This is a genomic window from Pantoea sp. UBA6567 (assembly GCF_002434165.1).
GTDB classification, from domain to species: Bacteria; Pseudomonadota; Gammaproteobacteria; order Enterobacterales; family Enterobacteriaceae; genus Pantoea; species Pantoea eucrina.
In genome coordinates this window covers 941,099-998,184 of sequence record NZ_DJJN01000006.1, presented here as the reverse complement: position 1 = coordinate 998,184, position 57,086 = coordinate 941,099, and the positions used below count along the sequence as shown (strand labels likewise).

The 57,086-nt window shown below is 56.6% G+C and carries 54 protein-coding genes (1 of these 54 cut by a window edge); 30 read left to right on the top strand and 24 right to left on the bottom strand.

Translation table 11 applies throughout. From position 1 onward, the window contains the following. From tagF to B4M48_RS10745, 4 genes are all read right to left on the bottom strand, one after another. Nucleotides 1-574: the 5' portion of a type VI secretion system-associated protein TagF gene (gene tagF / locus B4M48_RS10760; protein WP_071668900.1), read on the bottom strand. It extends 125 nt beyond the left edge of the window; only the first 574 of its 699 coding nucleotides appear in the window; it begins with the start codon at nt 572-574; its stop codon lies off the left edge, out of view. Between the two features lie 13 nt (nt 575-587). Continuing rightward, nucleotides 588-2,702 (bottom strand): type VI secretion system membrane subunit TssM, encoded by a 2,115-nt coding sequence (gene tssM, locus B4M48_RS10755; protein WP_288656660.1) that lies wholly within the window; start codon nt 2,700-2,702, stop codon nt 588-590. Further along, nucleotides 2,702-3,916 carry a type IVB secretion system protein IcmH/DotU gene (gene icmH, locus B4M48_RS10750; RefSeq protein WP_071668898.1) on the bottom strand — a complete coding sequence of 405 codons (1,215 nt, stop codon included), beginning with the start codon at nt 3,914-3,916 and terminating at the stop codon, nt 2,702-2,704. Before icmH ends, tssM begins: the two co-directional genes overlap by 1 nt. Before the next feature lie 85 nt (nt 3,917-4,001). Further along, nucleotides 4,002-4,490 (bottom strand): hypothetical protein, encoded by a 489-nt coding sequence (locus tag B4M48_RS10745; RefSeq protein ID WP_039385979.1) that lies wholly within the window; start codon nt 4,488-4,490, stop codon nt 4,002-4,004. Nucleotides 4,491-5,084: 594 nt separating this feature from the next. Here B4M48_RS10745 and flhB point away from each other — a divergent pair. The 3 genes from flhB to flhE are packed head-to-tail and all read left to right on the top strand — an operon-like array spanning nt 5,085 to nt 8,720. Beyond that, nucleotides 5,085-6,239, top strand: coding sequence for a flagellar biosynthesis protein FlhB (flhB, locus tag B4M48_RS10740; RefSeq protein ID WP_039384913.1), 1,155 nt, complete (start codon nt 5,085-5,087; stop codon nt 6,237-6,239). Beyond that, entirely contained in the window at nt 6,232-8,319 is a 2,088-nt protein-coding gene (gene flhA, locus B4M48_RS10735; RefSeq protein ID WP_039384912.1) for a flagellar biosynthesis protein FlhA, read from the top strand. Before flhB ends, flhA begins: the two co-directional genes overlap by 8 nt. Next, on the top strand, nt 8,319-8,720 hold the full coding sequence (flhE, locus tag B4M48_RS10730; RefSeq protein WP_071668897.1) for a flagellar protein FlhE: 402 nt from the start codon (nt 8,319-8,321) through the stop codon (nt 8,718-8,720). The genes flhA and flhE overlap by 1 nt, the downstream gene beginning before the upstream one ends. A 45-nt stretch (nt 8,721-8,765) precedes the next feature. Here the strand turns inward: flhE and argS are convergent, their stop codons facing one another. Continuing rightward, nucleotides 8,766-10,496, bottom strand: coding sequence for an arginine--tRNA ligase (gene argS / locus B4M48_RS10725; RefSeq protein ID WP_039384909.1), 1,731 nt, complete (start codon nt 10,494-10,496; stop codon nt 8,766-8,768). A gap of 174 nt (nt 10,497-10,670) precedes the next feature. Then, nucleotides 10,671-10,793: a hypothetical protein gene (locus tag B4M48_RS10720; RefSeq protein WP_256390561.1), complete on the bottom strand. Its 123-nt coding sequence runs from the start codon at nt 10,791-10,793 to the stop codon at nt 10,671-10,673. Between the two features lie 310 nt (nt 10,794-11,103). Between B4M48_RS10720 and B4M48_RS10715 the strand changes: the two genes are divergently transcribed. Next, nucleotides 11,104-11,664, top strand: coding sequence for a VOC family protein (locus tag B4M48_RS10715; protein WP_288656656.1), 561 nt, complete (start codon nt 11,104-11,106; stop codon nt 11,662-11,664). Here the strand turns inward: B4M48_RS10715 and B4M48_RS10710 are convergent. Continuing rightward, nucleotides 11,661-12,800 carry a MalY/PatB family protein gene (locus B4M48_RS10710; protein ID WP_288656653.1) on the bottom strand — a complete coding sequence of 380 codons (1,140 nt, stop codon included), beginning with the start codon at nt 12,798-12,800 and terminating at the stop codon, nt 11,661-11,663. The genes B4M48_RS10715 and B4M48_RS10710 overlap by 4 nt on opposite strands. 85 nt (nt 12,801-12,885) lie before the next feature. Here B4M48_RS10710 and cutC point away from each other — a divergent pair, with 85 nt between their 5' ends. Both cutC and B4M48_RS10700 read left to right on the top strand, forming a co-directional pair. Continuing rightward, nucleotides 12,886-13,638: a copper homeostasis protein CutC gene (cutC, locus tag B4M48_RS10705; RefSeq protein ID WP_039384902.1), complete on the top strand. Its 753-nt coding sequence runs from the start codon at nt 12,886-12,888 to the stop codon at nt 13,636-13,638. A 268-nt stretch (nt 13,639-13,906) separates the two neighbouring features. Continuing rightward, nucleotides 13,907-14,755, top strand: a complete 849-nt coding sequence (locus B4M48_RS10700; protein WP_039384901.1) for a hypothetical protein — start codon at nt 13,907-13,909, stop codon at nt 14,753-14,755. A 45-nt stretch (nt 14,756-14,800) separates the two neighbouring features. Here the strand turns inward: B4M48_RS10700 and cmoB are convergent, their stop codons facing one another. From cmoB to B4M48_RS10685, 3 genes are all read right to left on the bottom strand, one after another. Further along, nucleotides 14,801-15,769 carry a tRNA 5-methoxyuridine(34)/uridine 5-oxyacetic acid(34) synthase CmoB gene (gene cmoB, locus B4M48_RS10695; RefSeq protein WP_039384896.1) on the bottom strand — a complete coding sequence of 323 codons (969 nt, stop codon included), beginning with the start codon at nt 15,767-15,769 and terminating at the stop codon, nt 14,801-14,803. Next, on the bottom strand, nt 15,766-16,494 hold the full coding sequence (gene cmoA, locus B4M48_RS10690) for a carboxy-S-adenosyl-L-methionine synthase CmoA (protein ID WP_039385978.1): 729 nt from the start codon (nt 16,492-16,494) through the stop codon (nt 15,766-15,768). The genes cmoB and cmoA overlap by 4 nt, the downstream gene beginning before the upstream one ends. 77 nt (nt 16,495-16,571) lie before the next feature. Beyond that, nucleotides 16,572-17,393: a DUF72 domain-containing protein gene (locus tag B4M48_RS10685; protein WP_071668892.1), complete on the bottom strand. Its 822-nt coding sequence runs from the start codon at nt 17,391-17,393 to the stop codon at nt 16,572-16,574. A gap of 201 nt (nt 17,394-17,594) precedes the next feature. Here B4M48_RS10685 and aspS point away from each other — a divergent pair, with 201 nt between their 5' ends. The 6 genes from aspS to ruvB all read left to right on the top strand — a co-directional run bounded on the left by aspS (nt 17,595) and on the right by ruvB (nt 23,154). Next, nucleotides 17,595-19,376 (top strand): aspartate--tRNA ligase, encoded by a 1,782-nt coding sequence (gene aspS / locus B4M48_RS10680; RefSeq protein WP_288656650.1) that lies wholly within the window; start codon nt 17,595-17,597, stop codon nt 19,374-19,376. Next, on the top strand, nt 19,376-19,807 hold the full coding sequence (nudB, locus tag B4M48_RS10675) for a dihydroneopterin triphosphate diphosphatase (RefSeq protein WP_039384893.1): 432 nt from the start codon (nt 19,376-19,378) through the stop codon (nt 19,805-19,807). The genes aspS and nudB overlap by 1 nt, the downstream gene beginning before the upstream one ends. 270 nt (nt 19,808-20,077) lie before the next feature. Further along, complete coding sequence (locus tag B4M48_RS10670) at nt 20,078-20,821, top strand: YebC/PmpR family DNA-binding transcriptional regulator (protein WP_039384891.1); 744 nt, start codon at nt 20,078-20,080, stop codon at nt 20,819-20,821. 36 nt (nt 20,822-20,857) lie between these two features. Next, nucleotides 20,858-21,385 (top strand): crossover junction endodeoxyribonuclease RuvC, encoded by a 528-nt coding sequence (gene ruvC, locus B4M48_RS10665; protein WP_039384890.1) that lies wholly within the window; start codon nt 20,858-20,860, stop codon nt 21,383-21,385. Between the two features lie 141 nt (nt 21,386-21,526). Continuing rightward, nucleotides 21,527-22,141, top strand: a complete 615-nt coding sequence (ruvA, locus tag B4M48_RS10660; protein WP_071668889.1) for a Holliday junction branch migration protein RuvA — start codon at nt 21,527-21,529, stop codon at nt 22,139-22,141. 8 nt (nt 22,142-22,149) lie between these two features. After that, nucleotides 22,150-23,154, top strand: coding sequence for a Holliday junction branch migration DNA helicase RuvB (gene ruvB, locus B4M48_RS10655; RefSeq protein WP_071668888.1), 1,005 nt, complete (start codon nt 22,150-22,152; stop codon nt 23,152-23,154). 68 nt (nt 23,155-23,222) lie between these two features. On the opposite strand, the gene znuB is transcribed toward ruvB, so the two are convergent. Both znuB and znuC read right to left on the bottom strand, forming a co-directional pair. After that, complete coding sequence (gene znuB / locus B4M48_RS10650) at nt 23,223-24,008, bottom strand: zinc ABC transporter permease subunit ZnuB (protein ID WP_071668887.1); 786 nt, start codon at nt 24,006-24,008, stop codon at nt 23,223-23,225. Beyond that, a complete protein-coding gene (gene znuC, locus B4M48_RS10645; RefSeq protein ID WP_288656647.1) occupies nt 24,005-24,760 on the bottom strand; it encodes a zinc ABC transporter ATP-binding protein ZnuC in 756 nt (251 codons plus the stop codon). The genes znuB and znuC overlap by 4 nt, the downstream gene beginning before the upstream one ends. Nucleotides 24,761-24,837: 77 nt before the next feature. Between znuC and znuA the strand changes: the two genes are divergently transcribed. The 3 genes from znuA to lpxM all read left to right on the top strand — a co-directional run bounded on the left by znuA (nt 24,838) and on the right by lpxM (nt 28,237). Further along, entirely contained in the window at nt 24,838-25,797 is a 960-nt protein-coding gene (znuA, locus tag B4M48_RS10640; RefSeq protein WP_288656645.1) for a zinc ABC transporter substrate-binding protein ZnuA, read from the top strand. A 14-nt stretch (nt 25,798-25,811) separates the two neighbouring features. Then, the gene (gene mepM / locus B4M48_RS10635) at nt 25,812-27,137 is read left to right on the top strand and encodes a murein DD-endopeptidase MepM (RefSeq protein WP_288656643.1); all 1,326 of its coding nucleotides are present in this window, start codon (nt 25,812-25,814) and stop codon (nt 27,135-27,137) included. Nucleotides 27,138-27,262: 125 nt separating this feature from the next. After that, complete coding sequence (gene lpxM, locus B4M48_RS10630) at nt 27,263-28,237, top strand: lauroyl-Kdo(2)-lipid IV(A) myristoyltransferase (protein ID WP_288656642.1); 975 nt, start codon at nt 27,263-27,265, stop codon at nt 28,235-28,237. 45 nt (nt 28,238-28,282) lie between these two features. On the opposite strand, the gene B4M48_RS10625 is transcribed toward lpxM, so the two are convergent. Both B4M48_RS10625 and pyk read right to left on the bottom strand, forming a co-directional pair. After that, nucleotides 28,283-29,518, bottom strand: coding sequence for an MFS transporter (locus tag B4M48_RS10625; protein ID WP_039384873.1), 1,236 nt, complete (start codon nt 29,516-29,518; stop codon nt 28,283-28,285). A gap of 90 nt (nt 29,519-29,608) precedes the next feature. Next, nucleotides 29,609-31,084, bottom strand: coding sequence for a pyruvate kinase (gene pyk, locus B4M48_RS10620; RefSeq protein WP_052246499.1), 1,476 nt, complete (start codon nt 31,082-31,084; stop codon nt 29,609-29,611). 616 nt (nt 31,085-31,700) lie between these two features. Between pyk and zwf the strand changes: the two genes are divergently transcribed. Both zwf and B4M48_RS10610 read left to right on the top strand, forming a co-directional pair. Beyond that, nucleotides 31,701-33,179 carry a glucose-6-phosphate dehydrogenase gene (gene zwf / locus B4M48_RS10615; RefSeq protein WP_071668883.1) on the top strand — a complete coding sequence of 493 codons (1,479 nt, stop codon included), beginning with the start codon at nt 31,701-31,703 and terminating at the stop codon, nt 33,177-33,179. A 215-nt stretch (nt 33,180-33,394) separates the two neighbouring features. Continuing rightward, on the top strand, nt 33,395-34,033 hold the full coding sequence (locus B4M48_RS10610; protein ID WP_039384868.1) for a bifunctional 4-hydroxy-2-oxoglutarate aldolase/2-dehydro-3-deoxy-phosphogluconate aldolase: 639 nt from the start codon (nt 33,395-33,397) through the stop codon (nt 34,031-34,033). Between the two features lie 51 nt (nt 34,034-34,084). On the opposite strand, the gene purT is transcribed toward B4M48_RS10610, so the two are convergent. After that, on the bottom strand, nt 34,085-35,263 hold the full coding sequence (purT, locus tag B4M48_RS10605) for a formate-dependent phosphoribosylglycinamide formyltransferase (RefSeq protein ID WP_288656640.1): 1,179 nt from the start codon (nt 35,261-35,263) through the stop codon (nt 34,085-34,087). Between the two features lie 163 nt (nt 35,264-35,426). Here purT and B4M48_RS10600 point away from each other — a divergent pair, with 163 nt between their 5' ends. Both B4M48_RS10600 and B4M48_RS10595 read left to right on the top strand, forming a co-directional pair. Further along, on the top strand, nt 35,427-36,062 hold the full coding sequence (locus B4M48_RS10600) for a tellurite resistance TerB family protein (RefSeq protein ID WP_039384864.1): 636 nt from the start codon (nt 35,427-35,429) through the stop codon (nt 36,060-36,062). A gap of 95 nt (nt 36,063-36,157) precedes the next feature. Beyond that, entirely contained in the window at nt 36,158-38,221 is a 2,064-nt protein-coding gene (locus B4M48_RS10595) for a prolyl oligopeptidase family serine peptidase (RefSeq protein ID WP_071668881.1), read from the top strand. On the opposite strand, the gene exoX is transcribed toward B4M48_RS10595, so the two are convergent. Continuing rightward, nucleotides 38,215-38,883 carry an exodeoxyribonuclease X gene (exoX, locus tag B4M48_RS10590; protein ID WP_071668880.1) on the bottom strand — a complete coding sequence of 223 codons (669 nt, stop codon included), beginning with the start codon at nt 38,881-38,883 and terminating at the stop codon, nt 38,215-38,217. The genes B4M48_RS10595 and exoX overlap by 7 nt on opposite strands. Before the next feature lie 3 nt (nt 38,884-38,886). After that, the gene (locus B4M48_RS10585) at nt 38,887-39,117 is read right to left on the bottom strand and encodes a DNA polymerase III subunit theta (protein WP_039385974.1); all 231 of its coding nucleotides are present in this window, start codon (nt 39,115-39,117) and stop codon (nt 38,887-38,889) included. A 191-nt stretch (nt 39,118-39,308) separates the two neighbouring features. On the opposite strand from B4M48_RS10585, the gene B4M48_RS10580 reads away from it, so the two are divergent. Beyond that, entirely contained in the window at nt 39,309-39,656 is a 348-nt protein-coding gene (locus B4M48_RS10580; protein WP_039384858.1) for a YebY family protein, read from the top strand. 374 nt (nt 39,657-40,030) lie between these two features. Here B4M48_RS10580 and B4M48_RS10575 read toward each other — a convergent pair whose 3' ends face one another. Further along, nucleotides 40,031-40,786 carry a glycosyltransferase family 25 protein gene (locus B4M48_RS10575; protein WP_039384857.1) on the bottom strand — a complete coding sequence of 252 codons (756 nt, stop codon included), beginning with the start codon at nt 40,784-40,786 and terminating at the stop codon, nt 40,031-40,033. Between the two features lie 798 nt (nt 40,787-41,584). Here B4M48_RS10575 and B4M48_RS18065 point away from each other — a divergent pair. Continuing rightward, nucleotides 41,585-41,761, top strand: coding sequence for a hypothetical protein (locus B4M48_RS18065; protein WP_419721727.1), 177 nt, complete (start codon nt 41,585-41,587; stop codon nt 41,759-41,761). Nucleotides 41,762-41,867: 106 nt separating this feature from the next. Here the strand turns inward: B4M48_RS18065 and B4M48_RS10570 are convergent, their stop codons facing one another. Next, nucleotides 41,868-42,038 (bottom strand): hypothetical protein, encoded by a 171-nt coding sequence (locus B4M48_RS10570; protein WP_039384855.1) that lies wholly within the window; start codon nt 42,036-42,038, stop codon nt 41,868-41,870. A gap of 202 nt (nt 42,039-42,240) precedes the next feature. Between B4M48_RS10570 and B4M48_RS10565 the strand changes: the two genes are divergently transcribed. The 3 genes from B4M48_RS10565 (at nt 42,241) to B4M48_RS10555 (ending at nt 43,057) form a co-directional block, all read left to right on the top strand. Continuing rightward, nucleotides 42,241-42,447, top strand: coding sequence for a hypothetical protein (locus B4M48_RS10565; protein ID WP_039384852.1), 207 nt, complete (start codon nt 42,241-42,243; stop codon nt 42,445-42,447). 137 nt (nt 42,448-42,584) lie between these two features. Beyond that, complete coding sequence (locus tag B4M48_RS10560; RefSeq protein WP_158086430.1) at nt 42,585-42,722, top strand: hypothetical protein; 138 nt, start codon at nt 42,585-42,587, stop codon at nt 42,720-42,722. Nucleotides 42,723-42,889: 167 nt separating this feature from the next. After that, a complete protein-coding gene (locus B4M48_RS10555) occupies nt 42,890-43,057 on the top strand; it encodes a hypothetical protein (RefSeq protein ID WP_166713891.1) in 168 nt (55 codons plus the stop codon). 196 nt (nt 43,058-43,253) lie between these two features. Here the strand turns inward: B4M48_RS10555 and rsmF are convergent, their stop codons facing one another. From rsmF to yebS, 3 genes are all read right to left on the bottom strand, one after another. Next, nucleotides 43,254-44,678, bottom strand: coding sequence for a 16S rRNA (cytosine(1407)-C(5))-methyltransferase RsmF (rsmF, locus tag B4M48_RS10550; protein WP_039384850.1), 1,425 nt, complete (start codon nt 44,676-44,678; stop codon nt 43,254-43,256). A gap of 75 nt (nt 44,679-44,753) precedes the next feature. After that, nucleotides 44,754-47,387 carry a PqiB family protein gene (locus B4M48_RS10545; RefSeq protein WP_039384848.1) on the bottom strand — a complete coding sequence of 878 codons (2,634 nt, stop codon included), beginning with the start codon at nt 47,385-47,387 and terminating at the stop codon, nt 44,754-44,756. Continuing rightward, nucleotides 47,356-48,600 carry a membrane integrity lipid transport subunit YebS gene (gene yebS, locus B4M48_RS10540; protein WP_071668878.1) on the bottom strand — a complete coding sequence of 415 codons (1,245 nt, stop codon included), beginning with the start codon at nt 48,598-48,600 and terminating at the stop codon, nt 47,356-47,358. The genes B4M48_RS10545 and yebS overlap by 32 nt, the downstream gene beginning before the upstream one ends. 217 nt (nt 48,601-48,817) lie before the next feature. Here yebS and B4M48_RS10535 point away from each other — a divergent pair, with 217 nt between their 5' ends. The 4 genes from B4M48_RS10535 to htpX all read left to right on the top strand — a co-directional run bounded on the left by B4M48_RS10535 (nt 48,818) and on the right by htpX (nt 53,257). Next, the gene (locus B4M48_RS10535; RefSeq protein ID WP_071668877.1) at nt 48,818-49,318 is read left to right on the top strand and encodes a GAF domain-containing protein; all 501 of its coding nucleotides are present in this window, start codon (nt 48,818-48,820) and stop codon (nt 49,316-49,318) included. Nucleotides 49,319-49,414: 96 nt separating this feature from the next. Then, complete coding sequence (gene proQ, locus B4M48_RS10530; protein WP_288656635.1) at nt 49,415-50,095, top strand: RNA chaperone ProQ; 681 nt, start codon at nt 49,415-49,417, stop codon at nt 50,093-50,095. A gap of 20 nt (nt 50,096-50,115) precedes the next feature. After that, nucleotides 50,116-52,155, top strand: coding sequence for a carboxy terminal-processing peptidase (gene prc, locus B4M48_RS10525; protein ID WP_039384838.1), 2,040 nt, complete (start codon nt 50,116-50,118; stop codon nt 52,153-52,155). A gap of 220 nt (nt 52,156-52,375) precedes the next feature. Continuing rightward, entirely contained in the window at nt 52,376-53,257 is an 882-nt protein-coding gene (gene htpX / locus B4M48_RS10520) for a protease HtpX (protein ID WP_039384837.1), read from the top strand. A 68-nt stretch (nt 53,258-53,325) separates the two neighbouring features. Here the strand turns inward: htpX and B4M48_RS10515 are convergent, their stop codons facing one another. Together B4M48_RS10515 and B4M48_RS10510 are read right to left on the bottom strand one after the other, a co-directional pair. After that, complete coding sequence (locus B4M48_RS10515) at nt 53,326-54,702, bottom strand: MFS transporter (protein WP_071668876.1); 1,377 nt, start codon at nt 54,700-54,702, stop codon at nt 53,326-53,328. A gap of 142 nt (nt 54,703-54,844) precedes the next feature. Then, on the bottom strand, nt 54,845-55,084 hold the full coding sequence (locus B4M48_RS10510) for a YobH family protein (protein WP_039384778.1): 240 nt from the start codon (nt 55,082-55,084) through the stop codon (nt 54,845-54,847). Nucleotides 55,085-55,292: 208 nt separating this feature from the next. Here B4M48_RS10510 and B4M48_RS10505 point away from each other — a divergent pair, with 208 nt between their 5' ends. Both B4M48_RS10505 and B4M48_RS10500 read left to right on the top strand, forming a co-directional pair. Continuing rightward, entirely contained in the window at nt 55,293-55,568 is a 276-nt protein-coding gene (locus B4M48_RS10505) for a YebO family protein (RefSeq protein ID WP_039384776.1), read from the top strand. 19 nt (nt 55,569-55,587) lie between these two features. Continuing rightward, nucleotides 55,588-56,589, top strand: a complete 1,002-nt coding sequence (locus tag B4M48_RS10500) for an MBL fold metallo-hydrolase (RefSeq protein ID WP_071668875.1) — start codon at nt 55,588-55,590, stop codon at nt 56,587-56,589. The last annotated feature ends 497 nt before the right edge of the window (nt 56,590-57,086 follow it).

The window sequence follows — 57,086 nt, the reverse complement described above, 5'->3', positions numbered from 1 at the left end:
CGTCACTGCGATTGCTCCACCAGTAGCTGATATGCTGCTGCGGTTCAAACCGTTCTGCCACTTCCTGCCAGCTCAGGGTGCAGGGAAGATCCGCAAAACCGATGACATCCATAATATCGCTGCGCTGATTGCCGGGCACCAGCAGGGGTGAGAGCTGCTGCATCTCTGCTTCCAGGCTCTCCGGCAGGGTGCGCTCGCGCACCGCTGACCAGAGCAGCCCGCCCAGTTCGCGAAACCAGTCGCCGGAGATAGTCAGCTGCGCCGGGTGCCACTCATTCAGCGTAAAGGTGCGCAGGGCCAGCAGCGGCCAGGCGCGTCCTACGCGATCGCACGAGGGCAGCAGGCAGCCCATCTGCACCTGCTGACGCAGCGGCGACAGCGGCAGAACAAAGTTCCACACCGGCGCGCGCAAAAAGAGCTGCGTGCTGGCATGCTGCTGCTGATGCCAGTGGGTGAGTCCCTGCTGAAACCAGTGACTCCAGGGGGAGACCGTGGCCTCGCTCAGGCGCTGCCGCAAAAAATCGCCGGTAGCGGGGAGTTTGCCATACCAGCCCGGCACGCTGTGGTTCGCCATGTTTACCTCACCGTCACTCACTATAGCGGGTCAGCTGTCCGGCAGAGGCCTCTGGCGCGGTCGCCAGCACGCTGCTCTCCTGACCCGCCCGTTTCAGGTTTTCTGCAAGCTTGCGCATCATCAGCGCGTTATCACGTGCATAGGGTGAAGATTGTATCTGCTGATCGAGCAGCTGACTGAGATGCCAGTCGAGCTGCTGCAGATCGCGCACGCTGACATCGGCCGGCAGCGTGCGCTGCAGATTTTCGATCAGCCAGCTGCGCAGAAACGTGCCGTCGTAATTTCGCGGCTGATAAAGCATCTGATAGGCGCGCAGCGCGTTGCGGCTGTAAGCGTTATCGGCGCCAGGATCGTCGCGCAGCAAATGCGTGATCTGCTGCGCCACCCGCGGCAGCAGCAGAGACTTAAGCGCATTTTGATAAAGCACCCAGGCCGCGTCGCTGACCTGTGTGCCGCGATAGAGTCCGGCGCGCATAGTAAGCGGCGGATTATCCAGCGAAAAGCGCTCGGACAGCGGCAGCTTTACCAGGTTATTTAAGAAGGGTAGCAGATCAAAAATATTATCGACGGGCTGATGTGTGACCTGCTGACTCTGCTGCGTCAGGGGCGCAATACGGCTCGCCACCTGATCAAGATAGCGCTGGTTTTGCACATAGCTGGTAAGCCATAAGCCGCACAGCAGGATCAGCGCACCCGCCAGCGCGCCATAGCCGATCCAGTGCAGCAGACGGTTGCGGTATTCCCAATGGTGGTTGCTGCCGGCAAGGCCGCTTTCGCGAAACACCAGTTCGCTGAGCAGATCGCGGATAAAGTAGCTCTGGCCTTTATTGCCCGGAATAGGATTACTGCGGTTAACGCTGTCCCAGGCTGCCAGGGTGTGGTCACCGCTCTGCGGCAGCTGCAGCTTGCGATTAAGGGCGCCCATAATGCGGTCAAACGGCAGGCCTTCCTGGGTCCCGCTGGTAAAAAACAGCCCGCGGGCAGACCAGGCAATATCCTCCTCATGACGGGAGAAGATCACGTCCAGATACTCATTAAGCAGCGGGCGCAGGGAACCAAACTCCTGCGGAAAGAGAAAGCTGTCAGCGCGCTGCATCAGATCGCGGTCGGCCGCCATGCGCTCCGCCAGCTGCTGCTTAAGCTGCTGCTCAAGCCGCTGAAAACGTGCCGTAAAACTGCTCTGCCACTCGTCTTTGTGAGGTTTGCCCGGCTCCCAGGGAAAGGTAAATCCCCAGATGGCATCCCGCTGCGGCTTGCTGAGGCCCGCATGAAAGCTCAGAAATCCCTTCAGCAGATCCGTTTTGGTTACCATGATATAGACCGGAAAATGGATACCGGTTTGCTGATGCAGCTCAGCCATACGGCAGCGCAGCGCCGTGGCCTGCGCATGCCGCGCCTCTGCGGTGTCGGTCAGCAGGTCGGCCACGCTGATGGTGAGGATCACGCCATTAATTGGCTGACGCGTGCGGTAGCGCTTGAGCAGGTTGATAAAGCTCTGCCACTCGGCGCTGTCGCGCGCGCGCTGGCTCTCCTGCAGCGCATAGCGCCCGGCGGTGTCGATCAGCACGGCGCTGTCGGTAAACCACCAGTCGCAGTGACGGGTGCCGCCTACGCCACGCACTGCGCTATTGCCGTGCGTATCCGTAAGGGGAAAAGAGAGGCCGGCGTTCAGCAGCGCGGTGGTTTTGCCCGCGCCCGGTGCGCCGACAATCAGATACCACGGAAGCTCATAAAGATAGTGACTCTGAAAACGCGCCAGCCAGCTTTTTTGATGATGGCGACCAAACTGCGTGCGTTTCAGACGCAGCGCGGCTTCGCTAAAGCGCTGTGCCAGCACCTGTTCGGTGGAGTGACGATCGGAGAGCTCTTCCTGACTCATGCTCTGGAGACGATTCAGCAGCTTGCTATTGAACCAGCCGCGCCATATTGCCGGAATAAGCTGAAACAGCGTCCAGCAAAAAAAGAGCAGGGCCACGGCCAGCTGCCGGGAGAAAACCGGCTCCAGCGGTCGGGTCTCACCCCATACCCAGAGCGGGCCAAGCATCCACACCAGGCAGCTGAGGGCGGTAACACCAATCAGACTCCAGAGCAGGCGATGAGTCAGCAGGTGACGAACAGATGTGCGCATCAGCGTTGGCCCTCCGGGGTAGCCGCTGCTTCCGGCGCAGCGAAGAGTGTGATCTCAACCCGGCGGTTGCGGGCGCGGTTTTCATTGCTGTCGTTAGGCAGCAGCGGATTACTGTCGCCGCGCCCCTCAGCTTTAACGCTCTGCCCCGACGCCAGCTGCGTCGTCAGCAGCTGCGTAATAGCGCGCGCGCGGGCCAGTGAAAATTCATAGCTGGAGGCGAAACGGCCATCGACGGCGCGGTTATCGGTATAGACCGAGACCAGAACGGTTCCTTTAACGCTTTTCATAGCGCTGGCGACGTGCGCCAGCAGCGCGCGGCCGACCGGGTTTACAACGGTGCCGTCCGGAACAAAAAGTTTATCGGCGGGAATAATGACTTTGCTGCCAAACGCGCCATCGCTGACTTCCAGCTGACCGGCGGCAATCACATCATTCAGACGCTGGCGCAGATCGAGCAGCGCCTGCGGTGAAGCGGGGCGTCGTCCGGGCATGATCTGCGGCAGGGGAGTCTGATAGATATCGCGCAGCAGCGGTTCAGCCGCATTGCCGAGCCGCCAGTTCAGCATGCTGTAGACCATGCAGGCGATAAGCGCCGCCACGGTGGCACAGGCCCAGAGCGGGACCATCGGCCGCGTCAGGCTGTTCACTAACGGATGCACCTCGACCAGCGGCGTTGCGGTGCTACTCTCTGCAGCGCGCGCGTCGTGGATCAGCTGCGCCAGACGTTTACGGATCCCTTCACACTGTGTGCGGCCGCTTTCGCTGCCGCGGTAGCGACCTTCATATCCCAGCAGCAGACAGTAGTGGATGACTTCAAGCAGCCAGAGATGCTGCTGCGGACTTTGTGAAACGCGGGAGAGAAGCTGAAAGAATTTTTCACCCCCCCAGCTCTCATTGTGAAAACTCACCAGCATGCCGTTGCCTGACCAGACGCCGCGCGTCCCCCACGGCGTCTGTGCCGCCGCCTCATCCAGCACGCTGCAAAGACAGTAGCGTGCGCCGATGATCATCTCAAACGGCAGGCCAGCCTGCTTGCAGCGCTGTTCAAACAGCCGGATTTCATCAATCAGCAGCTGGCGCAACCCGGCCGGATCGTCATGCGTGGCAGCCTGCCGGATGCGGACAACAGCATTCAGCACCGGGGCGGCGGCGTTCAGCAAAAGGTTATCGTTGCCCGCGCTGATATCCTCGCGGGCAATGGGATCCTGCATCATTAACTCTCGTTTTTCCTGGCGATGACGGCGCTATTTTGCCATAAACTGCGGTATGACTGTCGCCAATATGCGCCAGATTGTTGACTCAATCCAGGATCCAGGTCGCGGTATCAGTGGTGCGGCACGCCTTACTGGCACCGCCTACTGCCACGCACACCTGTTTAGCGCGACGCGGTTTCGGGCGATCGCTGCGCAACGTGGCGTCATAGCGGCTGGTCTCAACGGCCGCTTTAGGGGGGATATAGCCTATCAGCTGGCCTTCAGGCTCTTCAGCAATCGCCAGCCAGTTATGCTCCACCCGGCCAAGCACTTCAAAGCGCTGGGCGTTATCAAGGTAGCGCACGACTTTACCGCCGTAGTCAGGGGTGGTCATAACGGAAGCGGCGTAGAGTGCGCGCCAGGATGCGTTGACGGGGGTGAACTCTGCCGGTGCGGCAACCGCATAACGATGCGTCAGGGTAACGCCGTTAACCGTACTGGTTACCAGCGTATCCTCTGTCACTGCCGGCGGCGGGGTTTTGCACCCGGCCAGCGTCAGGGTCGCCAGCAGCGTAAGCATAAGCGTTTTTTTCACCATCATCCTTATCATTCCATCAGATTAATTGCAGAGTAACAGTGGGCGTACCCGGCGAGTATGAACATAGTGTGTTGCGAAAAAACCACGAAAAACAGCCAGATCTCTTCAGGACAACGTGCGTCTCAGTCTACCTAAGACTTTTGAGAATTCAAACTATTGCATCGCGGTAAATTGCGTGTTAGCACCATAACATCACGCCTGAAGCCGCAGAGGAGGTCTGCAGAAGGCTGCAACAGTTAAGCGACTTTTACGGTTCACCCGGCATCGGGCAGGCCGGGTAGCGAAGAATCTTTTCAGGCAAACGTCTGTCCGGGATAAAACATTATAAAAATTTATGTTTTACAGTGAAATTAATAATGTGATCTCTTTGCAGAAAATTCTCATTTTAAGATTTTCCGCGCCTGTTCAGATCCCCAAAACCCCGATCGCGTCACGTCTTTTGTGCGCTGTTTCTGCTGAGAAAACGGACAGGGCACGACAACGATTTTACTTATGACGCAATAAGCAGGTTATTTCGTCGTTTAATCCGCGCTTCACTCCCGGGTAAGTTTGTCATCCTGTACTCAGAATTTCTGCCAGCTGAGGTGTGCTGTGTCTGAAGAGAGTAGCAGCGAGGACAAAACAGAATCGCCCACCCCCCACCGACTTGAGAAAGCGCGGGAAGAGGGGCAGATCCCGCGATCGCGCGAGCTGACATCGGTGCTGATGCTGCTGACCGGGCTGATGATCCTCTGGCTTGGCGGTTCCCACATGGCCACGCAGCTTGCCCGTATGGTGGCAACCGGTTTTCGCTTCGATCACGGTATGGTGAACGATGACAAAATTATTGTGGCGCATATCGGCAATCTGGTCATGCAGGCAGTGGTGGCGCTGCTGCCGCTGATGGGCGGGCTGGTAATTGTTGCCATGGCGGCCCCGATGGCGCTGGGCGGCATTCATATCAGCGGTAAGTCGATCAAACTCGATTTTAAGAAGCTCAACCCGCTGCCAGGCATAAAACGCCTCTTTTCCGGCCAGAGCGCGGCTGAACTGGTGAAGGCGATCCTCAAGGCGGTGCTGGTAGGGGTGGTAGCGGGCTGGTATCTCTGGAGCCACTGGCAGGAGATGCTGCGGCTGATCGCGGAATCGCCGGTTAACGCGCTGCACCATGGCCTGAGTATGGTCGCCACCAGCTGCGGGCTGGTGATGCTGGGTCTGTTTCCGATGGTCGGTTTTGATGTGTTCTGGCAGCTCTACAGCTATTTCAAAAAGCTGCGCATGACGCGTCAGGAGATCCGCGACGAACATAAACAGAATGAGGGCGATCCGCACGTGAAGGGGCGGATCCGTCAGGCGATGCGCGCGGCAGCCCGCCGCCGCATGATGGCTGATGTACCGAAAGCTGACGTGATTGTGACGAACCCGACGCACTACTCGGTGGCGCTGCAGTATCAGGAAGGCAAGATGAATGCGCCAAAAGTGGTGGCGAAAGGCGCAGGTGACATCGCGCTGCGCATCCGTGAAGTGGCAAAAGAGCACCGTGTGCCGATCCTTGAAGCGCCGCCGCTGGCGCGAGCGCTCTATCGGCATACTGAAATTGGTCAGTTTATCCCCGGTGCGCTGTACGCTGCCGTAGCGGAAGTGCTGGCCTGGGTCTGGCAGCTGCGGCGCTGGAAGCGTGAAGGCGGCCTGATCCCGACCAAACCTAAGCATCTGCCGGTCCCGGCAGAGATGGACTTTGCAGGAGAGAACAGAGACGATGGCTAATCTGGCCGAAAAACTGCGTTTACCGGGCAGTTTTAAAGAGACGCAATGGCAGGTGCTGGCAGGACCGGTGCTGATAATGTTGATCCTGTCGATGATGGTGCTGCCGCTGCCCGCCTTCATTCTCGATCTGCTGTTTACCTTTAATATCGCACTATCGATCATGGTGCTGCTGGTGGCGATGTTCACCCAGCGCACCCTGGAGTTTGCGGCATTCCCCACCATACTGCTGTTCTCAACGCTATTACGACTGGCGCTGAACGTCGCCTCCACCCGTATCATTCTGCTGGAAGGGCATACCGGGGCCGACGCAGCGGGCCGCGTCGTGGAAGCGTTTGGCCACTTTCTGGTCGGTGGTAACTTTGCCATCGGTATTGTGGTGTTTATCATTCTGGTGATCATCAACTTCATGGTCATCACCAAAGGCGCTGGCCGTATTGCGGAAGTCGGCGCCCGCTTTGTACTGGACGGAATGCCCGGCAAGCAGATGGCGATCGATGCCGATCTTAACGCCGGTCTGATTGGCGAAGATGAGGCCAAGCGTCGCCGTTCCGAAGTGACGCAGGAGGCCGATTTCTACGGCTCAATGGATGGTGCCAGTAAGTTTGTGCGCGGGGATGCCGTCGCCGGTATTCTCATCATGGTGATCAACGTCATCGGCGGCCTGCTGGTGGGCGTTGTGCAGCATGGGATGGATGTTGGCCACGCCGGTGAGACCTATACGCTGCTGACTATCGGTGATGGCCTGGTGGCGCAGATCCCGGCGCTGGTGATCTCCACGGCAGCAGGCGTCATCGTCACCCGCGTCGCCACTGACCAGGATGTCGGTGAGCAGATGGTCGGGCAGCTGTTTAATAATCCACGCGTGCTGATGCTCAGCGCCGGGGTAATCGGCCTGCTTGGTCTGGTGCCCGGCATGCCTAACTTTGTCTTTCTGCTGTTTACCGGCGCGCTGCTCGGGCTTGCCTGGTGGCTGCGCGGCCGTGAGATGCAGCCGAAGAAGCAGCCTGAATCAGCCAGCCTGATGAAAACCCAGGAGACGCCCGCCACGGTTGAGGCCTCCTGGACCGACGTTCAGCTGGAGGATTCGCTGGGAATGGAAGTGGGCTATCGCCTCATTCCGATGGTTGACCATACCCAGAATGGCGAGCTGCTGGGCCGTATCCGCAGCATCCGTAAGAAAGTGGCACAGGAGGTTGGTTTTCTGCCGCCGGTGGTACATATCCGCGACAACATGGAGCTGCCGCCCGCACGCTATCGCATTCTGATGAAAGGCGTGGAGATTGGCAGCGGTGACGCCTACCCTGGCCGCTGGATGGCCATTAATCCCGGCACCGCAGCCGGCAGCCTGCCGGGCGAGCCTACCGTTGATCCGGCGTTTGGCCTGGCGGCGATCTGGATCGACAGCGCCCTGAAAGAGCAGGCGCAGATTCAGGGTTATACCGTGGTCGAGGCAAGCACCGTGGTGGCAACGCACCTCAACCACCTGATTGGACAGTACGCCAGCGAGCTGTTTGGCCGGCAGGAGGCGCAGCAGCTGCTGGATCGCGTTACTCAGGAGATGCCGAAGCTGACGGAAGATCTGGTGCCGGGGGTAATCAGCCTGACCACGCTGCATAAAGTGCTGCAGAACCTGCTTACCGAGCGGGTATCAATCAGGGATATGCGCACCATCATCGAAACGCTGGCGGAGCACGCGCCGGTGCAGAGCGACCCACAGGAGCTGACCAGCGTAGTACGCGTGGCGCTGGGGCGGGCGATCACCCAGCAGTGGTTCCCGGGCAGCGGAGAGGTGCAGGTTATTGGCCTGGATGCCATGCTGGAGCGTCTGCTGCTGCAGGCGCTGCAGGGCGGCGGTGGCCTGGAGCCAGGGCTGGCCGATCGTCTGCTGATGCAGGCACAGGCGGCGCTGCAGCAGCAGGAGATGAGCGGTGCGCCGCCGGTCCTGCTGGTGAACCATCCGCTGCGTGCGCTGCTGGCGCGCTTCCTGCGGCGTAACCTGCCGCAGCTGGTGGTACTTTCCAATCTGGAGCTGAGTGACAATCGCCAGATCCGCATGACCGCCACGATTGGAGGCAAATAATGCGGCGCTGCTATCCGTTAATGTTGCTGCTGCTGTTCACACCGCTGGCGGGCATAGCCGCTACCGGTGCGTGGAGCGCCAGCGTCAGCGGTCCCGGACTTGGGGCACGCGGCAGCTGGCTGTTATCGCCAGCGCTCAGGGCGCCTTCTGCGGCACCCGGCAACATCGCCGTGGTTAACTGGCGCTATCAGCTTAGCCGTCCGGCACCATCCGGGCTGGTGGTGCGCCTCTGCGCCAGCCAGCGCTGCGTGGAGCTGGATGGCGCCAGCGGATCCACGCGCGGTCTGGCGCTGATCCCGGCCGAAGAGCCGCTCTATCTGGCGTTTGGCTTTCAGGGGCAGGGAGCGCTGCCGCCGGGTCTGCGGGTGCTCAGCAGTGAAGTGACCGTAAACTATCGGTAATAACAAAAAACCCGCACAAGGCGGGTTTTTTATCAGCTGCTGTCATTACATCCGTTCGACGGTTTTAATCCCCAGCGTATCCAGCCCCTGTTTCAGGGTCTTCGCGGTGAGAGCCGCCAGCTGCAGGCGGCTGTTGCGTACAGACGCCTCTTCAGCCGCCAGAATCGGGCAGTGCTCATAGAAGCCGGAGAAGAGTCCGGCCAGGTCATACAGATAAGCACACATAACATGCGGCGTACCATCACGCGCAACCTGCGTGATCACCTCTTCAAACTGCAGCAGGCGCGTGGCCAGCAGCGCTTCGCGCTCATCCGTCAGCGTAATCTCACCGCTCAGGGTCTCTGCATCCAGACCCGCTTTACGGAACACCGACAGGACGCGGGTATAGGCATACTGCATATAAGGCGCGGTATTGCCCTCAAATGCCAGCATGTTGTCCCAGTCGAAAATGTAATCTGTGGTACGGCTCTTGGAGAGATCGGCATATTTAACCGCGCCGATGCCAACAATTTCCGCCAGATCGGCCAGTTCCTGCGGCGACATCTCCGGATTTTTAGCGCTGACCAGCGTATGGGCACGTTCAACGGCTTCATCCAGCAGATCCGCCAGCTTGATGGTGCCGCCGCTGCGGGTTTTAAACGGACGGCCATCTTTGCCCAGCATCATGCCGAAGGCGTGGTGCTCAAGCGGCACGGAGGCTGGCACGTAGCCCGCTTTACGTACGATGGTCCATGCCTGCTGCAGGTGCTGATGCTGGCGCGAGTCGATATAGTAGAGCACGCGATCGGCGTGCAGCGTTTCATAGCGATATTTCGCGCAGGCGATATCGGTAGTGGTATAGAGATAGCCGCCATCCTTTTTCTGGATGATAACGCCCATCGGCTCGCCTTCCTTGTTTTTATACTCATCAAGGAAAACCACCGTCGCGCCTTCGCTGGTGACCGCCAGACCCTTTTCACGCAGGTCAGCGACAATGCCTGGCAGCATATCGTTGTAGAGGCTCTCTCCCATGACATCATTACGCGTCAGGGTGACATTCAGACGGTCATAGACCAGCTGATTCTGACTCATGGTGATATCAACCAGCTTTTTCCACATGACGCGACAATACTCATCGCCGCCCTGCAGCTTGACGACATAGCTGCGCGCGCGCGCGGCGAACGCTTCATCTTCATCGTAAGTACGCTTTGCTTCGCGATAAAATGCTTCCAGATCGGCGAGAGCAATATCAGCATGATCTTCATTCTGCTGCTTTTCCAGATAGGCGATAAGCATGCCAAACTGCGTACCCCAGTCGCCGACGTGGTTAGCCCGGATCACATTGTGACCCAGAAACTCCAGCGTCCGCACTGCCGCATCGCCGATGATGGTGGAGCGCACGTGGCCCACGTGCATCTCTTTCGCCACGTTAGGTGCCGAGTAGTCGATAACAATGGTTTGCGGTTCAGGTTTGCTGACGCCGAGATCGGGCTGCTGCAGCGCCTGCGCGGCCTGCTGTGCCAGCCACTGGCGCTCGAGGAAAATATTGATAAAGCCAGGCCCTGCAATCTCGGTATGACTGGCAATGCCGGTCAGATCCAGATGCTTCACCACCTGTTCAGCCAGCTGACGCGGTGCCTGGCCCAGCCGTTTTGCCGCGCCCATGATGCCGTTCGCCTGATAATCACCAAACTGGACTTTAGCTGACTGACGAACCAGCGGTTCGCAATCGTCGGGCGCACCCGCTGCACGCATCGCCTGACTGACTTTATCGGAAAGAAGAGCCTGAATATTCACCGCGTTACCTTCATATGCTGAAAAGGCCCGTCAGCAGAGGACGAGCCGATACCATCATCCCGCGCTTGTGTCGGGACGGAAAAAAAGAGAGGGGAAGTATACGTGAAATGTTAGGATGCGTCAGCAACAGCAGTCGGCCCGGACCGGTAAGCTGACGGCAAAACCGCGCGCCGATTAACGGCGGCGCGGGTGACGACGAGGGTTTTTGACGCTTTTGTCTTCACGCACTTTCCAGTGGCGGGAAATGGCGAATCCCGTTAAGGCAATGAGAGCCGCGACAACAATGAGCATAGACATAGAGCCGTTCCTTGTGAGGTAGAAACTCAAATTTATAAGAAAGGGGGGTTATCTGCAATTAATTGGCGGCCAAATAAGAGTTATCTCATTGTGTAAAGATTCGTCAATATAATCATAAGCTTAGCTTGTTTTTATAAAGTTAAGCCTGGCCCTGATTAGGCGAATAATCTGAATGTAAGCCTGTTTTTATCTGGTTTTGGCGGTTTTTATTGACTAAATCGGATGAATCCGAAGGTTTTGTCTGGCTGAAAAAGCTGGCATATTGATTTTAATGATTAATTTCACTGAACAGACGTTGAGGTTTCAGGCAATGAAGCTGGATTTTCCCCCGGAGTTAGACGATTTAACAGAAGATTTTTGCCGTTTTGAGCAGGCGCTGCAGGCTTTTGCTGCGCGACTCGGACTTTCACCGCAGGCACATGAGATTGATCATCTGGCCGTGCGCTGTCACCAGTTTGCTACCGCCGAACGCTGGAAGCGCGGCTTTTTGCAGATTGGTAAGCTCTTTTCAGAAGCGATGATTAACGGTCGACCGATCTGTCTGTTTAAACTCCGGCAGCCGGTTACGCTGGCAGGGCAGCAGGTTGATGTCATCGAGTTGCCCTGGCCGGGCGCGAAGCTTTACCGGCACGAGGGCTGGGAACATATTGAAATCGTCCTGCGCGGTGAGCCGGAAACGCTGGGCATGCGCGCTATGGCGCTGCTCTCTGATACGGCGTTGACGCAGCCCGGCATCTCTTTTAAAACCAGCGCGCCGCAGGGCGAAAATGAACGCCTGCCTAATCCTGTGCTGGCCGTCACCGATGGTGAAACCACGATCAAGTTTCACCCCTGGCGACTTGAGGAAATTGTCGCCAGCGAGCGCGATTAACGCCGGGCTTCCGCCGCCTGCTCCAGACGCGCTGCCGCTTCCTGCAGGGTGGCGCGCGTACAGCCAAAATTGAAGCGGACAAAGCGGTCATCGCCAAAATCGCCTCCGGGCGAGAAGCCGAGCCCGTACTGCTCAAAATAGCGCGCCGGGTTTTCACTCTGCAGGCCGCTGGCGTCAATCCAGCCGAGATAGGTCGCGTCCGGCACGACCATATCGAGGCCGGGCAGTGCATCAATGCGGCTCGCCAGCCAGTCGCGGTTTGCGCGCAGATAGGCAATTTGCGCCTGCAGCCACGCATCACCCTCGCGCCACGCCGCCTCGGCGGCAACCAGCGCCAGAATATCCACGCCCGGCACGATCCCCTCACGCACCTGCTTAAAGCGCCGGCGCAACGTATCATCGGGAATAATGGCCATAGAGGCGCCCAGCCCGGCGATATTGAAACTTTTAGAGGGAGAGATAAGCGTTATGCTGCGCTGTGCGGCATCCTCACTCAGCGCGGCAAACGGCGTGTGCTGCACGCCCGGCGTAAGCACCAGATCGGCATGGATCTCATCTGAACAGACGATAAGATCGTGGCGTTGCGCAAATGCGAGCTGGCGGGAGAGTTCATCGCGCCGGTATACCGTGCCGCCGGGGTTTTGCGGGTTGCACAGCATCAGCAGTCGCTCGTTGCCCGTCATCTCCGCCCGATCTATGTCCATGACCCAGCGATCTTCTGTCCGCTGCAGCGGCAGACTGAGCTGCGCGCGATCGGCCAGCCGGGAAGCGCCGCGAAACGGCGGATAGATGGGCGCAGGCGCCACGGTACGTTCTCCGGCTGCGGTAAAAGCACGCACGGCAATGTTAAGTCCGCTTACCACACCCGGCAATATCACTATCCATTCCGGCCTGATAATCCAGTCATAACGCTCCGCCATGCGCTGCACGATAATCTCTGTCAGTCCGGCAGGCGTGACACCGTAACCAAATACGCCGTGTGCGACTCGTTTTTGAATGGCCTCAATAATACAGGGTGGCGAGCGAAAATCGGTATCTGCAATCCAGAGTGGCAGCACATCACGGTCACGATATTTGTGCCATTTAAGACTATCACTGTGACCGCGGTCTATCCGTTGATCAAAATCGAATACCATAGTGCGCTTTCCACGTAAAATGAGTGAGTAACAGACTAACCGAAGCTACCCCCTCTGAGCCAGCAGTCGTGATAAGGAGAAACCGATGACGAAACTGGAAATTTGTTGCTACGGCATTGATTGCGCAGTGACCGCCCAGCGCGCCGGTGCCGATCGCGTAGAGCTTTGCAGCGCCCCGCGCGAGGGCGGGCTGACGCCATCAGCGGGCATGCTGCAGGCCGCGCTGCGCGAGCTGACTATTCCGGTGCATCCCATCATCCGGCCGCGCGGCGGCGATTTTTGCTACTCCCGTCTGGAGTTTGACATCATGAAATCGGATATCGCGCAGATACGCGAATGGGGCTTTCCCGGCATCGTCGTGGGCGTTCTGGATGAAGATGCGCATATCGATGTGCCGCGTATGCAGCAGATTATGCAACTGTGCGATGGCCTGGCCGTGACCTTTCACCGGGCGTTTGATCTGTGCCACAGCCCCAGGCGGGCGCTGGAGGTGCTGACCGATCTGGGTGTCGCGCGCATTCTGACGTCAGGCCAGCAGCAGAGTGCAGAAACAGGAATTGCACTACTCAGGGAACTTAATCAATTAAGCACGGGTCCAATCATTATGGCCGGTGCTGGTGTACGCCTGAGCAATCTGCAGAAGTTTCTGGATTGCGGCTTGCAGGAGGTCCACAGCTCAGCCAGTCGCGCCATCGCTTCCCCTATGCGCTATCGCAAAGCGGGTGTTTCGATGTGCGCCGAAGCAGAAACCGATGAATTCAGCCGTTCCTGCGTTGATGGTGACGTAATAGAAGCCATGAAAAGTATGATGCAGATGAACGTTAACCGGGTCGCCTGATCCGCTATCGATTTTGCCGCACAGCACGCCACCAACCCTGACGTGATGTTTGCAAGTACCACGCCCCAGTCATTTGCTGGGGTTTTTTTTATGCCGTTAAAAACGCGCAGGTGAGCCGGCTGCCGGCAAACATAGCCTGTTCTGCGGTTGATTCAGCCCCTTGTATATTCGCTATACCCGGCATAATTTTCTTCTCCGCCCGCCATCTGCATAGCGATTTGCCGGAAAAGGTGCTTTGCTTAACAGATGGCTCCATGCGGATAACCCTATGAAATGCCACCTTTGTGCAACGCTGTTGCTGACATATTTAGCTGCCTGCCCGACGCAGGCGGCCACCGCTCCCTGTCCGCCGCTCAGCCATAACATCAGCAGCAGCAATCTCTGGATCCTGCTGGGCGGCGCGGCAAAAGGCGCGGTGCGGCAGGTTATTGCCGGGGAGTTTGGTAAAGACGTTGACTCCCAGAAACGCGTGCTGGGCCAGTTTGACCGCTGCGGCGACCTGATGGTGGCTGATATCAGCTACGATAAGCGCGAAGGGAATATTGTGCTGAGCATGGAGCAGCATATTGCCCGCGTACAGCGCGGCTGGGTAGCGGAGTACGCCTGGCGGGTTACCGCGATTAAGTCGGGGCGTGAAGAAGTGGTGGATCAGCGACAGGGTACGCTGAGCTGGCGCAAAGGGCCGCAGGGAAACATCATCAGCGCCACCGATAAATTCGTGAATATGGGCAGTGAGGGTTCTGCAGCGATCGCCTATCATTACGACCCGCGATTACGGGTGCAGAAGAGCGTCACGCGCGGCAGCGATAAACAGAATAACGGTGAAAACCGCTGGCGCTGGAATGCGCAGGATCGGGTGGTTGAGACGCAAAGCGCGCGCAGCCGGGAGATCTGGCGTTATGATAAGCAGTGGCGCGAGCTGGGATTAAGCGGGCTGGCGACCACGCCGGTCAGCACGCTGCACTCTACGGACACCTGTCAGCTCTGGGATGAAGCCGGCAACTGTACGCTGAGTTTTCTGCACGAAAAAGAGGTGTTTGCCAAAGGCACTATCGAGCGTCATCTTACTTCCGCCTATAAATATCAGTACTGGGATCGGTCAGCAGATGAGCAGTAGCAGGATAATACCTGACGCGCCGCGATGCCGTCGCGGCGCGTATTTTCAGGGCTTGCGGGCAACCAGTACGGCGCGCAGCGGCGCGGGGTAACCCTCAACCGTTTTGCTGCTATCGGCCGGATCGAGAAACTCTGCCAGCGACTCGCTGGTCATCCAGCTGGTGCGACGCTGCTCTTCCACGGACGTGACCGCATAGTCGGCAATGCGTACATCAACAAAACCGCACTTCTCCAGCCAGCCTTTCAGCGCTGCCGCTGACGGAATAAAGTAGACGTTGCGCATCTGCGCATAGCGCTCACCCGGTACCAGGACGGCATGTTCATCGCCCTCAATCACCAGCGTTTCCAGCACCAGCTCACCCTCGCTCACCAGCTGATTTTTCAGCTGCAGCAGATGATCGAGCGGTGAACGGCGGTGGTAGAGCACGCCCATTGAGAATACGGTATCAAACGCCTGCAGCGCGGGCAGCTGTTCAATGCCGAGCGGCAGCAGATGCGCGCGGCGATCGTCACCCAGCAGCTTACGTACCGCTTCGAACTGGCAGAGAAACAGCTGCATCGGGTCGATGCCCACCACCATCTGCGCGCCAGCGCCCAGCATACGCCACATGTGATAGCCGCTGCCGCAGCCAACGTCCAGAATCGTCCGCCCGGCGAGCGGAGAGATATGGGGTAACACCCGATCCCATTTCCAGTCAGAGCGCCATTCCGTGTCGATCTCCGTACCGTAAAGCGCATAGGGGCCTTTACGCCACGGCATCAGATTACGCAGCAGCTTTTCAATACCGGCGCGCTGGCGATCGGTCAGATCGTCACGCTGCGCGCTGACGCTGTGCACCAGATCCAGCGTTTGCGGCGTCAGCAGCGGCAGATACTCCACCGCTTTTTCCCAGTTGCGAAAATGTCCGTGCAGATTGTCACGCTGCCAGGCCGCGATTTGCGCCGGCAGAACTTCCAGCCAGCTCGCCAGCGGGCCGGTGGCGATTTGCTGATAAAAACGGCCAAAGTCGATCATTTCAGCGCCACCAGTGAACCAAAGTTGAAGCACTGGAACCAGAGTTCTGCATGAGCAAAGCCCGCCGCTTTAAGGCGGGCTTTGTGCGTTTCCACGCTGTCGGTCAGCATGACATTCTCCAGCATGCTGCGCTTCTGGCTAATCTCCAGTTCGCTGTAGCCGTTGGCACGCTTGAAATCGTGATGCATGTTAAACAGCAGTTCGCCCACCTCAGCATCTTCAAAGCTGAACTTTTCTGACAGCACCAGGGCGCCGCCGGGATTCAGGCCGCGGGCAATTTTTTCCAGCAGCGCAATGCGGGCGTCAGGCGCCAGAAACTGCAGCGTAAAGTTGAGCACCACCAGCGAAGCGTTCTCAATTTCGATATCGCGGATATCGGCCTCCAGCACTTGTACCGGCGTATCGGCACGAAAGGCGTCGATATGGCGGCGGCAGCGCTCAACCATCGCCGGCGAATTATCCACGGCAATAATCTGGCAGCCGGGTACGCGGATGTTACGGCGCACCGAAAGAGTGGCGGCCCCCAGTGAACACCCGAGGTCATACACCTGGCTGTCGGGCTGTACAAAGCGTTCTGCCAGCATACCAATCATTGAAATGATGTTGGAGTAGCCGGGCACCGAGCGCTGAATCATATCGGGGAAGACTTCAGCCACGCGCTCGTCAAAGGTCCAGTCACCCAGCTTATCGATAGGTGCGGAAAATAGCGTATCGCGGTCAGACATAATGGAAAATCCGAAGAGAAAAACGGAAAGGGCGCTATTCTGGCAGAAAGTCGCCTCTGCTGCACCCGTTTCCCTGCTCAGAACAGCGCGCTCTGCTGCGGCCACGCTGGCAGGTCGCGCAGGCCGGGTTCCAGCGCCTGCAGCTGTGGCCAGAGCGCCTGCACCAGCGGAAACACCTCTCCCATATCCGGCGTATGAATAAACAGCAGCGGATCGCTCTCTGTCTGCCACGCTGCCAGCTTGCTGCGCCACGGCGGAAAGAGGGCTTCGCTCTCTGCCACGCTATCGCTGCCGATAAACCGGACCATCGGCTGAGTGCCGGTGCGCACCGCATGTGGCGGCACGCGCGGTTTTTTCGCCCGCGCGTCGATAGCGGCAGCCGATTGTGAGGCAGAAGCGTGCACCGGCCGGCTGTCGAGTACCACCCGGTTAACGCCGCGCGCGTGCAGGCCACGGTTTAGCTGGCGCTCCGCCTCGCCACGGGCAAAAAATGCCTGATGACGCACTTCAACGCCATAGCTGAAGCTGCGCGGCAGGCTATCCAGAAAGCGCCACAGATCGTCAAGCTGTGCCGGTGAAAAACTGGCGGGCAGCTGCAGCCAGTATTGCCCCAGGCGCGTGCTGAGCGGATCCAGCAGGCGAAAAAAATCGCTGACTAAATCATCACAATTACGCAGAGCAGCCTGATGAGAGATGGTTGCGGGAAATTTAAAGCAGAAGCGGAAATCGTCATGCGTCATGTCGCGCCAGCGCTGCACCACCTCAGGTTTTGGCAGCGCATACAGCGTTGTATTCCCTTCTACGCAGCTAAACAGACGCGCATAATCCTCCAGCGTGTGCAGACCAAACTGTTTCCACTGCGGGTGATGCCATTGTGGTAGACCAATACGAAGCGTCAAAACGGACTCCGGATGCCGGTTGTAAGAGAAAGCGGGCAGAAGATAACGCATAAATGCCGATGAATTAGCTGCTTTGCAGCAGCTCTACTTATCCTGCCTGGCTTTTTCCATTATAATAGCTGCCTTTTTTGCGGCAGCATCTTCAGAGGTTACGCGCCCTGATGCTGCCTGGCAGCAGCGGCGAAGTTAAAAGGATACGTTATGCGTACAGAATATTGCGGACAGCTCAACCTGTCTCATGTGGGTCAGCAAGTTACTCTCTGCGGCTGGGTTAATCGCCGTCGCGATCTCGGCAGCCTGATTTTTATCGATATGCGTGACCGCGAAGGGATCGCTCAGGTGTTTTTTGATGCCGATTATCAGGAGGCTTTCCAGCTGGCGTCTGAGCTGCGCAACGAATTCTGCATCCAGATCACCGGTACGGTGCGCGCGCGTGAAGAGAAAAACCGCAACAGCGATATGGCGACCGGCGATATCGAAGTGTTTGCCCACGCGCTGACCATCATTAATCGCGCGGAGCCGCTGCCGCTGGACTCCAACCAGGTCAATAGCGAAGAAGCGCGTCTGACCTATCGTTACCTCGATCTGCGTCGCCCGGAGATGGCACAGCGCCTGAAAACGCGCGCCAGAATTACCAGCTTTGTTCGCCGCTTTATGGACAGTGAAGGTTTCCTGGATATTGAAACGCCGATGCTGACCAAAGCAACGCCGGAAGGCGCGCGCGACTATCTGGTGCCAAGCCGCGTGCATAAAGGCAAGTTCTATGCGCTGCCGCAGTCGCCACAGCTGTTTAAGCAGCTGCTGATGATGTCCGGCTTCGATCGCTACTATCAGATTGTAAAATGCTTCCGTGATGAAGATCTGCGGGCCGATCGCCAGCCTGAATTTACGCAAATCGACGTTGAAACCTCCTTTATGAGCGCGGAAGAGGTGCGGGAGAAGATGGAGCGCCTGATCCGCGAGCTCTGGCTTGAGATCAAAGGCATTGATCTGGGTGATTTCCCGCTGATGACGTTTGCAGAAGCGATGAACCGCTACGGCTCTGATAAACCCGATCTGCGTAATCCGATGGAACTGGTGGACGTTGCCGATCTGCTGAAAGACGTAGAGTTTAAGGTGTTCTCTGGTCCGGCGAACGACGCCAAAGGACGGGTTGCTGCGCTGCGCGTGCCGGGCGGTGCGACGCTGACGCGTAAGCAGATTGATGAATATACGAAGTTTGTTGAGATTTATGGTGCACGTGGCCTGGCATGGATGAAAATCAACGCCCGCGCCAGTGGCGCTGAAGGCGTGCAGAGTCCGGTGGCTAAATTCCTGACGCCTGAGATCGTGGAAGCGATTCTGGATCGCACCGGCGCGCAGGATGGCGATCTGATCTTCTTTGGCGCCGATCGCGCTAAAGTTGTGGCGGATGCGCTGGGTGCACTGCGCCTGAAAGCTGGCCGCGACCTGAAGATCACCGACGAGAAAGCCTGGGCACCGCTCTGGGTCATCGACTTTCCGATGTTTGAAGAGGATGACGAAGGCGGTCTGGCAGCGATGCACCATCCGTTTACCTCACCTAAGTCGCTTACGGCGGAGCAGCTGGCAGCCGAGCCGACGCAGGCAGTGGCTAATGCCTACGATATGGTGATCAACGGCTACGAAGTGGGCGGCGGCTCTGTGCGTATCCACAACGGGACGATGCAGCAGACCGTGTTCAGCATTCTCGGCATTACGGCTGAAGAACAGCAGGAGAAGTTTGGCTTCCTGCTGAACGCGCTCAAATATGGTACGCCGCCGCACGCCGGTCTGGCGTTTGGCCTTGATCGTCTGACTATGCTGCTCACCGGCACCGATAATATTCGTGACGTGATCGCTTTCCCGAAAACCACGGCGGCAGCCTGTATGATGACGGAAGCACCAAGCCTGGCAAATCCAGCTGCGCTGAGCGATCTGGGCATTCAGATTGTCGCGAAGAAAGAAAAGCCAGAGCAGCAGTAATGGGCTTTAAACATCCGGTATCGGTGCTGGTGGTGATCTTTGCGCGAGATACCGGCCGGGTGTTGATGCTGCAGCGGCGCGATGATCACGGCTTCTGGCAGTCGGTCACCGGCAGTCTGGAGCCGGGTGAAACGCCGGCTCAGGCTGCAGCACGCGAAGTGGCGGAAGAGCTGGCGATCGATATCTGTGGCGAAGGGCTGCAGCTTGAAGATTGCCAGCGGCAGATTGAATTTGAGATCTTCCCTCATTTTCGTCACCGCTATGCGCCAGGCATAACGCACAATCGCGAGCACTGGTTCCGGCTGGCGCTGCCGGCTGAACGGATGCCGCTGCTGAGTGAGCACCTGGCTGCCCGCTGGCTGATCGCTGAAGAGGCTGCGGCGTTAACCAAATCCTGGAGCAATCGCCAGGCGATTGAAGAGTTTATCTGAGCGAGCGCCGCCGCGTGTTTTCCGGTGGCAACCAGGGTAAATTCCACACATTCGACGAAGCGTATTCCCTTCGTCCAACTATCGTGTGCTGTTTTATTAAACCGCACCGCTAACATTGAGCAGTCAGGCGTTATCGGCGCAGCGCAATTGTTCATCGTCAGCGCCACCACCGCCGCGCAGATCTCTGCGTGCGGATGGCGTGGATGCTGCCGGGGATAAGAGCGCAGGCAAGATAGCCTGCACCCTGTAAAAGATCGGAGAAAATGTAAGATGGCTGGTCACAGTAAATGGGCGAACACAAAACATCGTAAGGCGGCGCAGGACGCCAAGCGCGGCAAGATCTTTACTAAAATCATTCGCGAGCTGGTCACTGCCGCGAAGCTGGGCGGCGGCGATGCAGGTTCTAACCCGCGTCTGCGCGCAGCGATGGATAAAGCGCTCTCAAATAACATGACGCGCGACACCATGAACCGCGCCATTGCACGCGGCGTCGGCGGCGAAGATGATTCCAATATGGAAACCATCATTTATGAAGGCTACGGTCCGGGCGGCTCTGCGGTAATGATCGAATGCCTGAGTGACAACCGTAACCGTACCGTCGGAGAAGTGCGCCACGCCTTCACCAAAACCGGCGGTAATCTGGGCACTGACGGCTCTGTCTCCTATCTCTTCAGCAAAAAAGGAGTGATCTCCTTTGCTCCGGGTCAGGATGAAGATGCGGTGATGGAAGCAGCACTGGAAGCGGGTGCGGAAGATGTGGTGAGCTATGATGACGGTGCCATCGATGTCTTCACAGCGTGGGAAGAGCTGGGCAACGTGCGTGATACGCTGGAAGCGGGCGGTCTGAAAGCTGACAGCGCTGAAGTCTCCATGATCCCGTCAACCAAAGCGGAACTGGATGCAGAAACGGCACCAAAACTGCTGCGGCTGATCGATATGCTGGAAGATTGCGACGACGTGCAGGAGGTTTATCACAACGGTGAGATCTCTGACGAGGTGGCGGAAACGCTGTAATGGCGTGGTTATTTTTCCGGCAACCGGAGGCGTGCTGTGGCGATTATTCTCGGGATTGACCCCGGCTCGCGCATTACCGGCTACGGCGTTATCCGTCAGACCGGCCGTCAGCTGAGCTACCTGGGCAGCGGCTGTATCCGCACCAACGTGACCGATTTACCGGGACGCCTGAAGCTGATTTATGCCGGCGTCTGCGAAATCATCACGCAGTTTTCGCCTGACTACTTTGCGATTGAGCAGGTGTTTATGGCGAAAAATGCGGATTCGGCACTGAAACTTGGCCAGGCTCGCGGCGCAGCGATTGTGGCCGCGGTCAATGCCGATTTGCCGGTGTTTGAATATGCGGCGCGGCAGGTTAAACAGACGGTTACCGGAACCGGCGGGGCGGAGAAGAGCCAGGTGCAGCATATGGTCCGCACGCTGCTGAAACTGCCGGCCAACCCGCAGGCGGATGCGGCAGATGCGCTGGCTATCGCCATCACCCACTGCCACGTTAGCCAGAATGCGGCGCGCATGAGCGACAGCAAACTGGTGATGACGCGCGGGCGGCTGCGCTCGGGTTAAGCTGCCATCAGACGCGCTAACAGGCTGGATATGCATCCAGCCTTTTTTATGTTATACATAGCCGCTATCACACCGCCAGCGGCTGCGCTGGTCACAGGGAATACCCTGCACCGCTTACTCACAGATTAAGGAATTGCTCAGGTGATTGGTCGTTTACGAGGCAACATTCTGGAAAAACAGCCGCCGCTGGTGCTGCTTGAAGCGCACGGCGTCGGTTATGAAGTGCATATGCCAATGACCTGCTTCTACGAGCTGCCGGAGATCGCCCAGGAGGCGGTCATTTTCACCCATTTCGTGGTGCGTGAAGATGCCCAGCTGCTGTTTGGTTTCAACAGCAAACAGGAGCGCGCGCTCTTTCGCGAGCTGATCAAAGTCAACGGCGTTGGCCCCAAGCTGGCGCTGGCGATCCTATCGGGCATGTCAGCGCAGCAGTTTGTGACCGCTGTTGAGCGTGAAGAGGTCGCCTCGCTGGTGAAGCTGCCGGGTGTCGGCAAAAAAACTGCTGAGCGCCTGGTGGTTGAGATGAAAGATCGCTTTAAAGGCATGCATGGCGACCTCTTTGGCGGCGACTCAGCCTTTACGCTGACTACCCCAGCGGCCGCGCCGGAGAGCAACGACGCTGAAGCAGAAGCGGCGGCTGCACTGGTGGCACTGGGATATAAACCGCAGGAAGCCAGCCGCATGATCAGCAAAGTGGGCAAACCTGACGCAGACTGCGAAACCCTGATCCGCGAAGCGCTGCGTGCAGCTATCTGAGGTAACACATGATTGAAGCCGATCGCCTGGTCTCGGGCAGTTCATATAATGAAGAAGAGAGCCAGGATCGTGCTATTCGCCCGAAGCTGCTCGCGGAGTATGTCGGTCAGCCGCAGGTGCGCGAACAGATGGAGATTTTTATCCAGGCGGCGAAGCTGCGCGGCGATGCACTTGACCATCTGCTGATTTTCGGCCCGCCGGGGCTGGGAAAAACCACGCTGGCGAATATCGTGGCGAATGAGATGGGCGTTAATCTGCGCACGACGTCAGGGCCGGTGCTGGAGAAAGCGGGCGATCTGGCGGCGATGCTCACCAATCTCGAACCGCACGACGTCCTGTTTATTGATGAGATCCACCGTCTCTCCCCGGTAGTGGAAGAGGTGCTCTATCCGGCAATGGAAGATTATCAGCTGGATATCATGATCGGTGAGGGGCCGGCCGCCCGCTCAATCAAGCTCGATCTGCCGCCGTTTACCCTGATTGGCGCGACGACGCGCGCCGGGTCGCTGACCTCCCCGCTGCGCGATCGTTTCGGCATTGTCCAGCGGCTTGAGTTCTATAACGTGCCGGATCTGCAGCACATTGTCAGCCGCAGCGCGGCCTGTCTCGGCCTGACGCTGAGTGAAGAGGGCGCGCTGGAAGTGGCCCGTCGCGCACGTGGTACCCCGCGTATCGCCAATCGTCTGCTGCGCCGCGTGCGTGATTTTGCCGATGTCCGTGCCGCAGGCAACATGAGCGGTGACGTGGCGGCCAGCGCGCTGGACATGCTGAATGTCGATACGCAGGGTTTTGATTACATGGACCGCAAGCTGCTACTGGCGATTATCGATAAGTTTATGGGTGGCCCGGTAGGGCTGGATAACCTGGCGGCAGCAATAGGCGAAGAGCGCGAAACGATCGAGGATGTCATAGAGCCTTTCCTGATCCAGCAGGGATTTATTCAGCGTACGCCGCGCGGCCGTATGGCAACGCAGCACGCTTACCGGCACTTTGATATCGTGCGCGAAGAGTAGGGTGCAGCACGCAGGCAGACAAAAAACGGGCACCTCAGGTGCCCGTTTTGCATGGCTGAACGGATAACTCAGACAGCCGGTTTTTTTATCATGCTGAGTATAAACAGCACGGCGGCGCAGAGCACCACAGAAGGTCCGGCAGGGGTATCATAGGTGGCGGAGAACGTCAGGCCACCGGTCACGGCGATCAGTCCGGCGAGCGTTGCATAGCCCGCCATCTGTTCCGGAGAGCGCGAAAAGCGGCGCGCCGTTGCGGCAGGGATAATCAGCAGTGAGGTAATAATCAGCGCGCCGACAAACTTCATTGCGACGCCGATCGTCAGGGCGGTCACCAGCATCAGCATCAGCCGGGTACGCTGAATATTCACGCCGTCAACCTGCGCCAGCTCCGGACTGATGGTCATAGAGAGCAGGGCGCGCCACTGCCACGCCATTACCACCAGTACAATGGCAACGCCGCCGCCCATCAGCCAGAGATCGTCTGGCGTAATCGCCAGCAGGTCACCAAACAGGTAGGCCATAAGATCAACGCGGACTCCCTGCATCAGGCTGACCACCACCAGACCAAGTGAAAGCGCGCTGTGCGCCATAATCCCTAACAGCGTATCAATGGCCAGATGCGGGCGACGTTCCAGCCATACCAGGCCGAGCGCCAGACAGATTGTCACCAGGATAACCGCGTAGTAAGGGTTAACGTTCAGCAGCAGGCCAAAAGCCACCCCCAGCAGCGAGGCGTGCGCCAGGGTATCGCCAAAGTAGGACATACGGCGCCAGACCACAAATGAGCCGAGCGGTCCGGCCGCCAGCGCCAGCAGCGCGCCGCCGAGCCAGCCGGGAAGTAATAATTCAATCATGACGGGCTGTCTCCTTTGCGTAAAACGATACGTCCCTGTAGGTCGTGACGATGGTTATGCTGATGCCGGTAAATGGCCAGCTGCTGTGCGCCGCGCGGACCAAACATGGCGATAAACTCAGGATGCTGCGACACCGCTTCCGGCGTACCGGAACAGCAAATATGGTGGTTAAGGCACAGCACTTCGTCGGTTTTCGCCATCACCAGATGCAGATCGTGTGAGACCATCAGCACGCCGCAGTTAAGTTCGCGTCGCAGCTGATCGATTAAATCGTAAAGCGCCACCTGACCGTTTACATCAACGCCCTGGGTCGGTTCATCCAGCACCAGCAGCTGCGGCTGGTTCAGCAGGGCGCGCGCCAGCAATACGCGCTGCGTTTCACCACCGGAGAGTTTCTGCAGCGGCGCCTGCAGCAGATGCCCGGCCTGTACGCGCTTCAGCGCCGGCAGGATATCGGCACGCCTGCTGCCGCCTGTCAGACGCATAAAACGTTCTACGGTAACCGGCAGCGTGGGATCGATATGCAACTTTTGCGGCACGTAGCCAATACGCAGACCCGGCGCGCGCTGTACGCTGCCGCGGTCCGGCGTCAGCAGACCTAAAACCGTTCGCACCAGCGTTGACTTGCCGGCGCCGTTAGGGCCCAGCAGGGTCAGAATTTTACCAGGCTGAAGCGTCAGCGAGATACCTGCCAGCACACGGCGCTGAGCAAAGGTCACTGAAATATCATCAAGTGTAACAAGTGAAGACATATAATTTACGGGTTGCATTGAAATTAGAATGTTATAATATCACATTCCATCACTCAGTCACGATGGAATGACGCATTATGTTACACAATAAGCAGCGCCTGTTTTTTAGCCTTTCTGCCACTGCCATTTTAGCCGCGCTTGCGCTTCCGGCCCACTCAGCGGTCGTCACGTCAATCAAACCGTTAGGATTTATCGCAGCTGCGATCTCAGAAGGCATTACGCCGGTTGAAGTATTGCTGCCGGATGGCGCCTCGGAACACGATTACGCACTCCGTCCTTCTGATGTAAAACGCATTAAAAACGCGGACTTAGTCATCTGGGTCGGGCCTGAAATGGAGGCTTTCCTGACCAAACCTGCCGCCGCTCTGCCCGCCAGCAGGAACCTGGAAATCGCCGCGCTGCCGGCGGTGAAATCTCAGCTGATTCGGGGCGGAGAAGATGAGGATGGGCACGAAGAAGGGCACGCCTCAGATAAGTCCGAAGATCAGGACTCATCTCATACTCACCATCATCATGGTGAATATAACATGCACCTGTGGATGTCACCGAAGATTGCACAAGAATCCGCTGTTGCAATCCACGGAAAATTATTGGAACTTATGCCCGAAAGCAAAGCCAAACTTGACGCCAATCTGCAGCAGTTTGAAGCAGCACTGGCCGAGACGGACAAACACATTGGCGCGCAGCTTGCGCCGGTGCGGAACAAGGGTTATTTCGTTTTTCACGACGCGTATAGCTATTTTGAGAAACACTACGGTTTGTCCCCCGCGGGGCATTTTACCGTCAATCCTGAAATCCAGCCTGGCGCTCAGCGTTTACATCAAATACGAACACAGTTGGTTGAGCAAAAAGCCGTATGCGTTTTTGCTGAGCCACAATTCAGGCCGGCGGTCATCGATGCCGTGTCACGTGGCACCAGCGTACGCAAAGGCACGCTGGATCCATTAGGCATGGGGATCAGCTTAACCAAAGACAGTTATGTGAAATTCCTCTCACAGCTGTCGAGCCAGTATGCGAGCTGCCTGAATGGAGCATAGAGGAAAAGATAAAAGTGCAGCAGATAGCCCGCTCTGTCGCCCTCGCATTTAATAATTTGCCGCGCCCCCACCGCGTTATGCTGGGGTCATTAACCGTTGTCACACTGGCCGTCGCTGTCTGGCGGCCGTATATCTATCATCCCCATGACGTTGCGCCGATTGTCAAAGAGATTGCGCTGGATAAAAACGCATTGCGCACTCTGCTGCCGGAAGCCAGCGAGCCTATCGATCAAACCACGGCCGAACCTGAAGAGGATTTGCCGGCGGACGATATCGACAAAGATGTGCCTGACAATCCCGATCAGCATGACTACACCATTTCATCTGGCGATACATTAAGCAGCGCGCTGAATCAGTATGGCATCGATCTCAGCGACATCAATGCGCTGGTCGCCAGTGATAAAGCGCTGCGCAATCTGCAGGTGGGCCAGCAGCTGAGCTGGACGCTGGATGCAGAAGGGCAGCTGCAGGCGTTTAGCTGGGAAATCAACCGCCGTGAAACCCGTACCTATGCGCGTCAGCCAAATGGCAGCTTCAGCATGCAGCAGGAGATGCAAAAAGGCGAATGGCAAAACAGCGTGCTGAAAGGGGAAGTGCGCGGCAGCTTTGCTGCCAGTGCGCAGCGTGCCGGTCTGAGCAGCGCTGAAACCAGCAACGTCATTAAAGCGATGCAGTGGCAGATGGATTTTCGCAAACTGCGTTCGGGCGATGAGTTCAGCGTGCTGATGTCGCGCGAGATGCTGGATGGCAAAAGTGCCCAGAGCCAGCTGCTGGGCGTGCGCGTGCGCAGCGGCGGCAAAGATTACTACGCCTTCCGCGCGGAAGATGGCAAGTTCTACGATCGCAGCGGTTCGGGTCTGGCGCGGGGCTTTATGCGCTTTCCAACGGTTAAGCAGTATCGCGTCTCTTCAAACTTTAACCCGCGCCGCCTCAACCCGGTAACCGGGCGCATCTCACCGCATAAAGGCGTCGACTTTGCGCTGCCGGTGGGGACGCCGGTGCTGGCCGTCGGTGATGGCGAAGTGGTGGTGGCTAAAAATGGCGGAGCTGCGGGCAACTACGTGGCGATTCGTCACGGGCGTCAGTATATGACGCGCTATATGCACCTGAGCCGTGCGCTGGTAAAGCCGGGGCAGAAAGTTAAACGCGGCGATCGCATCGCGCTCTCGGGTAATACCGGGCGCTCAACCGGTCCTCACCTGCATTACGAGGTGTGGATTAATAATCAGGCTGTTAACCCGCTGACGGCGAAAATGCCGCGTATGGAAGGGCTGACCGGGAAAGATCGCAGTACCTACCTTGCACAGGTTAAAACCTGGCTGCCGCAGCTGGCGCTGTAAAAGTCCGGCGGCGAATAAACGTAAAACCGACGATTAATTCGTCGGTTTTTTGCTTTCAGGCGCGTGAAGATTGCAAAAATAGCTGCCGTCACTATTATTGAGCCGTCATTGTCAGAGGCGAGTGCATGGAAACCCGAAAAAAAAATAACAGCGAGTTTATTCCCGTTTTTCAACGTTCTTTTTTAAAACCTAAATACTGGGGAAGCTGGCTGGCGGTTGGTGCGCTGGCGGGCATGGCAATGCTGCCGCCAAGCCTGCGCGATCCGGTCCTTGGTAGCTTAGGCACCTTTGCCGGTAAGCTGGCAAAAAGTGCGCGGCGTCGTGCGCTGATCAATCTCTATTACTGCTTGCCGGAACTGAGTGAAGCGCAGCGCGAAGAGATTGCTGACCGCATGTTTGCTACCGCGCCGCAGGCGATGGCGATGATGGCAGAACTCGGCATGCGCAACCCGGAGCGGGTGCGCCAGCGGGTAGAGTGGCACGGCCGTGAAATTATTACTGACTTACAGAATAACAATGAGAATGTGATCTTCCTGGTGCCGCACGGCTGGGGCGTGGATATCCCCGCCATGCTGCTGGCGTCGGAAGGGCAGAAGATGGCAGCGATGTTTCACAATCAGAGCGATCCGCTAATGGATTATCTGTGGAACACCGTACGCCGCCGGTTTGGTGGCCGTATGCATGCGCGCAACGACGGGATTAAGCCCTTTATCGCCTCAGTACGTCATGGCTACTACGGCTACTATCTGCCGGATCAGGATCACGGTGCTGAGCACAGCGAGTTTGTCGATTTCTTTGCAACCTACAAGGCTACGCTGCCGGCAGTGGGACGACTGATGAAAGTCTGCCGGGCGCGGGTAGTGCCGCTGTTTCCGGTATACAACAGTAAAACGCACCGCCTGGAGATCTACGTGCGGCCGCCGATGGACGATCTGGTGGATGCGGATGACACCAGGCTGGCACGCCGTATGAATGAAGAAGTGGAGATTTTTGTGCGGCCGCATCCGGAGCAATACACCTGGATCCTGAAGCTGCTGAAAACGCGTAAAGAGGGGGATATCGAGCCTTACCGGCGTAAAGATCTCTATCCGCGTAAGTGATTCTGTATGCTGCCGCTACCCGCAGTGCGTAGCGGCAGCGCACGGTTATACGACCTCTTCGACCCTGCTCAGTCGTCTGCGCTCACGCAGAAACAGCGTAACGAGCACAAACCACAGCAGACCCGCAGCAAAATTCAGCGTACTGAACCACGGCGTCCCCCCGTGAAAATAGCCCGCTTTAGCCAGCTCAATGCCCGCTGCCAGCGTCAGGATGCTGATCATTCCCAGCATAGCGGCAATACTGCCTTTGCCTTCACTGCTGGCGTAAAGCGTCAGGCGATAGAGACCGGCATTCACCATGCCAGCCCCGAACGCGTAGAGACTGAGTCCGGCGGTTAATAGCAGGTAGGTGTGGCTGTTCATCAGGTTGGCAATCAGCGCTATGCCGAGTCCGATTAAGATGGGCCAGGCGGCCAGTTTTACCGGCTGTTCAATCGGTACGCGGCCTGCCAGTTTGCCCAGCGTCAGATTGCCGGCAATCATAGCCAGAAACACCGGCAGCTGGAGCAGGGCATAATGCATGCGCGACAGGCCCTCATCGTGCATAAGGATCACCGGAGACAGCGCCACCCACGTCAGAATGGGAATAAACACCAGGCCGATAGCAAAGGAACCGTACATCACCTGTTTATCGCGCGCCAGCCGGCCATAGCCGCGCGCCAGCACCGGCAGCGCTACGGAGCGACTGCGATCGCCTGCCGTTTCCGGCATGATGCGCCACAGTAAAATAAACGCTATCACGCTGCAGATCGCAAACAGCCAGAACATACTGCGCCAGCTGCCTGCGGTAAGCCATGCCGCCCCGGCCAGCGGACCGGCCAGCGGCGCCAGCAGCGCCACATTCGCCATCAGAGCCATTACCCGCACCGCGAGCGCCTCTTCAAACGCTTCCTGCACCGCCGCATAGCTGACGGCGCCAATAAAGCAGAGGCTGATGCCCTGAACAAAGCGCAGCGTGACAAACTGCTCAATTGTGCTGACCCAGGTGGTAAGGATGCAGGCCAGCACAAAAAACAGGATGCCGGAAAGCAATACCGGACGCCGGCCATACTTATCTGATAGCGGGCCCAGCAGCCACTGCAGCACCACGCCGCCCATCAGATAGGCAGTCAGAGAGGTGGAGACCCACTGCGGGCCGACGGCAAACTCCTGCGTGACCAGCAGCATGCCGGGCTGGATCATGTCATGAGCGATATAAGTCGCGAACTCAAACAGGACCAGCGCCAGTGGAAACAGCAGCGTACGTCCGGTTAAGCGGGCAATAGGTTGGTAGCGGGCCATCAAGCCTCCCTGAAAATGCAAAATAAAACGCGACCGCCAGAGCAGTCGCGTTTGTCCATTTTTACAGCCGCTACGCGTAACGCGTCGGCGTTAGTCGACGCGCAGCACGCGGCTGGTGTTGGTGGTACCGGTTGCGCCCATCACATCACCCTGGGTGACAATCACCAGGTCGCCGGAGACGAGGAAACCTTTATCGCGCAGCAGATTTACCGCGTCGTGGGCGGCAGCCACACCGTCGTTGTTGCTGTCAAAATAGACCGGCGTCACGCCGCGATAGAGAGCGGTCAGGTTCAGCGTACGCTCATGGCGCGACATCGCAAAAATCGGCAAACCTGACGTGATACGTGACGTCATCAGCGCGGTACGGCCTGATTCGGTCATGGTAATAATGGCAGAAACACCCTGCAGATGGTTTGCCGCATACATAGCTGACATCGCGATCGCTTCTTCGACGTTGTCAAACTGCACGTCCAGGCGATGTTTGGAGACGTTTACGCTTGGGATCTTTTCAGCGCCGAGGCAGACTTTCGCCATCGCAGAAACGGTTTCCGCCGGATATTGCCCGGCTGCGGTTTCCGCTGACAGCATCACGGCGTCAGTACCATCCAGCACGGCGTTGGCCACATCCATCACTTCCGCACGGGTTGGCATGGGATTGGTGATCATCGATTCCATCATCTGCGTGGCGGTAATGATGGTGCGGTTCAGCTGACGGGCGCGACGGATCAGCGCTTTCTGAATACCAACCAGTTCCGGATCGCCGATTTCAACGCCCAGATCGCCGCGCGCTACCATGACGACGTCAGACGCGAGGATAATATCATCCATTGCTTCCTGTGTCGCAACCGCTTCTGCGCGCTCCACTTTGGCCACCAGCTTTGCATCACAGCCGGCGTCGCGAGCCAGACGACGGGCGTAATTCATATCTTCGCCATTGCGCGGGAATGACACCGCCAGATAATCAACGCCGATTTTTGCCGCCGTGACGATATCCAGCTTATCTTTTTCAGTCAGCGCTTCGGCAGAGAGGCCGCCGCCCAGCTTGTTGATACCTTTGTTATTAGAGAGCGGACCACCGACGGTAACTTCAGTGAAGACTTTCACATCCTGCACCTCCAGCACCTTCAGCTGTACGCGGCCATCATCGAGCAGCAGAATATCGCCCGGCACGACATCTTCCGGCAATCCTTTGTAATCGATGCCGACTTTTTCTTTGTCGCCTTCACCTTTGCTCAGGTTCGCATCAAGCAGAAAACGATCGCCGACGCTGAGAAATACTTTCCCTTCTTTAAACGTAGAGACGCGGATTTTTGGCCCCTGCAGGTCGCCGAGAATCGCCACGTGACGCCCCAGCTTGGCGGCTATCTGACGTACGCGATCGGCGCGCTGCTGGTGATCTTCGGGCGTGCCGTGGGAGAAATTAAGGCGTACTACGTTAGCGCCTGCCGCGATGATTTTTTCAAGGTTATTGTCGCGGTCGGTTGCCGGGCCGAGGGTAGTAACAATCTTGGTTCTTCTGAGACGACGTGACGGGGATTTTGAGATGAAAGCTGTAGGGCTGGTCATTCGGTGATCCTTTTATTCTATCTGATTGATTGGCATTAAATTTACAATGCGCGTGTCTCTGTTTGGCTATTGATACTGCTTCCAGGGTGTTGACGCAAAAGGGCTTGAAGTATTAACGCCAGGTAAACGCTTACACCTAAGGTACACCAAATGTCTGACCCTGTTAAGATGGGTCTGCTTTGTCAAAGTGCGGAGCGATCTATCACGCTAAAACGCGGCACAGGATAACCCCGGTTTTGCTTGCGCATTTTTAGCATCGGTATAACACGGCTGCATAGCAGAGCTAAAATGCGCCCGAACGGCACCGCACAGACATGAAAGCGCTTACATCACCATGATTTAGTAAAATTTGCTCTGTGAAGCACGCCTTCGCGCAGCGGCAGATAAATGCGAAGCTGAATTCTTTGTCATACTTCTGCAGGCCCCGTCTGTAATGACTGACGTAAACCCTGGTCAGGGACGCCGGCCTGTTGGTTACGCGACGTCGCGATGAACAGCGGGACGCTCGCTTGTCCTGGCGCGGCGAAAAAAGTACATTGTGCCGTAAGAACATGACAATAAAGGTCCGGGATGGTGAGGATGCACATCCGGGAGATCCTGCAACGAGGAGAGGAAAATGGCGGTAACACAAACAGCCCAGGCATGCGATCTGGTGATTTTCGGTGCCAAAGGCGATCTTGCACGCCGTAAACTGTTGCCTTCGCTGTATCAGCTGGAGAAAGCTGGTCAGATCCACGAAACCACCCGTATTATCGGAGTAGGACGTGCGGAGTGGGATAAAGCGGCTTATACCAAAGTGGTACGCGAGGCGCTGGAAACCTTCATGAAAGAGAAGATTGATGAAGCGCTGTGGGATAAGCTTAGCGGCCGTCTCGACTTCTGTAACCTCGATGTGAACGATACAACGCATTTCACCAAACTGGGTAAAATGCTCGATCAAAAAGAGCGCGTAACCATTAACTACTTTGCTATGCCACCGAGCACGTTCGGTGCCATTTGTGAAGGGCTTGGCGCAGCGAAGCTGAACGCAAAACCTGCCCGCGTGGTAATGGAAAAGCCGCTGGGTACCTCGCTGGAAACCTCGCGTGAAATCAACGACAGCGTGGGTAAATTCTTTGACGAGAGCCAGGTGTTCCGTATTGACCACTATCTGGGCAAAGAGACGGTGCTGAATCTGCTGGCGCTGCGCTTTGCTAACTCAATCTTTGTGAATAACTGGGACAACCGCACCATCGACCACGTGCAGATCACCGTGGCAGAGGAGGTGGGGATTGAAGGCCGCTGGGGTTATTTTGATAAAGCGGGCCAGATGCGCGACATGATTCAGAACCACCTGCTGCAGGTACTGACCATGATTGCTATGTCACCGCCCTCCGATCTCAGTGCAGATGCAATCCGCGATGAGAAAGTAAAAGTACTGCGTTCACTGCGCCGGATCGATCAAACCAACGTGCGTGAAAAAACCGTACGCGGTCAGTACACGGCAGGATTTGTACAGGGTAAAAAAGTACCGGGCTATCTGGAAGAGGAGGGCGCTAACAAGCAGAGCGCAACCGAGACTTTCGTGGCTATTCGCGTTGATATTGATAACTGGCGCTGGGCGGGTGTACCTTTCTACCTGCGCACCGGCAAACGTCTGCCTTCCAAATGCTCTGAGGTCGTCGTCTATTTCAAGAACCCGGAGATGAACCTGTTCAAAGACTCCTATTCTGAACTGCCGCAGAACAAACTCACTATTCGTCTGCAGCCGGATGAAGGTGTGGATATCGAGATCCTTAACAAAGTACCAGGGCTGGATCACAAGCATAAGCTGCAGACCACTAAGCTGGATCTGAGCTATTCAGAAACCTTTAATCAGTCACATCTGGCGGATGCCTATGAGCGTCTGCTGCTGGAATCGATGCGCGGCATTCAGGCGCTGTTTGTCCGTCGCGATGAGGTAGAAGCAGCATGGGGCTGGGTGGATTCGATTATCGAGGCCTGGAATGCGGATGGCGATGCCTCTAAACCGTATCAGGCAGGCACCTGGGGCCCGGTGGCTTCCGTTGCGATGATCACCCGCGACGGCCGTTCATGGAACGAATTTAGCGAGTAATCGCCCGTCGTACGGATGCGCTATTCAGACTCAACCAATACCTCTGCCATGCAGGGGTATTTTTTTGCGCAGCGCGTGCCAACGCCCATAGCAGAGAGAGTCCACAGCAGCATCACCACGTGGTGTTGCATAGACGCAAAGCCGTTTTATCTTGTATGGTAAAGTGCTAATGATGAGAACGCAGCCGTCGGGGCTGCGGTGACCAGGGAAACCTCATGAAGAACTGGAAGATAAGTGCAGAGCAGGTGCTGAGCACCGGACCGGTCGTGCCGGTCATTGTGGTGAAGCAGCCTGAGCACGCTGTGCCGATGGCAAAAGCGCTGGTCGCAGGCGGTATCCGGGTGCTGGAGGTGACGCTGCGTACGCCGGTTGCGATGGATGCGCTGCGCGCCATTATTCGTGAGGTGCCGGAAGCGATTGTGGGCGCCGGTACGGTTATCAATACGCAGCAGCTGAAAGAGGTCACGGATGCAGGCGCGCAGTTTGTGATAAGCCCGGGACTGACCGAGTCGCTGCTGCGGGCCGCAACAGAGGGGCCGGTACCGCTGATCCCGGGGATCAGCACCGTGTCAGAGCTGATGATGGGTATGGATCATGGCCTGCGCGAATTCAAGTTCTTCCCGGCTGAAGCCAGCGGCGGCGTAAAGGCGCTTTCAGCACTTGCCGGACCTTTTCCGCAGGTACGGTTTTGCCCGACCGGCGGCATTACACCGGCAAACTATCGTGACTATCTGGCGCTGAAAAGCGTGCTGTGTATCGGCGGCTCGTGGCTGGTGCCGGATGAGGCGCTGCAGCAGGGTGACTGGGAGCGGATCACGCAACTGGCGCGTGAGGCGATAGCGGGCGCGCGGTAGCTCAGGAAGCAGATATCTGGCAGCAGGCGCGTTGACCTGCTGCCAGCGCTGTCAGCCTTCGGCAGTTATCGCGGCCGCGCTGGCGACGGCGCGCGCCACCGCTTCTTCCGTGTTCTCTCCGGTTGCCAGCGCCACGCCCAGGCGCCGCTGTCCGCTGATCTCCGGTTTACCAAACAGACGCAGCTGCAGACCCGCGCCCAGCGCGGCATCAACGTGCGCAAAGCGCACATCCTGACTCTCCAGCTGCGGCAGGATCACGGCTGACGCCGCCGGTCCATACTGGCGAATACTGCCGATCGGCAGCCCGAGAAACGCCCGCACGTGCAGAGCGAACTCAGAGAGATCCTGAGAAATCAGCGTCACCATGCCGGTATCATGCGGGCGGGGCGACACTTCGCTGAACACCACCTCATCACCACAAACGAACAGCTCAACGCCAAACAGGCCATATCCACCCAGCGCGTTTACCACGCTGGCCGCAATCTCCTGCGCCCGTGCGAGGGCAGCGGCGCTCATCTGCTGCGGCTGCCAGGATTCGCGGTAATCTCCCTCCTCCTGGCGATGGCCGATCGGGGCGCAGAAGTGGATGCCGTCAACGGCGCTGACCGTCAGCAGCGTAATTTCGAAATCGAATCTGACCACGCCTTCAACAATCACCCGGCCGGCACCGGCACGGCCACCCTGCTGGGCATAATCCCACGCCTGCTGCAGCGCGTCCGCGCTGCGAATAAAGCTCTGACCTTTGCCGGATGAACTCATCACCGGCTTCACGATGCAGGGAAACCCTATCGCTTCCGCTGCGGTAAAAAAGTGCGCCTGGCTGTCGGCAAACTGATAGCGTGAGGTGGGCAGGTTCAGTTCTTCAGCGGCCAGACGACGGATCCCCTCCCGGTTCATGGTCAGGCGTGCGGCGCGTGCGGTCGGCACCACTTTCTGCCCCCGGGCTTCAAGCTCAACCAGCGTATCGGTGGCAATCGCCTCAATTTCCGGCACCACAAAGTGCGGCTGTTCACGGGCAATCAGTGCAGCCAGCGCCTCGCCATCCAGCATATTGATTACGTGGCTGCGATGCGCAACCTGCATCGCCGGCGCATTGGCATAGCGATCGACGGCGATCACTTCCACACCTAAACGCTGGCACTCCAGCGCGACCTCTTTACCCAGCTCGCCTGAGCCCAGCAGCATAACGCGCGTGGCACCGGGTCGCAGTGCCGTTCCGAGAGTTGTCATACCTGTCACCTTAGCAGTCAAAAAAGCGCCAGCAGTATATACGAAAACGTTTGCGCGCTCACGTTTTACGCCGGTAAAGATTTTCCGTACTTTGCCCGCTCTGACATTTTCTGACGCAGGTTGCGCCAGGATAAAGCGGGCTAACTTAAACGGGAGTTAAACAATGAATCAGTGGCTGCAGCAGCTTCAGACGGTTCTGGCAAAGAAAAAGGGCGGGACTTCCGGGTTGGGTGACCTCCTGGGGCCCGGGGCACTGGGTGGGCTGGCAGGCGTGCTGGCGGGCAGCAAATCGTCACGTAAACTGCTGACAAAATTTGGCGGCAAGGCGCTGCTGCTGGGCGGCGGTGCGGCAGCCGGTGCGCTGTTATGGAATAAATATAAAGATCGTATCCGCACAGCGTATCCGTCCGCATCCGGCACTGACGGGCAGCAAACGCCGCCTGACCAGCGCGCAGAACGGCTGATCGCTGCGCTGGTATTTGCTGCCAAAAGTGATGGTCATATCGATGAGGCTGAACAGGCTGCAATTGAGAAACAGATTCAGCAGGCGGGCTATGGCGCGCAGGCGGAAAGCCTGATTAAGCAGGCGATGGCGCGTCCGCTCGATCCGCAGTGGCTGGCGGCCGGGGTAAAAAATGAAGAGGAGGCGCTGGAGCTCTACGTGCTCAGCTGTGCAGCTGTCGATATCGACCACTTTATGGAGCGCAGTTATCTCACCGCGCTGGGCGATGCGCTGAAAATTCCGCAGGATGTGCGTGACGGGATCCAGCGAGATATCGCCGCAGAATCTGCTGGCTGAGAGGTCTGAAACAGCTGCGCCTGCGGCAGTTCTGGCATTCCCGCATGATTGGTGCCACGCTTGCATAAAACGATTTCTCCGGGAGAAACCGCGTTATGAAACAGCCGCAGGCAAAAAAAATTCCGCATGTCATGACGTTGCATGGCGATACGCGCACCGATGATTATTTCTGGCTGCGCGATGACGATCGTGAAGACCCCAGCGTGCTCGCCTATCTGCAGGAGGAGAACCGCTACGGCAGGGCGATGATGGCGTCGCAGAATGCGCTGCAGGAGAAGGTGCTGAAAGAGATTGTCGATCGTATTCCGGGTCAGGACTATTCCGTGCCCTATACGAAAAACGGCTTTCGCTATCAGCGCCGCTATGAGGCTGGCAACGAATATGCAGCGTTTTATCGGCAGCCGGTTGAGGGCGGAGCGGACGCACCCTGGCAGCTGCTGCTTGACGGCAACCGGCGCGCTGCGCACAGCGACTTCTACACCATGGGAGCGCTGGATATCAGCCCGGACAATCAGGTTATGGCACTGGCGGAAGATTTTTTATCGCGCCGTCAGTATGGTATCCGCTTTCGTAACCTGCAGAGCGGCAGCTGGTATCCTGAAGTATTACATAACGCCTCATCCAGCGTAGCCTGGGCAAACGACTCGCGTACGCTTTACTATGTGCGCAAACATCCGAAAACGCTGCTGGCGTATCAGATATGGCGCCATGAGCTGGGCCATCCGCAGAGTGATGACCAGCTGGTATATGAAGAGAAGGATGAGAGCTTTCATCTTAGCGTGCATAAAACCACGTCAGAGCACTTTATTCTGATTGCGCTCTTCAGCACCACCACCAGTGAGATCCTGCTGCTGGACGCGGAGTATCCTGACGCGCAGCCGCAGGTATTCTGCCCGCGCCGGCGCGATCACGAATACAGCATCGACCACTATAACCACAATTTTTATATCCGCTCGAACCGCGACGGCAAGAACTTCGGTCTCTACCGCAGCGCCTGGCTGGCGGAGCAGCGCTGGGAGACGCTGATACCGGCGCGCGAGCACGTCGTTCTGGAGGATTTCCAGCTGTTTCGCAGCTGGCTGGTAGTAGAAGAGCGCCAGCGCGGCGTCAGTACTTTGCGGCAGATTAACCGCGCCAGCGGCGAGAGCTATGGTATCGCGTTTGACGATCCCGCCTATGTGACCTGGCTGGCGTTTAACCCCACGCCGGAGAGCGATACGCTGCGCTACGGCTACTCCTCGATGACCACGCCCGATACGCTGTTTGAACTGAATATGGAGACCGGGGAGCGGCGCATCCTCAAACAGACGCCGATACCAGGCTTTGATCCGGATGAGTACAGAAGTGAGCACCAGTGGATCAAAACGCGCGACGGTACCGAAGTGCCGGTATCGCTGGTTTATCATCGGAAATATTTTCAGCGCGGTAAAAATCCGCTGCTGGTCTATGGCTATGGTGCCTACGGCAGCACAATGGAGGCGAACTTTAGCGCCAGCCGCGTCAGCCTGCTGCAGCGCGGTTTTATCTATGCCATTGTGCATGTCCGCGGCGGGGGCGAGCTGGGCCAGCAGTGGTATGACAGCGGCCGTCTGATGCATAAGATGAACAGCTTCACCGATTTTATCGACGTGACGCAGGGGCTGGTGGCCAAAGGCTATGGCGATCCGCAGCGTCTCTACGCCATGGGCGGTAGCGCGGGCGGGCTGCTGATGGGCGCGGTTGTCAATATGGCACCGACCCTGTTCCACGGCGTGGTAGCGCAGGTGCCGTTTGTGGATGTGGTGACAACCATGCTCGATCCCACTATCCCGTTAACCACCGGCGAGTATGATGAGTGGGGCAATCCGGAACAGCCCGACGCCTATCACTACATCAGCCGTTACAGCCCCTATGATAATGTGACCGCGCAGGCGTATCCGCATCTGCTGATCACCACGGGGTTGCACGATTCACAGGTGCAGTACTGGGAGCCCGCTAAGTGGGTGGCAAAGCTGCGCGAATATAAAACCAGTGACGCGCTGCTGCTGCTCTGTACCGACATGGATTCCGGCCACGGCGGTAAGTCGGGACGCTTCAAATCCTATGAGGGCGTTGCGCAGGAGTTTACGTTCCTGATTGCGCTGGCGCAGGGCAGCCTGCCGGATCGGGTGGATTACTGATCGTCTTTGACATATTTACGCAGCGCCTGCCGCAGCGGCGGGCGCAGATCGCGGACATTGTCCAGTACCCAGCGCAGATAACCCGGATCGCGGCGCGCAATAGCGCTGATACTCTGTCCGCGATATTTGCCAAACGGAAAGATATCGCCGGAGAGCGCAGCCGGTTCAGTCCGGCTTACCATCTCCGCCGGACTCCAGCCGGAGATCTCCATAATACGGATCAGCAGCGCGGCGGTAACGTAGCAGTCATAAAGCGCGCGGTGTGCATGCAGGTCTGCAGGCGGCGTCACCTCAAGTTTCAGGCTGTGCCGCAGCGCCTGATTACCATATTTAATGCCGGGCCACAGTTTGCGCGCCAGCGTCATGGTACAGATCCATTCACCCGGCATGGCGGGCAGCATGCGGCGGTCAAAGCTGGCGTTATGAGCCACATAGTGCGGGCTGCCGTGATAGCGGCTGATGATCGCTTCTATCGGAGGTTTATCCGCCACCATCGCTTCTGTGATGCGATGCACCATCATTGCCTGACGACTGATAGGGCGATCCGGGCAGACCAGATCGCTCATCGGATTGACAATCTGCCCGTCAATGACATCCACCGAGGCGATCTCTACCACGCCGCCCTGCAGGCCGCAGGTTTCTGTATCTATCACGCGTAACATAGGTTATTTCTGCTTAGGTTCGTAGGGCAGGCGGGAGAGGCTGAGCGAAGCCTGGCGATAGTGCATCAGGCGCTGACGGAACCAGTCGCGCAGCGCTTCCGGCTGCTCGCGTTCAACCATCTCCGCCACGACCGGCATATTGTAGCGCTCTTTGAACGCGACGCCTGCCGCCGCCAGCTCAACGTTGACTTTGTCTTTCTCTTCCTGCGACAGCTGTGCAAGATTATAACGCATGCTTTTCTCCTGATAATCAGCGGCAAAAATAATGGTTTCATGCAGCAGGATCAAGGGCAACCGGATCGCACTGCAGGTCTCGACACGCTGAATCGGGCGGCGTATCCTGCTGCCACATCAGCGGCAGCGCCGGAAAACCCGCCGGGTAATCTGTCTGCCTGCCGTGTCAGTGAAGATGAAATGAGGTCAATATTTTGCTGAAAAAAGTGATTCCTGCCTGCCTGCTGCTGGCGCTCTGCAGCCAGGCGCTGGCGGGCGAAATTATTACGGTCAGTCGTTTTGAAATCGGTAAGGCAAAGTGGCCCTTCACGCGTGAAGAGGTGATGCTGACCTGTGAAAAGGATGGCGCACTGTTTGCCATTAACCCCAGCACGCTACTGCAGTACCCGCTGAATGAAAAAGCGCTGGCGCGTGCCGATGCGGGGCAGGGCACGCTGCAGTCGATTAATACTATCCTGGCAGATGATAAGGCGCATCCCGGCAGTAAAATGTCGCTGCAGCCGATTATCGATCGCGCGCAGCAGCTGTGCGTTAAGTAAAAGCCGGCAGACGCCGCCGTCAAAAAGCGTTGCAGGCGTCTGGTAGTGCCAGCGCGATCACAGAGTTGGCAGCTTTCCGGCTCGCCTCAGGCTGCTTGCTGGACAATGTTCGCCGTTGGACTACCTTTAAAAGGCAAGGCACCTCGCCTTCAAAAATGCCAACTTTTAGCGCACGGCTCACTACGAGCCATTTCCCTGGACCCGATACAGGAATCGTATTGGGTCTTTTTTTAACTGGTTGTTATTGAAAGATAACTCAGGGGTTTCCCAGCATTTACCCGACATCTCACTCCGGACGGCACTCGCACTGGTTCTGAACAGGTAAATCCAGGCGTTAGCGGATAGTCAGTCAGCTACCTGACAGAACAGAAGCGTTATCCCTTTCCCTGATCCACTATTTTATAAAACAGTGGAACGATCGCTCGCCGGAAACGGTGTTTTAACCTGGCTTTTAACGGTCGTGATGACATAAGTTGATTCCAGATAACCTTTTTTTGCCGGGCAATCTCACTCATATCATTATTACTGTTTATTGTAGACTGGCTGGCCTCTTCGGAGAGCTGAACCGGATGCGGGACCACTGAAAAAACGCTTACAAACGCGTGCTCTGCAAAAAGCGTCCATTTATCTGCAGTGATCCAGACAGGATGCAGGTTTTTTAAGAGAGATTGCGCGGCTTTGTGGTTAATTACGTATGAGTGAGTGGTGGTGGCCTGCAGCGTTTTATGCAGAGCATGTTTATGGGTTAAATGAGAGACAGGCGATAATAAATAACTGTTTGCACGGCTAAAAAGGATCACTTCTGGTCTGTGGCTGGCGGGCTTTATTTTTTCCAGTACGTCCCTGGCTTCGCGAGTGAAAATAATGTCATCTTCCAGAATCATTGCCGCTTCAATATTGCTGTCGACGATTTTCTGGTAAATTTTTTGATGACTTAATGCGCACCCAATCTCTCCGGGTAAAAATGCGTAATTAATCGGTGCACTTGCGGCAGCTCTTTCATCGGCTGTCATGAGTGTGCCATCGACCGCTTCGACAAATTCGTAATCAAGATTAAGTGCATCAAGCTGGGATGCAATTTTATTCCGTCTTTCGACCGATCTTTTTAAGTTTACAATAAAAATTTTCATTATCTGCCGTGCGCGATGTGCGGTTCCTTTACATTCCTGACCTGAATAATGCAGATATTATCACATAAACAATCTTGCTGAGTATAAGGCCTCAGCCGGTAACTGGCTCCGTTCTGTAGTTTATAAACCGGACAAAACAAGTTAAAAGTTTGCCTTATTGCTGAAACAGGCTACGCTTAAAGGGTGACAACTCAATGCGCCGTATCTAACGACGGACTGTTTGCTAATCAATGATGATCAACAGGCGCACCAATTCAGGGCTCTGCTTCGGCAGGGCCTTTCCTTTGCCCGCTGCTGCCCGCAAAGCGCGCGCAGCAGCGGGTAAAGCGCTCACTCCAGCAGATAAATACCTGCAACGAGTGTGCCTACAGAAATAATGTGCAGTAGCTCAGTCATGGTTCGCCCTCCCGGATATGTACAGACAAAGTCAAGGACGGATATCACACTTCGTCAAATTTAATCATGGCGGGTGATTATTCTGAAACAGCATTATCGCCCTGCGTTTTGTCTGAATTCAGCGTGACGGCGGTGACGCTGACAGACCGCTAACTGATTAAGTTCAGAGAATAAAGTGGTTTACCTGCCGCACTAACTTCAGGTTGCGCTGTCTCAGTTACAGATGTTTTAGTCCGTATCGATCTTAAAAACACAGTAAAACTCTTTTTTTGTACTATATTGTTATAGCAAAGGGTGAGTTTTGTAAAAAAGAGTCATGCTGTACCCTTAACAATAAACAGACAGGCCGCGAAAGGCCGTTTTAAACCAAAGGATATAAAAATTATTTCAGTTTCAATTTCTATGCGTTGCCCTCACTGTCTGGGCTCGCAGTATCGCAAATCCGCATTTGACGTTTCTGAGAAGAATCCGGCGGGTGCTAAGTGCATATTCTGTAAAACAGCGATGGTTGCTCTTAACCCTGCGGCGATGAATACGTTAGCTAAGCTTAAAATGAATAACGATATGCTTCACAGATAACCGATCTCTGCCACGCAAAAGGCCACCTCAGGGTGGCCTTTTTACTTTTTGCTGACGACAGCATCTATCCCGATGGCTACAGAATAATCCAGCGCCTGGCAGGCGCTCAGGCTTCAGGCTGGCCTGCCGGGCCTTTACTCATCGGCCCGCCGGGCACCGGATGCTCCATCGGCGGAGCAGGGCGGCCATCCGGACCCAGCGGGCGTTCCGGCTGCTGACAACCGGCCAGCATCAGCAGGCTGGCAGAGATAATTAATCCACTAAAAAACAGCTTCATCAGAGACTCCTTGATTAACAGGCAACCCGGCGTTGCACATTAACCCTAGCTGATAAATCTGTGCGCTGACGGCAGCGGCTGGCTTAATTTTATCGTCCTGATTAAAACAGCTGTAAGGCCAGATTTTTATCTCAGACGTCGCCATTCATGGCGTCATTGCTTCTGTTGCCTATACTTAGGTTCTTGATGACAGGAGGCGAACATGTTCAAACATAACAGTAATGAAGAGCGTAAACATGAGGGCGATGTAGCCAAAGGATTGCCTGAAGCGGCCCCCTCTGCCGGAAATGCGTATGAAGAGGATGACCATCCGGTTCAGGACGCGCCGGATGAGCATGGCGAAATTCCCCGTACGCGTGACAGCAGTGAAGATGAAAAGAAAGATCCCTGGGAAGATAAAGGGAAATAACGCGTAGACGCTAAATAAGAGTGGTGTGACATTTATCTTTTTTTCTGCGGCTGGCGCACATATCCCTCAGGCTGCCGCAGAGCGTCAGACAGCAGTGCCTATACTGAAAATACCCAACCCAGGGTCAGGAGGTAAATATGTCAGAACGTCCAGAAGATATTCAGCCTATCCCCGATGATGGACAGGCACCCGGTGCAGATGAAGATTTGCCCATGGATGACGGTGCTGTGCCCAATGATGACGCGCTTCCTGTGGATGACACGCGCAGAATCTGATCGGGATGTATTTACCACTCAGTTAACCCGTATGGCCTGACGCTATACGGGTTTTTTAATGAGCGCTTCTCTGGCTGTACCTGAGATCGGGAAAGAGTAAAGCAGCGTTATACTGCCTGAAATGGTATAAAATGCCCTGGTTTCGTATATTTCAGGACAGATCATTAATGGCAGATACACACTATTTACTTTGGGTAATGACAGGGACGCTGACCATCCTCAGCCTGTTTATTGGTGCAATTGTCGGACAGGCAAAAACCCGCCGGCTGGGTATGATGACCTTTACCGGTCTCTGGGCATTTTTTATGCTGGCCATATTTTTGATAACCCGCTAACCCACTATCAGCAGATGCACCAGCCGGGCCAGCGATTCCAGCAGCAGCAGGCTGCCGGTCACCAGCATAATCAACACAATGATAAACTGCTTACGGCCTTTCATGCTGTGCTCTCCATGGCGACGCCATACCGGCATTACACTATGCCGGTTGGGTTAAACTAACGCTCAACCATCAGATTATGAGCCGCAGCCTGCTAGCGAAACAGCCGGCCGTCACGCACCAGCTCGCGCGGATAGCTGTTTTTAATGCGGTTGCCCACTTTTTTAGCCAGTCCAAGCGGCTGCTGCTGCCAGGTGACGATGACTTCATCCCGGTCAGGCAGTGTCTCCGGATGGATATCCTGTCCGCGATACCAGCTTTCCGCTTCCGCTTCATTCAGCGCAAACGCCAGCGATGCATCAGGCCTGGCCAGTGCCATCACCGCCTCATGCTGCCAGCGGTAGCCTTTGGGAAAGGTTTCAGCCAGTTTCAGACCAATGCGTGAGAAGCGTACCTTATTCAGCCACTGCTCTGCGCTGGCCGGAAACAGCCACAGCTCTTTATCGCGCTGCCAGAGCGTCAGGCTCTCATCCCACTGCAGGCCCACCTTAGCCGCTGCCTGCATCACCTCCGCGCTGAGTTTTCGGCTGGCGGGCGCAAACGGCAGTTTCCCGAGTTTATAGCCCGGCGCCGGCAGTGCCGGCACGCTGGCGGTTTTACGCAGACGCGCGACGAAAAATCCTTCGCTGTCGAAGCAGTGAGGAAACACGTGCAGATAGCCTTCCGGCGTCAGGGCAGCCTCTGCGCCGGCAAACAAATCCTGCAGCGACAGGATCTCAATGGCGTCGGGATAGCGTGTCAGCAACCAGGCTATGACCTGCTGATTCTCGATGGTGTTAAGGGTACAGGTTGAGTAGATCAGCACGCCACCGGGCCTGAGCGCGTGAAAAGCGCTGTCGATAAGATCGCGCTGGGTGGCCGCAATCGCCTCGGTGCTGGCCAGCGTCCAGTTGCGCAGCGCATCTGCATCTTTACGCACCACGCCTTCGCCTGAGCAGGGGGCATCAAGCAGGATGGCGTCGAACTGTTCCGGCAGCGCTGCGCCAAACACCCGGCCATCGAAATGCGTCAGCGCCACGTTGCTGACGCCGCAGCGGCTGATATTGGCATGAAGGACTTTGACCCGGCTGGCGGAGTATTCATTGGCGAGGATCGCGCCGCGATTATGCATCAGCGCCGCCAGCTGCGTGGTTTTGGATCCCGGTGCCGCCGCCATATCCATAACCTGCTGTGCGTCCGGCGCGGCGGCAAACAGCGCCGTCACCGGCAGCATCGAGCTCGCTTCCTGAATGTAGAACAGACCGCTGAGATGTTCAGCCACGCTGCCAAGCGGCAGGCTCTCATCATCGCGCTCGATCCAGAATCCCTCTGCGCACCAGGGAACCGGCGTCAGCCGCCAGCCATACTGCGCCGTGCGGGTAAGAAAATCAGCCACGCTGATCTTCAGCGTGTTGACGCGTACACTTTTGCGCAGCGGCTGCTGGCTGATAGCAAGAAAGCGTTGCAGTTCAGCCTCATCAGGGAGGCTGGCACGCATGAGGGTAATGAACTCTTCAGGAAAACGACTGGACACAACAATTTACCGCGCTGACAAATGATGGGCGCAGTGTAACACGCGCAAAGAGAACGGGCAGCCTGCTTGCTGCCCGGTTGTTTAGCGCGGAGCAGGGATAGCGGTACCCCAGTCACGCCACGCTTTCGGCGCTTCATCCTGCAGCAGGAAATGTTTGTTGGCGCCTGCCTGCGGTGCCAGCGGCACGGTTGGCGGCGTAGCGAACTGAATGCCGCCGCGAATAAACTGCTGGAAGGTGCCGGTTTTCACCACGCCGCCAATCAGGCCAAAATCGAGGTTATAGCCGGATGCCAGCCAGAATACTGAGTTATTCCGCACCAGATGCTGATACTTTTTACTGATGCGCAGCGCAATCTGCACCCGATCGGCCATATTACCCAGCGAGGTGCCGGTGACCGTACCGACCTCAACGCCGCGGAACAGAACCGGCGTACCCAGGGAGAGCGATCCCGCCTCGGCGGCATCGACATAAATGTTCAGGCCGTTCAGGTAACGCGAGTCGGTGATTGTGCTTTCCTGCAGCTCAAAGCTGCGCGCCATCGCACCTTTGCCGGGATCGACGTTGACATAGGGCTGCAGAATCGTCTCCAGATGGTTGACGCCTGCCGCAGAAATTTCCGGCGATACCACTGAGAAACGGCTGCCCGTGCGGGCAAAGTCCTGCACATACTCCGGATAGAGCACGGCTTTAGCGACCACCTGATTGTTATCCTGACTCAGCGCCAGCGACTCCACCTGACCGACATTAATACCGAGATAGCGCACCGGCATGCCTGCCGCCAGCTTGCTGCCGTCGTAGGTGTGCAGGGTGATCTGGCTGCCGACGGCGCGCGCTGCGGTTTCTGACGCATAGAGCACGCGCTTAACGCCTTTTTTCGCCTGTGCACCGGTCAGATTGTCAAAGCTGATGGCGCCTTTCAGCGCCCGGTTAATCGGCGACGCCTGCACGGTCAGACCGCTGCCGTTGAGCTGCACTTTTGCGCCACCTTCGGCCCAGAATACGCTTTCGCTGGTCAGCAGCTTGCGATACTGCGGCTGGATATGCACTAAGATATCAAACGCATCCGCACGCGGCACCACGTCGACCACTTCACCGACTTCAAACTTACGGTAGAGCACTACTGAACCTGCCTGTACGTCCGGCAGGCTGGTTGCCGTCAGCGTCAGCGTGGCAGGCGGCTGATCGCCGGTGATCCCTTCAGCAGCACGCTCGGCGTCTGCATAGAGTGGGTAGCGGCTGGAGGCTTTCCCTTTTGCGCCGGGATCGAGACGAATACCGCCATCCACCCATTCACGTGCGCTGGCACCCAGCACCTGCATACCATCAAGGCCAAATTTTACGTTCAGGCGACTGTTGACGATAAACTTGCTGTCAGCGTGCACCAGCTGACGATATTCAGGGTTAATCGCGACCACGAAATTGATGCCGTTCTCATCCAGTTTGCGCGAGATCACCTGACCAATCTTCATGCCATAGATCACCAGGGGCTGGCCGGCATCGATACCGTAGGTTTCCGGCGCGCTAAGCTGTACCGTCAGGACATCCGGTTTCTGCAGCAGCGTTTCGCTGGCGGGCAGCACGCTGAAATGGTCCTGCGGTTCGCCCTCACCGGGCACCAGCTCCAGCGTGTTACCGGTGAGCAGGCTGCTCAGGCTGGTGTCAGTGAGGCTGAGTTTCGGTGCGCGCATCTCAATACGTGTTCCGCTGCGCATCAGGCCGGTCACTGAGGGATCAATCGTCAGTTCGCCAGAGACTTTGCCGTCAGGCAGCAGCGTAAGTTTTGTCAGGGTGCCTACTTCCAGCCCCTGATACATCAGAGGCGTACTGTTGGCTTTGAGGTTGTTACCATCAGGCAGATCGAGGTTAATCAGCACGCCGCGTTGGCTGTGTGCCAGATCCGGATAGAGCTGATAGTTCTGCTCGCTCTCAGCCGGTTCGCCTTTATCGGGTGAATCAAACGCGATAGCGCCGTTTACCAGCGCGGCCAGACTCTCCAGCTTCACTTTCGCGCCGCTCAGGCTGACATCTGCATCAATACCGGAAACATTCCAGAAGCGGCTCTGCTTTTTGATGAGATTGATAAAGCGCCGCTCGATCAGCACATCAATGGTGACGCCATCAGTATTGCTATTAAGGCTGTAGTCATAGACGTGACCCACCGGAATTTTCCGGTAGTAGACCAGCGAGCCGGTATTAAGCGAACCGAGATCGGGCGCATGCAGATGGATGAGCAGCTCGCCGGTATTGACCCGGTATTTAGGCTGCGTATCAAGCGCGGTGAAATGGTCGCGCTCTTTACCATCGCCAGGCATCATACCGATGTAGTTACCGCCCACGAGCGCATCAAGCCCGGAGACGCCGGCCAGGGAGGCTTTTGGCGTCACCAGCCAGAATTGCGTATTCTCGCGCAGGGCGTCGCGCATATCGCTTTTGATGCTCGCTTTGATACGAATGCTGCGATAATCATCACTCAGCTCAATACCCTGCACAGTACCGACCTCCACGCCCTGATAACGAATCGGCGTGCGGCCCGGCACTATGCCGTCCGCCGTCTGGAAGTTGATGGTAATGGTGGTACCGCGCTCCTGATAATTGGTCCATAAAAGCCAGCCGGCAATCAGCAGGGCGATAATGGGCAAAAGCCAGAATGGCGACAACTTGCGTTTGTTACGCACGGTTGCGCTAGTCGGTGTAGTCGGCGTTTCCTGTTGCATGTGCATCCCAGATCAGGCGGCTATCCAGCCACTCAACAGCCATAATAGTCAGGATTACCGCTGCGCCGAAGTAAAGCGCGGCAGGTCCCATGGTAAAAGCCAGCAGCTGATCGCGATTGACCAGCGACATGGTTAAAGCAATAACAAACAGATCCAGCATCGACCAGCGTCCCACCCAGGTCACCACGCGCAGCAGCCGGATGCGGGTTTTCAGCCCCTGTTCACATTTGAAGTGAATACTGAGCAGCAGCGTCAGCATCACCAGCACTTTAGTGAAAGGCACCAGGATACTGGCGATAAACACCACCGCAGCAATGGGAATATTGCCTGAGCCCAGCCCGAGGATACCGGAAAAGATAGTGTCTTCACGCCGCGAACCGTTTACAAACACCACGGAAATCGGCAGCAGGTTGGCGGGTATCAGCATCACGATCGACGCAATTAACGCCGCCCAGGATTTTTGCAGGCTGTGGCGACGGCGAAAATCAAGCGGCGTGTGGCAGCGGGTACAGCGACCACGCTCATCGGGCATGCCGGTGTGATGACAGTTGAGGCACACCTGCCAGCGCTCTGGCGGCGCGGTTGGGATGGACTGGGGATAGTAGTGCTCCCAGAGCTCTTCCACATTAAGATGAATAATAGTGAGCAGGCTTAACAGGGTCAGAGCTACGTAAGCGACCAGACCATAACCCAACGCCAGCGAGGCGTAATCCTGAACTTTGATAGAGGCGACGCCAATACCTACCAGGTAGATATCCAGCATCACCCACTCTTTCAGCCGCTCAAGCATTAGCAGCACCGGTCGCAGATTCATGCCCAGCCGGTTGCCAATCCACAGATAGCTGATGCCGGCAACCAGCGTCACCGGAGCCCCGATTGTACAAAACGCGACCATGGCGGCCGTCAGCACGTTGCCCTGCTGCGCCATCTGCAATACGCCTTCCAGCAGACTGGCGTTTATGCGCATGCCAAGTAAGCGAATTTCAACCAGTGGCAGGCTGAAAGCAAAGGGCATCAGCACCAGCATTGTCACTGCCATCGCGGTCAGACGACGCATTGACCAGTCACGGCCATTCTGGATTTTGGCATGACAGCGCGGGCAATAAGCCGTTTGATGCGATTTCACATCCGGTAAGGAAAAAAGGGTATCGCATTGGGGGCAACGCTGATAACGTGCGTGGGGCAAGCTCTGGCTGATAGCGTGAATTTTCATAAGTGACGCGAGTGGCCCATCATTCGTTACGGTTGCCGGCAGTCTGAACAGAACGTGCAGCCTGCACTATCTTGTGGTACGAGATCAGTCTCAATCATAGCGTGCTAAGGGTATAGCAACTTATTCAATGATTCACCTTGTTGGGCTGGATTATTAGTGCTTATTTTAACAACTGAGGGAAAACTGATACCTCTCAGTGATGAATTATGGTTGATCAATGAACAAAAAAGCCTTTTACGAGGAATTAAATCGTGATGCCCGGGCGCTGCTGGCGGGCGAAACCTCTTTTCTTGCCGCGCTGGCTAACTGCAGTGCGCTGCTGTTTGAGCGTCTGGAGGGGGTTAACTGGGCAGGCTTCTATCTGCTGACTGAAGAGAATACGCTGGTCCTGGGTCCGTTCCAGGGCAAGATTGCCTGCGTGCGTATTCCGGCAGGTAAAGGCGTTTGCGGTACGGCAGTGGCTGAAGAGCGCGTGCAGCGCGTGGATGACGTTCATGCGTTTCCCGGTCATATCGCCTGCGACGCCGCCAGTAACGCAGAAATCGTGATTCCTCTGAAAGTGAACGGCCTGCTGGCAGGCGTTCTTGATATCGACAGTACGCTTTATTCCCGCTTTGACAGTGAGGATGAAGCAGGGCTGGTAGCCCTTGCCGACGGGCTTTGTGAGGTGCTGGCGAACAGCAACATCGAAAAATTTATTGCGCTGTCGCATAGCTAATCGTCTGGATTGCATGGCATTTGGCGATGTTGTCATTATAATGTCGCCTGTTCATGCCCGCTCTGGTCGGCAAATCCGTTGTAATCAGGAAATTTCATGGAAAATCAACCTAAGTTGAATAGCAGTAAAGAAGTCATCGCCTTTCTGGCGGAACGTTTTCCGCACTGCTTTAGCGCCGAAGGTGAAGCGCGTCCGCTCAAAATCGGTATCTTTCAGGATCTGGTCGAGCGCGTTCAGGGCGAAAATAGTCCGAGCAAAACGCAGCTGCGTTCAGCTCTGCGTCTTTATACCTCCAGCTGGCGTTATCTTTACGGTATCAAAGCCGGCGCAACGCGTGTCGATCTCGATGGCAACGCCTGTGGCGTACTGGATGAGCAGCACGTAGAGCATGCGCGGAAGCAGCTGGAAGAGGCAAAGGCACGCGTTCAGGCGCAGCGTGAGCAGCAGCGGGCGAAGAAGCGCGAGGCAGGAGAGGAGAGTTCAGAGCGTCGTCCGCGTAAGCCAGCACCGCGTAAAGCGGCTGAAGGTGATACGCCGCGCAAGCCGCGCCCTCAGACGCCACGCACCGGTGCTGCAGAACGCAACGCCGCACCACGTCCGCCGCGGGCAAAACCCGTTACCGACACCTCAGCTTTGCAGCCAGGCCAGAATATTAAAGTCAAAGCAGGCAAAAGTGCTATGGACGCCACCATTCTTGAAATCACTAAAGATGGCGTTCGGGTACAGCTTGCTTCAGGCCTGGCAATGATTGTGCGCGCAGAACACTTGCAGTTCTGAAACGGAGGCCCGACCCTGGCATGAACAGCTTTTTTAAGATCGGTATGATCGCGGGCCTGCTGCTGGCAGGCCCCTCCGTTGCCGCAGACAATATCACGCGTGCAGACCAGATCCCGCAGTTACATGAAGAAGCGCAGCATCCCACGGTCAGTGAGCGGGTTACATCGCGCTTTACCCGCTCTCACTACCGTCAGTTCGATCTGAATCAGGATTTCTCAGCAAAGATTTTTGATCGCTATCTGAACCTGCTGGATTACAGCCATAACGTGCTGCTGGCATCAGACGTTGCGCAATATGCGGACAAAAAAACCACGCTCGGCGACGAGCTGCGCAGCGGCAAGCTGGATCTGTTTTACGCGCTCTATAACCTGGCACAAAAACGCCGTTTTGAGCGCTATCAATATGCGCTGACGGTGCTGGATCGTCCGATGGATTTCAGTGGCAATGACACCATTGATATTGACCGGGCGAAAGCACCATGGCCAAAGAGCACCGCAGAGCTGAACGCGCTCTGGGACGCCAAAGTTAAATATGATGAGCTCAGCCTGAAGCTGGCGGGCAAAGATGACAAAGAGATCCGTGAAACGCTGACCAAGCGCTACAACTTTGCCATCCGTCGCCTGGCTCAGAGCAACAGTGAAGATGTCTTCCAGCTGGCAATGACCGCCTTCGCTCATGAGATCGATCCCCACACCAACTACCTTTCCCCACGCAATACTGAGCAGTTCAACACCGAGATGAGCCTGTCGCTTGAGGGGATTGGTGCCGTGCTGCAGATGGATGATGACTACACGGTCATCAACTCTATGGTCGCTGGCGGTCCGGCAGCAAAAAGCAAATCGATTACCGTTGGCGATCGCATTGTCGGCGTGGGTCAGCCAGGCAAGCCTGTTGAGGATGTTATCGGCTGGCGGCTGGATGATGTGGTATCGAAAATCAAAGGACCTAAAGGCAGCAAAGTGCGTCTTGAGATCCTGCCTGCCGGTAAAGGCACCAAAACCCGGACCGTAACGCTCACGCGTGAAAAGATCCGTCTGGAAGATCGGGCAGTTAAAGGCACGGTGCATAACGTCGGCAAAGAAAAAGTGGGCGTGCTGGATATTCCGGGCTTCTATGTCGGTCTGACTGACGATGTCAAAGTGCAGCTGCAGAAACTGCAAAAGCAAAATGTGGACAGCGTCGTTATCGACCTTCGAACCAACGGCGGCGGTGCACTGACTGAAGCGGTCTCTCTCTCCGGACTCTTTATTCCGGGTGGCCCGGTGGTTCAGGTCAGGGATAACAATGGACGGGTGCGTGAAGACAGCGATACCGACGGCATTGTTTACTACAAAGGTCCGCTGGTAGTGCTGGTCGACCGGTTCAGCGCGTCAGCTTCGGAAATCTTTGCCGCGGCGATGCAGGACTATGGCCGGGCTCTGATTGTTGGCGAACCGACCTTCGGCAAGGGAACCGTACAGCAGTATCGTTCTCTGAACCGCATTTACGATCAGATGCTGCGTCCGGAGTGGCCTGCGCTGGGTTCCGTACAATATACCATTCAGAAATTTTATCGTATCAACGGCGGCAGCACGCAGCGTAAAGGGGTAACCCCCGATCTGCTGATGCCAACCGGCGTTGAAGCGGCAGAGACCGGCGAAAAATTTGAAGATAACGCGCTGCCGTGGGACAGCATTAATGCGGCAACCTATACCAAAACCGGTGATATCACCGCGCTGGTGCCGAAGCTGACGCAGTCTCATGCCGATCGCATTGCGCAGGATCGTGAGTTTCAGTACATCATGAAAGATATTGCGCGTTTCAATGCGATGAAAGATAAACGCAATATCGTGTCGCTCAATCTTGCCCAGCGTGAGAAAGAGAGTCACGAAGAGGACGCGCTTCGTCTGGAGCGTATTAACGCGCGTTATCAGATGGAAGGTAAAAAGCCGCTTAAGAATCTTGAGGCGCTGCCAAAAGATTATAAAGAGCCCGATCCCTATCTGGATGAGACGGTGAAGATCGCTAACGATCTGGCTCAGCTGGCCTCTTCTCAGCCCGCTGCCACTCCGGCGAAGTAATCCTGAAGCCGGTCACAAAACACCGCTACGGCGGTGTTTTTTTTTACACTATACTCGCTAAATAAGTGGTCTGAGCAGTTTGCAATCGATCGCCAGAGTGGAATGTAAAGTTTTGTTTTTTTAGGCACTTAAAGATTAAGGTCGCTTGAAAAGCCGCGCAATGAACATAGGATATATATCCGCGTACAAGCGCGTGAACAACTGAGGAAGATTAACATTTATGATGCGTATTGCTCTTTTCCTGATCACCAACCTGGCGGTGATGTTGGTATTCGGACTCATTCTGAGTCTGACAGGAATCCAGTCAAGCAGTGTTCAGGGCCTGATGATTATGGCGGGTCTGTTTGGCTTTGGCGGTGCGTTCGTTTCACTGCTGATGTCCAAATGGATGGCGCTACGCTCCGTTGGCGGGGAGGTGATTGCACAGCCCCGTAATGAAACCGAGCGCTGGCTGATGGAGACCGTGGGTCGCCAGGCGCAGCAGGCTGGCATTGCGATGCCGCAGGTCGCGATTTATCATGCGCCCGATATCAATGCCTTTGCGACCGGTGCGCGCCGTGATGCGTCCCTTGTCGCTGTCTCAACCGGTCTGCTGCAAAACATGAGCCGCGATGAGGCTGAAGCCGTGCTGGCGCATGAGATCGCGCATATCGCCAACGGAGATATGGTCACCATGACCCTGATTCAGGGCATTGTGAACACCTTTGTTATCTTTATCTCGCGCATTATTGCGCAGGTTGCGTCGGGCTTTCTGTCCGGCAACCGCGATGGTGAAGAGAGCAGCAACGGTAATCCGCTGGTCTATTTTGCGGTTGCAACGGTGCTGGAACTGCTTTTTGGTATCCTCGCCAGCATCATTACCATGTGGTTCTCACGCCACCGTGAGTTTCACGCTGATGCAGGATCGGCAAAACTGGTTGGCCGTGAAAAAATGATCGCCGCGCTGCAACGTCTGAAAACCAGCTACGAGCCGCAGGAGCCAGGCAGCATGATGGCGTTCTGCATCAACGGTAAAAACAAGTCGTTCAGCGAGCTGTTTATGTCTCACCCGCCGCTTGATAAGCGCATCGAAGCGCTGCGCAGCGGGCAGTATCTGAAATAATCCGCTCAGGCGACGAAAAAAAAAGGCATCACCCTGGTGATGCCTTTTTTATTTGCGTGCGGATAGCGTCAGGCTGGCGCGCGTGACTGGGTCATCCGCACCAGACTTATCGCAGCAGCAGCGGAAGCAAAGCCACCGGCAAGGATCAAAGAAGCGTGCGTGCCGCTGTCGCTGAACAGGTTAAACATCAGAGCCACCAGCGCGGCACCGGCACTCTGTCCTGTCAGCCGGGCGGTGCCCAGCATGCCGCTGGCTCCGCCGCTGCGGTTGCGCGGGGCAGCAGAGATAATGGTGTGATTATTGGGTGACTGAAACAGGCCAAAACCGGCACCGCACAGCATCATACGCCAGATGATATCTGCATCAGCAGGCTGCGCCGGGAGCATGGCCAGCAGAAACAGCCCGGCGGCAAACAGCGCCAGCCCCAGTCCACCCAGCAGGCCGGCGTGATACTTCTCAATCAGACGTCCGGCAATCGGCGCCATCACCATTGTTGCCAGCGGCCACGGCGTCAGCAGCAGCCCGGTTGCCACTTCATCCCGGCCAAGCACGTTCTGCAGGTAAAACGGCAGCGATACCATCGCCAGCATCTGCGCGCAGAAAGAGCAGACGGAGGTGCCAATGGAGAGCGAGAACAGCGGCAGACGTAGCAGATCAACCGGTAACAAGGGCACCGGCAGGGTTAGCTGACGCCGCACAAAGATAATACCGGTAACGATCAGCGCCGCCAGTTCGGCCACGATAAGGCTGGCTGGCTGCCCCTGCGAAAAGCCGCTCAGTGCAGTGATGAGTAACCCAAAAAAGAGCGCGTTCATCACCGCACTTGGAATATCAAACTTCTGCTGGCGCGCTTTTTGCGGATTGTCAGGCAGGAAGCGCAGTGCCAGCCAGAGTGCGGCAAGGCCAAACGGGATATTGATTAAAAAGAGCCACTGCCAGCTGGCCACGGCCAGAATAGCTGCGGCAATAGTGGGGCCGGCGGCGCTGGAGACCGCCACAATGAGTGAGTTGATTGCCATGCCGCGTCCAAGAAAGCGCTGCGGATAAATAATCCGGATTAGCGCGGTGTTGACGCTCATCAGCGCGGCGCCGCCAAATCCCTGCAGTACGCGCGCCACGGTTAGCGTCGTCAGCGTGGAGGAGAGGGCGCAGAACAGCGATGTCGCGATAAACAGGATCAGGCCGGCCTGAAAGATACGGCGGTATCCCAGCATATCTCCCAGAAAGGAGAGCGACAGCAGCGAGATCACGATTGCGATCTGATACGCGTTAACTATCCAGATTGATTCAGCCGGGCTGGCGCTGAGATCGCGGGCTATCGTCGGCAGCGCTACGTTAGCGATAGCGCCATCGAGTACCGCCATCATAATACCCAGCGCAATCGTGATGATTGCGCCATAGCGCTGCGGTAGCGGAAGTCCATCCTGAGGGGCAATTGAAGGCATAATAGTGGTAAGTAAAGGGAGTAAATATCATCATGCTAATCAATTTAGCGCCGGAAAGCATCGCCGCAGGCGTGAAAAACCTCTATTTCGCTGATGCCGGCATAGCGAAAATCAAAATGGGCTCACGCTGAGCCCGGAAGGGTTACTGGTTATCAATGACATCGCCGCTTTTTTTCAGCAGCGGACAGGCCGTTACACCGACAATTCCGCTGTCGCTATGCAGATAACGGGCGGTCATCATGCCGCGTGCGGTCAGGTAGTTACACTCCAGGCCAAGACCGGCTGCTTTCTCAGCGCTGCCGGTCAGAACACCATAGCCGGTGAAGAGCAGCGCCAGCCACAGCAGGGCGAACAGCATCACCAGACGAATAAAATATTTCATTATTATCTCCCGAAATTGAAAACGCGCCGCATCCGTTTGGCAATAAGCGCGACAGGCGTACCATGCCGTGCTTTACACGTTAATACGATCGGAGATAGCTGAAAGCGCTGCGGCAGGCAACTGCTTTGGTTGCAGAAGATATCTTTTCCTGGCGCAACAGGTAGAATTAGCGCCGTTAAATCCTTACTGATAGTTACCCGAGGCAGTTATGAACGAATTAGCCGCAAACTCCAGCCCGCTGCTGCACTATGGTATCGTGGCGCTCATTATTCTTGTGGCCTTTATCGTCTGGTTTTTTGTTAATCGCGCCAGCGTGCGTGCCAGCGAGCATCTGCAGCTGCTGGAAATGCTGGTGGAAGAGCAGAAAAAACAGACCGCGCTGCTGCGCCGTATTGCGGAGGCGCAGGGAGAAATGTCATCCGCTGTGCAGGATGACGAAGGCACGGCTTCACGCGATTTTATCCGGCTGATCCCGGAGCGCTGAGAGTAAAAATGGAGAGGGCATGAGCCGCAGAAATCCCTGGTACGACGCTTCAAAAGCACACCATACCCCTGACGGGTTTTGCAATCCTGAAGGGGAACAGCGCAAGCCGGGTGATTTACAGCGCTGGCGTCGTGAACGTAAAGCGCAGCATCTCCCGCTGCCGCCTGCCAGCGGCTATGCTGATTTCAGCGCTCGCTGGTATCAGCCCGCCGACCTGAGCGGCAGTGACGATCGCATCTGGTGGCTGGGTCACGCCGCGCTGCTGCTGCGCCTTAAGCAGCGCTATATCCTGATTGACCCGGCTTTATCACCGCGCGCTTCGCCGCTGCCCTTTGCCGGTCCTGAACGCCGGGTACCCTCACCGCTTGATGTGACCCGGCTGCCGCAGCTCGACTATGTACTGATTTCACATAACCACTACGATCATCTTGACCGGGGCACGATAAAGCGCCTGCTGCGCTGTTTTCCGGAGGTAAAGATGATAGTACCGCTTGGCCTGGGCGCATGGTGCCGGAAGCGGGGGGCCCGCAACGTCACCGAGATGGACTGGTGGGAGTCAGCGGATAGTCAGGATTTGAGCATTACCGCTGTGCCGGCGCGCCACTGGAGTATGCGCACGCTGTGGGATCGCAATCGCTCGCTATGGTGTGGCTGGGTAGTGCGCTGCGGCACGCTCAACTTCTGGTTTTCCGGCGACAGCGGTTACAGCGATAACCTGCTGCAGATTGTGCAACGGCTGGGGCCGTTTAATCTGGCCGCCCTGCCGGTTGGCGCGTATGCACCAGAATGGTTCATGGGCAGCCAGCACATGAACCCGCAGCACGCCGCAGACTTATGGCAGTATGCCGGGCATCCATTAACAATACCTATACACTGGGGTGTTTATGAACTGGCTGATGAGTCGCTGAATGCGCCTCCTGCTGAACTGCAGCGTGTGCTGGACGCAGCCGGGACGCCTCTGGCCGGACGGTTCAGCCCGTGGCGAATAGGGGAGAGCCGGACGCTGGCGGATATTGAATGAGATTTTTCTCACCGGTAATGAATAAGGTGTACAGTTTTCTTAACCTGTCCGGATTAGCGTGCTTATAAAAATAACAGATAAGTTCAGCAGGTTAATGATTATATCCGGAGCAGCCGGATAATAATTTTCCCGGTTTTGGTGCAAAAGCGTTTTATAACCTGTACTCCGCGGGTTTAATTGTACACCTTGTGCATTAAGAGAAGCAGGCGCTGTTATTTTACACTGCAGAGAGAAATAATCTTTGTCTGCCATAATAGTGCAACACGTTTAACGTAGCGTCTGGCACTTAACGCAAATTCATGTCCTGCCGCTGCGCTTGACGTTGCTGCAGAAAAACGCTGGTCATCAAGGATTTTGTGCGCCATCAGGTGTTTGCGGTTCCTGTTTCACCACGAAGGAGCAGGGGTCCCGGATAATAATGTGCGACAAGTCGACCACTGTTTAAAAATGGCTTGCCATTATTTAGCGGATATGTGATAACCATCAGCGGGTCAAAC

Excerpts from the sequence above, each read along its gene's own strand:
- tssM (WP_288656660.1), bottom strand. The coding sequence starts at position 2,702 with ATGCGCACATCTGTTCGTCACCTGCTGACTCATCGCCTGCTCTGGAGT.
- icmH (WP_071668898.1), bottom strand. The coding sequence starts at position 3,916 with ATGATGCAGGATCCCATTGCCCGCGAGGATATCAGCGCGGGCAACGAT.
- flhA (WP_039384912.1), top strand. The coding sequence starts at position 6,232 with ATGGCTAATCTGGCCGAAAAACTGCGTTTACCGGGCAGTTTTAAAGAG.
- flhE (WP_071668897.1), top strand. The coding sequence starts at position 8,319 with ATGCGGCGCTGCTATCCGTTAATGTTGCTGCTGCTGTTCACACCGCTG.
- B4M48_RS10720 (WP_256390561.1), bottom strand. The coding sequence starts at position 10,793 with ATGTCTATGCTCATTGTTGTCGCGGCTCTCATTGCCTTAACGGGATTC.
- B4M48_RS10715 (WP_288656656.1), top strand. The coding sequence starts at position 11,104 with ATGAAGCTGGATTTTCCCCCGGAGTTAGACGATTTAACAGAAGATTTT.
- B4M48_RS10710 (WP_288656653.1), bottom strand. The coding sequence starts at position 12,800 with ATGGTATTCGATTTTGATCAACGGATAGACCGCGGTCACAGTGATAGT.
- cutC (WP_039384902.1), top strand. The coding sequence starts at position 12,886 with ATGACGAAACTGGAAATTTGTTGCTACGGCATTGATTGCGCAGTGACC.
- B4M48_RS10700 (WP_039384901.1), top strand. The coding sequence starts at position 13,907 with ATGAAATGCCACCTTTGTGCAACGCTGTTGCTGACATATTTAGCTGCC.
- cmoB (WP_039384896.1), bottom strand. The coding sequence starts at position 15,769 with ATGATCGACTTTGGCCGTTTTTATCAGCAAATCGCCACCGGCCCGCTG.
- cmoA (WP_039385978.1), bottom strand. The coding sequence starts at position 16,494 with ATGTCTGACCGCGATACGCTATTTTCCGCACCTATCGATAAGCTGGGT.
- aspS (WP_288656650.1), top strand. The coding sequence starts at position 17,595 with ATGCGTACAGAATATTGCGGACAGCTCAACCTGTCTCATGTGGGTCAG.
- nudB (WP_039384893.1), top strand. The coding sequence starts at position 19,376 with ATGGGCTTTAAACATCCGGTATCGGTGCTGGTGGTGATCTTTGCGCGA.
- B4M48_RS10670 (WP_039384891.1), top strand. The coding sequence starts at position 20,078 with ATGGCTGGTCACAGTAAATGGGCGAACACAAAACATCGTAAGGCGGCG.
- ruvB (WP_071668888.1), top strand. The coding sequence starts at position 22,150 with ATGATTGAAGCCGATCGCCTGGTCTCGGGCAGTTCATATAATGAAGAA.
- znuB (WP_071668887.1), bottom strand. The coding sequence starts at position 24,008 with ATGATTGAATTATTACTTCCCGGCTGGCTCGGCGGCGCGCTGCTGGCG.
- znuC (WP_288656647.1), bottom strand. The coding sequence starts at position 24,760 with ATGTCTTCACTTGTTACACTTGATGATATTTCAGTGACCTTTGCTCAG.
- znuA (WP_288656645.1), top strand. The coding sequence starts at position 24,838 with ATGTTACACAATAAGCAGCGCCTGTTTTTTAGCCTTTCTGCCACTGCC.
- lpxM (WP_288656642.1), top strand. The coding sequence starts at position 27,263 with ATGGAAACCCGAAAAAAAAATAACAGCGAGTTTATTCCCGTTTTTCAA.
- B4M48_RS10625 (WP_039384873.1), bottom strand. The coding sequence starts at position 29,518 with ATGGCCCGCTACCAACCTATTGCCCGCTTAACCGGACGTACGCTGCTG.
- pyk (WP_052246499.1), bottom strand. The coding sequence starts at position 31,084 with ATGACCAGCCCTACAGCTTTCATCTCAAAATCCCCGTCACGTCGTCTC.
- zwf (WP_071668883.1), top strand. The coding sequence starts at position 31,701 with ATGGCGGTAACACAAACAGCCCAGGCATGCGATCTGGTGATTTTCGGT.
- B4M48_RS10610 (WP_039384868.1), top strand. The coding sequence starts at position 33,395 with ATGAAGAACTGGAAGATAAGTGCAGAGCAGGTGCTGAGCACCGGACCG.
- purT (WP_288656640.1), bottom strand. The coding sequence starts at position 35,263 with ATGACAACTCTCGGAACGGCACTGCGACCCGGTGCCACGCGCGTTATG.
- B4M48_RS10600 (WP_039384864.1), top strand. The coding sequence starts at position 35,427 with ATGAATCAGTGGCTGCAGCAGCTTCAGACGGTTCTGGCAAAGAAAAAG.
- B4M48_RS10595 (WP_071668881.1), top strand. The coding sequence starts at position 36,158 with ATGAAACAGCCGCAGGCAAAAAAAATTCCGCATGTCATGACGTTGCAT.
- exoX (WP_071668880.1), bottom strand. The coding sequence starts at position 38,883 with ATGTTACGCGTGATAGATACAGAAACCTGCGGCCTGCAGGGCGGCGTG.
- B4M48_RS10585 (WP_039385974.1), bottom strand. The coding sequence starts at position 39,117 with ATGCGTTATAATCTTGCACAGCTGTCGCAGGAAGAGAAAGACAAAGTC.
- B4M48_RS10575 (WP_039384857.1), bottom strand. The coding sequence starts at position 40,786 with ATGAAAATTTTTATTGTAAACTTAAAAAGATCGGTCGAAAGACGGAAT.
- B4M48_RS18065 (WP_419721727.1), top strand. The coding sequence starts at position 41,585 with ATGCGTTGCCCTCACTGTCTGGGCTCGCAGTATCGCAAATCCGCATTT.
- B4M48_RS10570 (WP_039384855.1), bottom strand. The coding sequence starts at position 42,038 with ATGAAGCTGTTTTTTAGTGGATTAATTATCTCTGCCAGCCTGCTGATG.
- B4M48_RS10565 (WP_039384852.1), top strand. The coding sequence starts at position 42,241 with ATGTTCAAACATAACAGTAATGAAGAGCGTAAACATGAGGGCGATGTA.
- B4M48_RS10560 (WP_158086430.1), top strand. The coding sequence starts at position 42,585 with ATGTCAGAACGTCCAGAAGATATTCAGCCTATCCCCGATGATGGACAG.
- B4M48_RS10555 (WP_166713891.1), top strand. The coding sequence starts at position 42,890 with ATGGCAGATACACACTATTTACTTTGGGTAATGACAGGGACGCTGACC.
- B4M48_RS10545 (WP_039384848.1), bottom strand. The coding sequence starts at position 47,387 with ATGCAACAGGAAACGCCGACTACACCGACTAGCGCAACCGTGCGTAAC.
- yebS (WP_071668878.1), bottom strand. The coding sequence starts at position 48,600 with ATGAAAATTCACGCTATCAGCCAGAGCTTGCCCCACGCACGTTATCAG.
- B4M48_RS10535 (WP_071668877.1), top strand. The coding sequence starts at position 48,818 with ATGAACAAAAAAGCCTTTTACGAGGAATTAAATCGTGATGCCCGGGCG.
- proQ (WP_288656635.1), top strand. The coding sequence starts at position 49,415 with ATGGAAAATCAACCTAAGTTGAATAGCAGTAAAGAAGTCATCGCCTTT.
- prc (WP_039384838.1), top strand. The coding sequence starts at position 50,116 with ATGAACAGCTTTTTTAAGATCGGTATGATCGCGGGCCTGCTGCTGGCA.
- htpX (WP_039384837.1), top strand. The coding sequence starts at position 52,376 with ATGATGCGTATTGCTCTTTTCCTGATCACCAACCTGGCGGTGATGTTG.
- B4M48_RS10515 (WP_071668876.1), bottom strand. The coding sequence starts at position 54,702 with ATGCCTTCAATTGCCCCTCAGGATGGACTTCCGCTACCGCAGCGCTAT.
- B4M48_RS10510 (WP_039384778.1), bottom strand. The coding sequence starts at position 55,084 with ATGAAATATTTTATTCGTCTGGTGATGCTGTTCGCCCTGCTGTGGCTG.
- B4M48_RS10505 (WP_039384776.1), top strand. The coding sequence starts at position 55,293 with ATGAACGAATTAGCCGCAAACTCCAGCCCGCTGCTGCACTATGGTATC.
- B4M48_RS10500 (WP_071668875.1), top strand. The coding sequence starts at position 55,588 with ATGAGCCGCAGAAATCCCTGGTACGACGCTTCAAAAGCACACCATACC.